The following is a 55,514-nucleotide window of genomic DNA, read 5'->3' on the forward strand; positions in this document are numbered from 1 at the left end:
CTTGGACAGGTCGATGGTGAGGTACTTCTGCGACAGCTCCGAGAGCTTGCCCTCGGCGCGCAGTTCGTTGAGGGCACGGTTCAGTTCGGGCAGCAGGCCGCTGTTCTTGCGGGCGGCGAAGGCCTGCTCACTCGTCTCGCCCGTGTTTCCGGCGACCTTGATCGGAGCGTCGGGACGTTCGGACAGGTAGGCCTGCACGCTGAGGGTGTCGTTGACGACGGCGTCCACCCGGCCGTCGTTGAGCACGGCCATCGCCTGGGCGAACCCGTCGACGGAGACGATCTGCGCGCCCGCCTGCCGTGCCACGTCGGCCCAGTTGCTGGTCGGGCTCTGCGCGGTCCGCTTGCCCTTCAGATCGGCCAGCGACGTGATGGAGTTATCGTCGGCGCGGGTGACGATCACGCCCTCGGCGGTCGAATACGGTTCGGAGAGATCGTATTTGGCCTCCCGCTCCGGCGTGATGGTCACCTCGTTGGCGACGATGTCGAAGCGGTCGGCTTCCAGGGCGGCGAAGATGGAGTCCCACGACGTCTCGACGAACTCGACGCGCACCCCCAGCTTGTCGCCGACGGCGCGCGCGACGTCCACGTCGTAACCGGCGAGCTGGCCGCCCTGTGCGGGATCGTGGAACGAGTAGGGCGGGTAGATGCCCTCGGTGCCGACCCGCAGGACCCCCTCGGCGGCGATCGGTTCGTCGCTCTGGTTCTCCGAGGACCCGCACGCCGACAGCACCAGCGCGGCGAGCAGGAGCACCGGAAGGAGGGCTCTTCGTAGGGAGTGCACCGGCGGACGCTAGCAAGCCGGCGGCACCATAAGAAGAGTTCTGCTCACGTCGTCATCGATCAGTGCGGCACGAGATCGAAGCGGATCGTGCCGTCGATGGGGATGACTGTCACAGGATCGCGGCCTTTTTTCCAGTAAGCGGAAACGATCGCGTAATCGCGGCTCGTGCGGAACAGCAGTCGGAGTCCTGAGTACTGGTAGCGGTAGCGGCCTTCTGAGGCCAGTTCGTCGAACTGAATTTCCGGGCCGGTGATCGTCAAGCGCTTCTCGCTCAGGAGTATGAAGTCGGTGCTTGTCGGCGAGCGCAGGGTGTCTGCCTTTTCATTCGCCGCTCGTTCTCCGTCGTGCGCCGCGTAGAGGCTCGTCAGCCACAACACTCCGGCGAGCACGAACGCACCCAGCGTCAGGGACCACAGGCGGTCAGTAATGCTCGGGGCAGAGTCGCCCTGCCTGAACAGGCGGCGGGCCACCAGCACCGCAGCCGTCAGCACCAGAATCGCTACAGGCAGGGGATATCCCCGTGAGTAATGCGCCGTGGAGAGCCATGAGATTCCGTTAAGTACGACGGCCGCGGCCGCGGCAATCACAAACGTCGTGCCTATTGCCGTGGCGCGGTACCACTCGGGACGATCGCGGATGCGGTCGATCGCTGCGTCAACATGGCGTGCTCCGGTGAGTAGGACGAGCACCGTCAATGCGCACAGGACCACAGGCGGGATCGCCGTACTGAGGCTGCTGACAACGTAGTCGGTCGTGGACAAGCCGAGTGTGCCGGCATCAATGCCGAACCAACCGCACAGCGCGGCTGTACGCACCCGGCCGAAGTAGTAGAGGAGTGCGGCAATGAGCGCGGCCTGAGAAGCGACCATCGAGAACACCGTCACAACGGCGGGCGTAAGTACAACGCCCGGAACAGCTGGGTTGCGCCGAGGAGGCGCTTCAGGGTTCATCGGCCGGAGTGGGAGTCGGAACCGTGACCGTTGGATTGCTTGTAGTAGGCGCCGACGTCGTCTCCGATGTTTGAGTCAGCGTCGGAAGAATCGTCGCAGTCGTGGTGGTAGTTACCGTTGAGACCGACGCAGTCGGAGGACGCGGTTCGCCCGTTCGAGACCATGTGGTGGTCGAGGTTGACGCGCCCGTCGTCGTCGTTGTCGGCGGTGGCGGCGGATCTTCTTGCGAGCACGCCACCGCGGCCACCGACAACACCGCTCCGACGACCACCACCGCCGCCTGCGTGTAGTGCACATGTGCTGACATGGCCGGACTCCCCACTGACGCCGCCTGATCGGGACGTCTTGACGCTATGGTCGGGTCGGCGGTGTGGCGCGAGTAGTCAGCTACCCGAATGCTGCCGCCACGGGGGAGGACGATGGGCGCGACTCGACGCGGCGCCCAGCAATTCCCGTGCATAATCACTGATATCGGTGATCGATCACCATCGGCACAGACAGCGGCGAGAAGAAGCGGGAGGAAATGGCCTACGCAGGCATCGACCCTCCGGTCGCCAGCGAACCCGGGCGCGAGCCTCCTGAGCTCACCATCCTGTGCGCCGACCACGCTCCGCACACCATCCGCGCCAGCGCGGGCGCCATCACCGTCGGCCGCGATCTGCCCGCCCACATCCGCATCGTCGACCAGCGGGTGTCACGCACGCACCTCCTCATCGAGCCCGCCGGCGGAGCCTGGACAGTCACCGACGCCCACAGCACCAACGGCACCTTCCTCGACGGCGAACGGATCGACGGCCGGGTCGCCGTGACCGACGGCCTCACAGTGCGGATCGGCCATCCCGACGGCATCGCCGTCACGTTCACACTCGCGGAGTCCGGCGGAGCCGGGCACAAACCGCCGACGTCGCCGCAGAACCGGCACGGCGAGCGGGAGAACGACACCGACGAGATCGATCCGCGCACCGCCGTCGCGGGCGCAGCGGTCAGGGCCCGGCGCGAAGAACTCGGCTTCTCCCGTCAGGACCTCGAGGACGACGGTGTGATCGCCAGGACCGACCTCGCCGAGTTCGAACGCGGCGCCGTGTGGCCCGCCGAGGGTGCGCGGGCCAGGATCGAGAAGGCGCTGAAGTGGCCGGTGGGCACCCTCGACCGGGTCCACTCGGGGGGAACCGTTCCGGACGAACCCGACGAGACAACCGAATTCATCACCGAGAGTGTGCGAATCGCGGTGCTCGTCGACTCCTACGAGCTGACGCTGAGTGCGATCAAGGCCAGGGCGGCGGCTCTGTCGCTCGTCTCGTCGGCGACGTTCGACGACGACGCGGCACTGCTGGCTGACCTGCGCAGGCTCGAGGCGTCCGTCGGCGCCACCATCCGCGGCACCAAGGAGACGTCGGCGCTGGTGCTGGTCCTCAGCGCCGTGCGGCGCACCTACAACGAGCTGGTCTCGCGCGCCGCAGGTGCGCCCGAGGCGCCGCTGAGCGTGCGGCTGTACGCCGCCCGCCGCGAGGCCGAGCTCACTCCGGAGGAGACGGCCACCGCCGCGGGGGTGGACGCGCAGGTGGTGACCGACGCCGAGGCCGACCGCGAGATCAGCGCCGTCGCCGTCGCCGCGCTGGAGGCGTTCCTCGCCGAGCTGACCGGCCGCTGAGCGGATCCGCTACCCGGGCAGGTAGATCCACGGCTCGCGGGGCAGCGCCGCCGGATCGAACCGGCTCGCCAGCTCGCTGAGTGTGGCTGCCGGCCGGCCGAGGGAGTCGGCGATCTGGGCGACCGCCCGATCGACACCGATCTCGGAGAGGGTGACCGCGCCGTCGCGTTTCGCCAGCCTGGCGCCGTCGGCGTTGAGGACGAGCGGCACGTGGGCGTACGTGGGTTCGGGATGGCCGAGGAGCCGGGCGAGGTAAGCCTGCCGGGGCGAGGACGCCAGCAGGTCGTCGCCGCGGACGATCTGGTCGACGTCCTGGGCGGCGTCGTCGACGACCACCGCGAGGTTGTAGGCGGGCACGCCGTCGCCGCGCCGGACCACGAAGTCGTCGACGACGCCGGTGTATTCGCCGTGCAGCAGGTCGGTGACGGTGTAGGTGTGCACGTCGGTGCGCAGCCGCAGCGCGGGCGGCCGGCCGGTCTCTTCGCGGCGGCGGCTGCGTTGCGCGGCTGTCAACTCCCGGCAGGTGCCCGGATAGGCGCCCTCCGGCGCGTGAGGTGCCCTTGGGGCCTGCGCGATGTCTCTTCTGCTGCAATAGCATTCGTAGATGCGGTCGGCGTCGGTCAGCCGGTCGACCACGGCGTCGTATCGGTCGCGGTGCTCCGACTGCCACTCCGCGGGGCCGTCCCAGGTGAGCCCGATCGCCGCGAGGTCGGCGAGTTGCCGCTGCGCCACGTCGGATCGGGTGCGGTCGTCGAGGTCCTCCACCCGCATCAGGAAGCGCCTGCCGGTGGAGCGGGCGAACAGCCAAGCGAGCACTGCGGTGCGCAGGTTGCCGATGTGCAGATCGGCCGACGGGCTCGGCGCGAACCGGCCCGCGGGGGTGCGGGTCACGACCGCAATCTAGCCGGAACCGGCGTGTCGGTGGGCGCCGGTATGATCGCACACATGTTCGAGGAGTTGTCGGCGGTGCCGTTCGGGGCTGACGAAGCCCGGCTGCATGCCCGGTTGGCGGAGTTGGAGACGGCCAAGGCTGCCTGCGCCGCCGGGCAGGCCCGGGTCGCCGCTGAACTCGATGCGATGCGCCGCGCGCGCGAAGCCGCCCAGGGGGTGCCGGCGTCGAAGCGGGGTCGGGGGTTGGCCGGGGAGATCGCGTTGGCCCGACGGGCGTCGCCGAATCAGGGTGGGCGGCATCTGGGTTTCGCCCGGGCGTTGGTCAATGAGATGCCGTGCACGTTGGCGGCGTTGGAGTGTGGGGTGCTCACCGAGTGGCGGGCGACGCTGATCGTGCGGGAGTCGGCGTGCCTGTCGGTCGAGCACCGCAAGCAGTTGGACGCCGAGATGTGCGGCGAGATGGCTGCATTGGAGGGCCTGGGAGACGGCCGGATCGAGGCCGAGGCGAAGAAGATCGCCTACCGGTTGGATGCGCAGGCGGTGGTCGACCGCGCCGCGAAGGCGGTCACCGAGCGGACCGTGACGGTTCGGCCCGCCCCCGATGTGATGGCGTACGTGAGTGCGCTGCTGCCGATGGCCCAGGGGGTTGCGGTGTACGCCGCGCTCAAGAATGCGGCCGACACCACCTTCGATGACCGCAGCCGCGGGCAGGTGATGGCTGACACCCTCTATGAGCGGGTGACCGGTCGCAGCGCAGCGACACCGGTGCCGGTGACCGTGGATCTGGTGATGTCGGATCGGGCGCTGCTGGGTGGGGATGGCGAGCCGGCGCATCTGCAGGGGTATGGGCCGGTCCCGGCGCAGATCGCGCGGCAGATGGTGGCTGATGCCGCGGGTGCGGGTGTGGCGGCGTTGCGCCGGCTCTATGCGCGGCCGGCGTCGGGGGCGTTGGTGGCGATGGAGTCGCGGTCGCGGTGTTTCCCGAAAGCCCTGGCGAGGTTCATCGATCTGCGTGATCAGCGGTGCCGCACCCCGTATTGCGATGCCCCGATCCGCCACCACGACCACGCCCACCCGCATCACCGGGGTGGGGCGACGAGCGCGGTCAACGCCCTGGGGGACTGTGCGCGGTGCAACTACGACAAGGAGGCCCCGGGCTGGCAGGTCAGCACCGGCGAGGTCGACGGCGTGCACACCGCCGATTTCGTCACCCCCAGCGGGGGCCGCTACCGCTCCACCGCACCCTCGGCGCCGGGGAAACTCGACATCCTGGTCAAGCACCCGCACCAGCGGATCACCTGCGGCGCGGCGCTACTGAAGAACCGACTGCACCCAGACCCGGGACGATATCGCCCACGTCGAACGTGACCGGCCGCTCCAGCTGGTCATAGGTACACGATCGCGGCTCCCGGTCCGGGCGCCAGCGGTTGAACTGCGCGGTGTGCCGAAAACGCCGGCCCTCCATGTGGTCGTAGCGGACTTCGACCACGCGCTCGGGGCGCAGCGGCACGAACGACAGATCCTTGCCCGAGTTCCAGCGTGAGCCGGCGTTGCGCTGTGGGCCGGCCTCCATGTGGGCGGCCCAGTTCCACGGATGGCCGTCGAAACTCGTTACCAGGGACTGCATTTCGGTGAACAGTGTCCTTCGGGTGGCCATGGGGAAGGCGCCGATGACGCCGACGGACGCGAGGACACCGGCGTCGTCGTAGAGCCCGAGCATCAGGGACCCGATCGCGTCGTCGCCCGACTTGTGCAGCCGGTATCCCGCCACCACACAGTCCGCGGTGCGCTGATGCTTGATCTTGAACATCACCCGCTTGTCGGGCTGATACGTCCCGTCCGGCGGTTTGGCGATCACCCCGTCCAGGCCGGCGCCCTCGAAGTCGTCGAACCACCGCTGCGCCGTCGAGAGGTCGGTGGTGACCGGCGTGACGTGGATCGACGGGCCCGATCCGGCGAGGGCGTCGACGAGCGCGGCACGGCGCTCACGGAACGGCCGCCCGGTGTAGTCGGTGTCGCCGAGCGCGAGCAGGTCGAAGGCGATGAACGACGCCGGCGTGGTGTCGGCGAGCATCCGCACCCGCGACGCGGCGGGGTGCACGCGCAGCTGCAGCGCCTCGAAGTCGAGGCCCGCGCCGGTGGCGATGACGATCTCACCGTCGATCACGCACCGCTGCGGCAGTTCGGCCGTGGCCGCCGCGACGAGTTCGGGGAAGTACCGCGTCATCGGCCGTTCGTTGCGGCTGCCGAACTCGACGGCGTCGCCGTCGCGGAAACAGATCGACCGGAAGCCGTCCCACTTGGGCTCGTACATCGCATCGGGCGGGATCGCCGGCACCGACTTCGCGAGCATCGGCCGCACCGGCGGCAGGACGGGCAGCTGCATCCGACCATTCTCGCCGTCGCCGAGTCGCGGTCGCACAACATTTACGAGACGCTTGATTTCCGGAACTCACCGGTTCAGTATTACGGGATGCCGGGAACCGCGACGATGAGCCCGCCGACCGAGCGCAGAGCACGTCGAGGGCGCCCCCGAGACGACCGATTGGACGCGCTGATCGTGGACGCGACCGTCGCCGAGGTCGCGGCCAAGGGCTGGGGCGGCGCGACCATCGAGGGAATCGCCACCCGCGCGGGCGTCGGCCGCGGCTCGATCTACCGCCGCTGGCGCAGCAAGAACGAGCTCGTCCAATTCGTCGCGGTGTCCATCACGGCGCCATCGGATTCGGTGGACACCGGATCCTTCGTCGACGACCTGTTCGCCGCCATGCTGCCGATCGCCGACATGCTCACCCAGCCCGAACTCGCCGCGCTGCTGCCTGCGCTGCTCGCGGAAGCCACCAACGACGAGTCGATCCGATCGATCGTGCGCACCTTCGCCGGCCGATGCCGCCAGCCGGTGCTCGACGCGGTCGAGCGGGCACGCCGGCGCGGCGACGTACCGGATGCGACCGACGCCGACGCACTCGTCGACATGCTCGCCGGCGGCCTCGTGTACCGGCGCCTCCTGCTCGGGGAGGCGGCCGACGAAGCGGCGGTCCGCGCACTCATCCGGCAGGTCGTGTCATGACCGAGATCACCGAGATCGACCTCACCGACCCGCAGCTGTACACGGCGGGCTTCCCGCACGACGTCTTCACCGAACTGCGCCGACGCGGCCCGGTGCACCGCCACCTCGCCGTCGAGGGCCGCCCCGCGATCCCGTCGATCCCGTTCTGGTCGATCGTCACCCACCACGAGATCCAGCAGGTCAACCGCGACTGGAAGACCTTCGAGGCCGCCGGCGGCCCGATGATGGCGGCCGACCCGCTGCTGTCCGCGGGCCGGACCCTGGTGTCGATGGATCCGCCCGACCAGGCCGAGATGCGCCGGATCATCACCTCGGAGTTCACCCCGCGCATGATCGGCAGGCTCGAGCAGCGCATCGCCACCCGGACCGCGGACATCCTCGCCGCAGCGGCGGGCGGCACCTGCGACTTCGTCCGCGACATCGCCTACCAAGTGCCGATGCACCTCATCGCCGACATTGTGGGCATCCCCGAGACCGACCGGCCGTGGGTGTTCGAGCGGGTCGACCACCTGCTCAAGTCGGGCAACCCCTACAACGGCTACACCGACGAGGAACGGCTCGGATTCCAGGTCGAGCTCTTCGAGTACGCGCAGCGGCTCACCGCCGACAAGCGGGCCAACCCGACCGATGACGTCTGGACAAAGCTGGCCGGACAGCTCGACGGTTTCGAACTCGAGATGTTCTTCCTCATCCTGGCCATCGCCGGCAGCGAGACCACCCGCAACGCGCTGGCGCAGGGGCTCATGGAGCTGCTCGACGATCCCGCGCAGCTCGCCGAGCTGCGGGCGAACCCCGACCTCTGCGCCACCGCCGCCGACGAAGCCATCCGCTGGTCCAGCCCGGTGATCTTCTTCGGGCGCACCGCCACCGTGGACGTGACCGTCGGTGGCCAGGACGTGCGGGCGGGCGACCGCGTGCTGCTCTGGTACCCGTCGGGCAACCGGGACGAGTCCGTCTTCGACGACCCCTTCCGGTTCGACGTGCACCGCTTCCCCAACCCGCACGTGTCCTTCGGCGGGGGCGGTGTGCACTACTGCCTCGGCGCCAACCTCGCCCGCAAGGAGGTGCAGGTGGTGTTCGCGGCCATCGCGGCCGGCTATGACGTCGAGCTCGCCGGTCCTGGGGTGTGGTCCGGCGGCGGCCCGGTCCACAACGTGGGTATCGGCATCGACTCGCTGCCGATCCGGATCACCCCACGCCGCTGATCCCGCCCCGTCGTGTCGATGACATTGCCCGGCGCATGCGGTCTGCACGACTATGGGAACCGTGCAGCTACCCGTTCAGCCCCCCATCGAGCCGATGCTGGCCAAGGCGCAGGCCAAGGTGCCGGCCGACGCGGGCGTGTGGTCCTACGAGCCGAAGTGGGACGGCTTCCGCGCCGTCGTGTTCCGCGACGGTGACGAGATCCTCCTGCAGTCGCGCACGGGCAAGGACCTCGGCCGGTACTTCCCCGAATTGGCGGTGGCGCTGCGCGACGAAGTAGCCGAGCGGTGCGTGCTCGACGGCGAGATCGTGGTGCCCCGCGAGATCGCAGGCCGGATCCGGCTGGATTGGGAATCGCTGTCGCAGCGCATCCATCCGGCGGCGTCACGGGTGAAGCTGCTGGCCGAGCAGACCCCGGCGCACTTCATCGGATTCGACGCCCTCGCCGTCGGCGACACACTGCTCACCAAGGAGCCCTTCCGCGTTCGCAGACAGGCGCTGGCCGACGCGGTGCACGAGAAGCAGTGGTGCCACGTCACCCGCACCACCGAGGACCCGCAGACCGGCGAGCAGTGGCTCGACACCTTCGAGGGCGCCGGACTCGACGGCGTGATCGCCAAACGGCTCGACGGTCAGTACCTGCCCGGCAAGCGGGAGATGGTCAAGGTCAAACACGCCCGTGACGCAGACTGTGTCGCAATGGGATACCGCATCCACAAGAGTGGCGAAGGCGTCGGATCGGTGCTGCTGGGCCTGTACCGTGACGACGGCGAACTGCAGATGGTCGGCGGCGCAGCGTCGTTCAGCACCAAGGACCGCATCCGGATGCTGGCCGAGCTGGAACCACTGCGGGAAGGCGACGACGTGCGCGAGGGCGATCCGAGCCGGTGGAACTCCGCCGCCGACAAGCGCTGGATCCCGGTCCGGCCGGAGCGGGTGTGCGAGGTGCACTACGACCAGATGGAAGGCAACGGCGAGGCCGGCCAACGCTTCCGGCACGCGGTGAAGTTCGTCCGCTGGCGGCCCGACCGCGACCCGCGCAGCTGCACCTTCGACCAGCTCGACGCGCCGCTCACCTACGACCTCTACGACGTACTGGAGTCCTGATGCCCACTCCCGCAGAGGAAGTCGACGTCGACGGCGTCAAGGTCCGGCTGACCAACCGCGACAAGCCGTACTTCCCGAAGCTCGGATCTAAGGGCACCAAGGGCACGCTGTTCGACTATTACCGTGCGGTCGCCGGTCCGATGGTCGCCGTCCTGCGGGACCGGCCGACCCATCTGCAGAGATTTCCCGACGGCATCGACGGCGAGGAGATCTACCAGAAGCGGGTGCCGCAGAAGCATCCCGACTATCTCGAGACGTGCACCGTCACCTTCCCGTCGGGCCGCACGGCAGACGCGCTGAAGGTCACCCACCCGTCGGCCATCGCCTGGGCCGCGCAGATGGGCACCGTCACCCTGCACCCGTGGCAGGTGCGCTGCCCGGACACCGAGCACCCCGACGAACTGCGCATCGACCTCGACCCACAGCCGGGCACCGGCTTCAAGGAGGCCGGCGCGATCGCCGTCGGCGTCCTGAAACCGCTGCTCGACGAACTCGGCCTCACCGCCTACCCCAAGACGTCCGGCGGCCGCGGCGTGCACATCTTCCTGCGCATCGAGAACAACTGGGACTTCGTCGCCGTCCGCCGCGCAGGCATCGCGCTGGCGCGCGAGGTGGAACGACGCGCACCCGACGACGTCACCACGTCCTGGTGGAAGGAGGACCGCGGCGAGCGGGTGTTCATCGACTACAACCAGAACGCGCGCGACCGGACGTTCGCCTCGGCGTACTCGGCGCGCAAGACCCCCATCGCCACCGTCTCGACGCCGTTGACCTGGGACGAACTGGCCGACGCCGATCCCGACGACTACACGATCGCCACGGTGCCCGACTTCGTGGCGGGCAGGCCCGACCCGTGGGCGGGCATCGACGACACGGCGCACTCACTGCAGAAGCTCCTCGACATGGTGGCCGCCGACGAGGACCGCGGCCTCGGTGACCTGCCCTACCCGCCGAGCTACCCGAAGATGCCGGGCGAACCGCCACGGGTGCAGCCGAGCAAGAAGGTCGCCGCGAACTGGGACGAGCACGGCAACCGGGTGACCGAGTGACGGCCCGCCGATGGGAATGAGCGCCTGGGCCGACACCATCCGCAGGGGCGCGGCGGGCGCCGCGCTGGTCGCCATCGTGGTGGGCGGCGTCGGGGTCGGAACCTACCTCCTGTTCGCCTCCGACGACCTGGCCGACGCCCCCGCCGCGCCGCGGACCACGATGGCATCGGTCGCCCCGCCGGTGCCCGCGGCCAATGAGTTCACCGTCGGCGTCACGGTGACCGGGCGGAATTGCGCGCGGCCCGACGAGTGCGTCTACACCTACACGATCGAGCCGAAGTACGTCGGCGTGCGACCGCTGCCCGAGCAGGAGCTGCAGGTGCACTACCGGGTGAGCGGTGGGCGCGAACCCCAGGACGGCACCTTCACCGTGCAGGGCCGCGAGGCGCGGTACATGAAGGACGTCACGGTGGCCGGACCGGCCGGGGCGACGCTGACGGCCGCCGTCCTCGAGGTGGTGAAGAGCCCGGTGTACGGACCCACCGTCGGCTCTCAGCCGACATCAGGGGTGAGGTAGCGCACTACCCTGTTCGCTTCCGCCCGGTGCGCACAGGCTCACATCGTGGACAAACTGGACAGGTTGCGCACGGTCATCGGGCAGCTGGCCCCCGATGACACACCGGAGACGTTCCATGAGGGCGTCACGCCGAATCTCGCCGGCACACTGAGCGATCCGAGGGGCGCGGACGCCGTCGACCGGCTGGCGCACCGCCAGGATCTGGGGCCCGACGGCGAGTTCGCCCTCGAGGCGATCGTGCTGCCCGAACTACGGCCGGCCATCGACGTCGTCGACGGGGACTTCACCATCGAGGACCCGCTCTGGCAGCACCTCGACACCGATCCTGCGCTGCACGCGGCGATCAGGTCGACCCTGTCGTCGATCGGGCGGGTCGACCTGCCCGGCCACCCGTCGCTGCCCTACGGCGGCACCGCCTTCGTCGCGGGCGAAGGCCTACTGATGACGAATCGCCATGTGGCCGAGCTGTTCACGTCCGGCCTCGGAATCCGCGACCTGCGCTTCCTGCCCGGCATGAGCCCGGACGTCGACTTCGCTCACGAGGCGGGCAGCGACGCCTCGATCGTCCTCGACATCCTCGGCGTCGCGATGATCCACCCCTACTGGGACATGGCGCTGCTGCGGGTCGACGGGCTGGCCGCGCGGCATCCGGTGCTGCAGCTGTCACTCGACGACCCGGCCGACCTCGTCGACCGGGAGATCGCCTGCGTCGGCTATCCGGCGTTCGACCCGCGCAACGACGCAGCGGTGCAGCACAAGGTGTTCCGCGGTGTCTACAACGTCAAGCGACTGCAGCCGGGGAAGATCAGGGGCCGCGCGCCGACCACCAGCTTCGGCAAGCGTGTCGACGTCGGCACCCACGACAGCTCGACGCTCGGCGGCAACTCCGGTTCGGCGGTCATCGACGTGCGCACCGGACACGTGCTGGCACTGCATTTCGCCGGCGTCTACCTCAAGGAGAACTACGCGGTGCCGGCCTGCGACCTCGCCGATGACCGGCGGGTGGTGGACAGCGGGGTGTCCTTCGCAGGCCGGCCCGCGCCGTCGGCCGGTGAGTGGGACACCTGGTGGCAGCAGACCGGCGCCGAGGCGCCCGCACCGGCGCCGACCGCCGTGCCCGAACAGTTGACCGTCCGCTACGACATCCCCATCGAGGTCACGGTGCGGATCGCCGGCGCGCCGGTGGCCGTGTCCGCACCAGTGCCCGCCGACCCGGTCGCCACCGAGGCGATGGTGGCACCACACCACGACACCGACTACAGCAACCGGACCGGTTACGACAGTGCGTTTCTCGACGGTCTCGAGCTGCCGCCGCCCGCAGCCACCGACCCCACGACGGTCGTCACCATGCAGGACGGCACGCCCTACATTCCCTACCACCACTTCTCGATCGTGATGGACAAGCGCCGCAGGCTGGCCGCATTCACCGCGTGCAACGCCGACTTCTCGCCTGCCGCCAAGGAACCCGAGCCGGGGGACTACTCCCGCAAGGGGCTCTCGGGGCTGGGCCGCAACGACATCGAGTTGTGGTTCGTCGACCCGCGGGTGCCGGCCGAATTCCAGCTCACGGACCGGTTCTTCACCAAGGACCGCGGTGCCTTCGACCGCGGGCACGTGGTGCGGCGCGAGGACGCCGCATGGGGGTCGAGCTACCAGGGGGTGCGCGACGCCAACGGCGACACCTTCCACATCACCAACTGCACACCGCAGGTCGCGGGGTTCAACCAGGCCAGGGCGAAGAACTGGGGCGCACTGGAGAACCTGATCGCCAAGCAGGCGGGCGCCGGCCGGGTATCGGTGTTCGCCGGTCCGGTGCTCGCCGCCGACGACCCGGTCTTCCTCGGGGAAGGCCCGAACGGTCCGGTGCGCGTGCAGATCCCGGTGCGGTACTGGAAGGTGGTCGCCGCGGCCACCGACGGGAAGCTGACCGCGTACGCCTTCCTCCTCGAGCAGGACCTGTCGGATGTGCCACTCGAACTGGCGATCCCGGACGTGTGGCGCGAGCTGATGGTCCCGGTGAAGAGCCTCGAGCGCGAACTCGGCGGCGTCAGCTTCCCGGCCCAGCTCAAGAAGGCCGACCAGTCGGGCACCGCCCGCGGTGCTGCGCTGCGGGCGGCGACCGGAATCGAGCTGGCCGGGCCGGGCTGAGACCGGTCAGGCCGTCGGCACCACCCCGCGCGGCAGATTCAGCGGCAGGTCGTTGTAGGTGGCGATGCCCGGCGCCGCGGACACGACGGCCGCGATCGCGTGGATCGGCGGCATCGCGGTCATGATGTGGCCGAGCACGAAGAAGTCCTCGATCGACTTCGCGTTCTCGATCATGTCCTGCGGCGGCATGAATCCCACCTGCATGTTGACCGTGGGCCTGCCCTCGATGGTGATCTTCCAGCCGTCCGCATCGAGCTGCCAGTCAGGCTCGAGGGTCTGACCCTTTTTCCACCGGACGTTGATGTCCACGACGGTCCTGCCGCCGGCGATGCCCTGCCAGCTGGCGGCGACACCCGCCACGTGACCGGCCGGGATGGTCCATGATGCCATCACCAGATCCTCAGTGGTCTGGGCATATTCGGGCACGCACGTGATCTCGTCCAGCTCGACGCCGATCGCGTCGGCGACCAGTTGCACCGCCTCGGCGAACACCGCCGTGCCGGCGGCGGCCATCGGCTGCAGGTTCGGATCGTCGATCGCGGTGCCGAAGCCGGTGGGGCGCTCTGTGTCCGGGGAGTCGTAGAGCGTGGTGTCGGCGGACTCGGCGATGATGATCTTGTCGACCCGGTCGCAGGCGGTGGCCGCCACGATCGCGAGCAGTTCGGCGAAGCCGGGGCTGACGCCGGAACCGAACAGCGTCGAACCGCCCTTCTGGCAGGCTGCTTCGAGCTTGTCGCGGCCGTCGCCGAGATTGCGTCCGGTGATGAACGACGCGGAGGCCACCACGTTGACACCGGCCTCGAGGATGCCTGCGAGCTCGTCGACGTCGATCCACATCGGGTTGTACACCACGACGTCGGGCTTGAGCGCGAGCAGTTCCCCGACGTCGTTGGTTGCGGTGACGCCGAGCGGTTCGATCCCGCAGAGCTCGCCGACGTCGCGGCCCGCCTTGTCGGCCGACCAGGCGTAGCAGCCGACGAGTTCGAGGTGCGGGTTGCGTGCGATCGCGGCGACCGAGCTTTTCCCGACGTTTCCAGTCGTCCACTGGACGACGCGATAGGTGTTGGGCACTCGCTCAGATTAGGGCGCACAGCCGCGTTCTGCGGCGTTTTTTACCGACCGGCGAAAAATACTACGTAGGCTGCCGGTGTGAGCAGCGACGTCGACCCGGCGGACGCGCCCCGGCCGCGGGGCCGCCCGGCCCGCCTCGACCGCGAGCAGATCGTCGCGGCCGCGCGGGCGGCGGGCCGCGGGCTGACCATGCAGGGGGTGGCCGACGCGCTCGGCGTGAGCCGCAAGGCGCTGCACTACTACGTCGGCGACCGGCAGGGCCTGCTGACCCTGGTGGTGCTCGACCGGTTCGAGTCGGAGCTGCGCCGTGTGGAGCTGCCCGAGGACGGCGACTGGCGCGTGGTGCTGCGGTCGTATGCGTTCGCGTTCCGGGACGGCTTGATTCAGGTCGGCGTCCAGATGAGCAGCGCGGTCGACCATTCGCCGTTCTACGGCGTCGGTGCCACCGCCGTGCTCGCGCTGGCCGAACGTGTGCTCGACGCGATGCTGACCGCCGGGTTCGGCGTCGACGACGCGCGCCGGGGCGTCACCGCCGTGGCCAACATCGCCCAGGCGGCCGCGCAGGAGGCCACCCAGACGTCGGTGCACGACCGGCATGAGGCGCAGACCCGCGCGGCGCTGCTACGCGCAGCGGACACGGACTACCCGGCACTGCGCAGGGTGCTGGCCTCGGCGTCGGCATCCGACGACGGCCAGTTCGGGTTCGAACTCGACCTGGCGATCGCCGGACTCGAGCGGCTGCTGGGAGGGGTCAGCCCGCGGTGAGGGCCGCCTTGCCGGTGCGTTCCTGACCGCCGGCGTCGATCCAGGTCAGATCGACCACGTCGCCCGGGTAGTGCCGGTCGAGGACGAAGGTCAGCTCGGTCGCGGTGCCGATCGGGGTGCCGTCGATCGTGGTGAGCACGTCACCGTCGAGCAAGCCGGCCTGTTCGGCCGGGCCGCCGCGCAGCACCTCCTGGATGATCACGCCGGGGCCGCTGCGCGGGGCGGTGCGCACACCGACGCCCAGCAGTGACGGCGGGCCGATGTGGATGTCCTCGGCGGGCGCCAGGGTGCGGATCCGGTTGGCGATGCCGAGCGCGTCGTTGATCGGGATCGCGAACCCCTTTCCGCCGGGTCCGAGCTGATAGTTCACCGACGCTGCGGTGGTGATGCCCACGACCTGCCCCGCGCCGTTGACCACCGGCCCACCGGAGTCGCCGGCACGCACCGGCGCCGCGAACTCGATCAGCCCGTTCAGCTCGTCCGAGCTGCCGGTCAGTGCGTCCTCGGCCTCGACCGTGCGGCCGAATGCGGTGACCGTTCCGACCTCGCGGGTCAGGGGTGCGTCGCTGCCGTCGGCGTTGCCGAGCGCCACCACCGGTTCGCCCGGCACCAGGGCCGACGAGTCGCCGATCGGCGCCGCGGGTAGCCCGCCTGCGCCGAGGAGCTGAAGGACGGCGATGTCCTGGCCGCGGTTGTACCCGACCAGCTGGGCCGGGTAGGAACGGCCCGCCACGTCGGCACTGATCCGGTCGGCACCCTGGACCACGTGGTAGTTGGTCAGCACCTGACCGCCCGGGTCGAGGATGATGCCCGTCCCGGTTCCGAAGACGTTCTGGTAGTCGATCTCCGTGTTCAGCCGCACCACGGCGGGCTCCACCTGTGCCGACGCCGCCACCGGATCGGCAGGGGCGGCCATCGACGTACCGGCGAACGCCGGTGCGACCAGCGCCAGGACGGCGGCCAGCACGGTCAGGATCGTCAGCGGTCGTCGACGCAGCGGGGGAACGGCCATGTGGTCCATAGTGGCGGTCAAATACCCAGGCTGTCGAAGAACCAACCTCGCCCACGGCGCGGACACGGGGTCGTCAGACTTCGGTCAGTCCTCGACCGCGACGCCGCCGCGCAGCCGACGCCGACGGGTTCCCGACGGCCGCCGGTTGCGCAACCGGCCGCCGGCACCGGCGTCCTGGTCGCCGGCCGGCTGGTCGGATGCCTGGTCAGCGGCGCCTTCGAGGGTTTTCTCCTCGGCGTCGGACTCCGCGAGTTCCTCGGCTGTGACCTCGGCCGGCTGGTCGGCCGCGGGTTCCTCGGCCGTCTCGTCGGCGACGGTGTCGTCGGCGTCCACGGTGTCTTCTGTGTCCTCGGTCTCAACGGCCTCGGCGTCAGTGTCCTCGGCGTCAGTGTCCTCGGCGTCGGCCTTCTTGCGGCCGCGCCTGTTGACCGAGGTCTTCTTCGGCTTCAGCGGTTTCGGCGGCGGCGGGGGCAGCTCGGCGACGAAGGCCAGGTGGAAGGTGAGGACGCCGAGCACGGCGATGGCGGCGGCCGCGCCGTAGATCCCGAACAGCCACGTCCCGGCGGAGTCGAGGTCCAGCCAGATCTCGCTGACGGCCGCGCCGATGATGAGCAGGCCGGCCAGCAGGTGCAGCACGGTCGACCAGGTGCGCAGGCTCAGCGCCAGCTGCGGCGTCTGGAACTCCGGGCGGCGGGTGCGCTGCAGGGTGAACACCACCGGGAGCGCGGCGAGGCCGATGAGCGCGCCCGCCACGATGCGCACCACAGTGCCCAGCGTGTGGGACGTCTCGCCCATCAGCTCGTACCAGCGGGGAAGAACGAAGAAGAAGTAGAGGATCGCAGCGATCACTGAGAACGATGCATGCCACGTCACCGCGACCGAGCGCCGCATACTCCTCCTCGAGTTCTCTGGTCACGGGGTGTGACCGGTTCGTTTGTGCCGGTCACACCCCGGGACCGAGTGCGGAGGATAGGGGATTTGAACCCCTGAGGGCTGTTAACCCAACCCGCGTTCCAGGCGAGCGCCATAGGCCACTAGGCGAATCCTCCGCGGGCCATGGTAGCCGACCGGGCTGGTGCTCCGGTTCCGGCGCGGGTATTACACTCAGGTCGGACCCCGCGCGGCGTCCATCCTGTGAACTCCCCCAGGGCCGGAAGGCAGCAAGGGTCAACGGGCTCTGGCGGGTGCGCGGGGTCCCCTTGGTTCTCGATCATGTCGGTGAAAGGCTCGCGGTGTCGTTCCAGTCCCTCGGCCGCGACGAACTGGCCGCCCAGCACGACCTGCAGCAGCGCAATTACGCCGAGCTGCAGGCCAAGAAGCTGCAACTGGACCTCACCCGCGGCAAGCCGTCTCCGGCCCAGCTCGACCTGTCCAACGAGTTGTTGAGCCTGCCCGCCGGGGACTACCGCGACGGGGACGGCACCGACACCCGCAACTACGGCGGCCTGCACGGGTTGCCCGAGCTGCGCGCCATCTTCGGCGAACTGCTGGGCATCCCGGTGCCGAACCTGATCGCAGGCAACAACGCCAGCCTGGAGTTCATGCACGACGCGGTGGTGTTCTCGCTGCTGCACGGCACCGTCGACTCGCCGCGTCCCTGGAAGGACGAGCCGCAGGTCAAATTCCTGTGCCCCGCGCCGGGCTACGACCGGCACTTCGCGATCACCGAGAGCCTCGGCATCGAGATGATCACCGTGCCGATGCGTGAGGACGGCCCCGACGTCGACCTCATCGAGGAGCTCGTCGCCGCCGACCCGGCGATCAAGGGCATGTGGTGCGTGCCGGTGTTCGCCAACCCCACCGGTGTCACATACTCCTGGGAGACCGTCCGTCGGCTCGTTCAGATGCGCACGGCGGCAAGCGATTTCCGGTTGTTCTGGGACAACGCCTACGCGGTGCACACGCTCACCCGCGACTTCCTGCGGCAGGTCGACGTGCTGGGGCTGGCCGCCGCGGCGGGCAACCAGAACCGGCCGCTGGTGTTCGCCTCGACGTCGAAGATCACCTTCGCCGGCGCCGGGGTCAGCTTCTTCGGCGGCTCGCTGGGCAACATCGCCTGGTACCTGCAGTACGCGGGCAAGAAGTCGATCGGTCCCGACAAGGTCAACCAGCTGCGGCACCTGCGGTTCTTCGGCGACGCCGACGGCGTCCGGCTGCAGATGCAGCGCCACCAGGAGCTGCTGGCGCCGAAGTTCGCCCTGGTCGCCGAGATCCTCGAGGATCGCCTCGGCGAATCGAAGATCGCGTCCTGGACCGATCCCAAGGGCGGCTACTTCGTCAGCCTCGACGTCTGGCCGGGCACCGCACGGCGCACGGTCGCGCTCGCCAAGGACGCGGGCATCGCCGTCACCGAGGCGGGCGCGTCGTTCCCGTACCGAAAAGATCCCGACGACAGGAACATTCGCATCGCGCCGACGTTTCCGGCGCTGCCGGATCTGCGTGAGGCGATCGACGGCCTGGCCACCTGTGCGCTGCTCGCGGCGACCGAGTCGATGCTCGCAACCTAGCGTGCACAGTCGTCACACCGCGTCGGTAGCCTGCTGAGCGTGGCGCTCTACCGCAAGTACCGACCGGCGACCTTCGCGGAGGTGGTGGGTCAGGAGCACGTCACCGAACCCCTGTCGACCGCGCTGTCGGCGGGCCGCATCAACCACGCCTACCTGTTCTCGGGTCCGCGCGGCTGCGGCAAGACGTCGTCGGCGCGCATCCTGGCCCGCTCGCTGAACTGCGTGCAGGGGCCGACGCCCACCCCGTGCGGGGTGTGCGACTCGTGTGTGGCGCTGGCGCCCAACGGACCCGGCAGCGTCGACGTGGTGGAGCTCGACGCGGCCAGCCACGGCGGCGTGGACGACACCCGCGAACTGCGTGACCGTGCCTTCTACGCGCCGGCGCACTCCCGGTACCGCATCTTCATCGTCGACGAAGCGCACATGGTCACCACCGCGGGCTTCAACGCGCTGCTCAAGATCGTCGAGGAGCCACCGGACCACCTGATCTTCGTGTTCGCGACCACCGAACCGGAGAAGGTGCTGCCCACCATCCGCTCGCGGACGCACCACTATCCCTTCCGGCTGCTCGCCCCGAAGACGATGCGGACGCTGCTCGAACGGATCTGCGGCCAGGAGGGCGTGCAGGTCGACGACGTGGTCTATCCGCTGGTCATCCGCGCCGGCGGCGGTTCACCGCGGGACACGCTGTCGGTGCTCGACCAGTTGCTCGCCGGGGCCGAGGGCAACCACGTGCAGTACGCCCGGGCGCTCGCGCTGCTCGGCGCCACCGACGTCGCGCTCATCGACGACGCCGTCGACGCGCTGGCCGCCGGTGACGCCGCCGCGCTGTTCGGCGCCGTCGAGGCCGTGATCGACGCCGGCCACGACCCGCGCCGGTTCGCCACCGACCTGCTCGAACGTTTTCGCGACCTGATCGTGCTGCAGGCGGTGCCCGACGCCGCCGCCCGCGGGGTGGTCGACGCGCCCGGCGACGTGCTGGAGCGCATGCGTGAGCAGGCCGAACGGCTGGGCACCGCGACGCTGACCCGGTTCGCCGAGGTGGTGCACGCCGGCCTCGGTGAGATGCGCGGTGCGACGGCGCCCCGGCTGCTGCTCGAGGTGGTGTGTGCGCGGCTGCTGCTGCCGTCGGCGAGCGACACCGAGTCGGCGCTGCTGCAGCGGGTGGAGCGCATCGAGATGCGGCTGGACATGTCGATCCCGGCGGGGGAGGCGGCACCTGCCGCGGCGAGTGCCGCGGCCGCGGCGCCGTCGCGACAGTTCGCCCGCAGGAGTGCGGCGCCGCCGGCGGCCACACCCGCGCCCACGCCGACGCCGACCCCCGTGCCCACGCCGGCACCCGTGCCCGAGCCGGAGCCCACGCCCGAGCCGGTGTCGTTGCCCAAGCCCCCGCCGGAGGCTCCGCCCGCGTCACCCCAGCCGCTGCGGCCGCCCGCCGACCCGGTGGTCGAGGCGCCGCCGGTGGCGGTGCCCGGTGAGCCGAACGCCGCCGCGGTCCGGTCGATGTGGCCGACCGTCCGGGAGAAGGTCCGCCAGCGCAGCCGCACCATCGACGTGATGCTGGCCGGCGCCATCGTGCGGACCATCGAGAAGGACACCCTGGTGCTCACCCACGAGTCGGCGCCGCTGGCGAAACGGCTTGTCGAGCAACGCAACTCCGACGTCATTCGCGACGCGCTCAAGGATGCGCTCGGGGTGGACTGGAAGATCCGGTGCGAGGTGGGAGCGCCGTCGGAGGCTCCCGCGGCCGCGTCAGCGTCGGGTCAGATCGCCGCGACCGATCCGGTCAAGGCGGCGCAGCGCGAAGAGGACGACATGCTGTCCGAGGCGGTGCACGAAGAAGCCGGACCGCGTCGCGACCCCGAAGAGGCCGCCCTGGAACTCCTGCAGAGCGAGTTGGGCGCCCGCCGCATCGACGGGGCGTGAAGCCGAGCCGCTACGCGCTCCACCACGGGCGCAGCGGCAGCCCGCCGTCGCCACCGGCGTTGTCGAGCTTCACCGCGAGCACCTGGTGCAGCTGAACGACATTGGTCTCGAAGCCCAGCCGTGAGCCGGCCATGTACAGCCCCCACACCTTGGCCGTCCCGAGTCCGACCTCCGCGACCGCCTCGTCCCAGTGCTCCACCAGGTTGCGGCACCAGTCGCGCAGGGTGAGCGCGTAGTGGTGGCGCAGGTTCTCCTCGTGCACCACCTCCAGCCCGACGTCCTGGGCCTCGGTGATGATCCGGCCCGAGCCGGTGAGCTCGCCGTCGGGGAACACGTAGCGGTCGATGAACCCGCCCGCGGTCGCGCCGCTGCGGTTGTCGGGCCGGGTGATGCAGTGGTTGAGCAGCAGGCCCCCGGTCCGCAACTTCGTCTGCAGGAAGCGGAAGTATGCCGGGTAGTTCTGCACCCCGATGTGCTCGGTCAGCCCGATCGACGACACCGCGTCGAAGCCGCTCTCCCGGACGTCGCGGTAGTCCCCGTGCCGGACCTCGGCCAGGTCGGTCAGGCCCTCTTCGGCGATCGCCTTCTGCGCCCAGGTGGCCTGTTCCTTGGACAGCGTCACCCCGATGGTCTTCACGCCGTGCCGGGCCGCGTAGCGCACCATGCCGCCCCAGCCGCAGCCGACGTCGAGCAGCCGGTCGCCCTCGCGCAGCCCCAGCTTCTCGAACACCAGCCGGTACTTGTTGTCCTGTGCCTCCTCCAGCGACGTGTCGGCGTCGGTGTAGCAGGCGCACGTGTAGGTCATCGACGGCCCGAGCACCCACTCGTAGAAGGTGTTGGAGACGTCGTAGTGGTGGTGGATGGCCTCGGCGTCGCGGTGCTTGCTGTGCCGCAGCCCCTCCGCGATCCGCCGCCAGCGCGGCAGCGCCTCCTGCGGCGGCGGGGAGATCGGCTTGAGGTGTTCGATGCCGATCGAGCGGACGATCTGGGCCAGCACCCGCGCGGGGGGCCGCTTGAAGTCCATCTTCTCGGCCAGCGCCTTGAGCAGGTCGTACGGGTCACCCGGATGCACACCGAGCATGTCGAGGTCGCCGGCGATGTAGGCGCGGGCGAGGCCCAGATCTCCCGGCGCCGTCGCCAGGTACGTCGTGCCGCGCGGTGTTTTGAGATCCAGCCCGAGCGCGGCGTCCGACGGTCCGGCCACACTGCCGTCGTAGGCGCTGAACTTCAGCGGCAGGTGTCCCGCCGCGAAGATCTCCAGCACCTCGGCCAGCGTGAGCTTCCGCTCGGGTGCCTGATTCTTGAATGTGGTCATCGTCTTTCCACCGCCTTCGCATACAGATCCAGTAGACGTGAATCCGGGTCGTAGGTCTTCTTGACCGTTTTGTACGTTTCGCCGCCGTAGAGGTCGTCGAACTCCTCAGGCGTGTAATAGGCGTCGGAGTACAGGGACTTGTGCCCGTCGAGTTCGCTCACTTTCCGTTCGATGAGTCTGTTGGTGTACCCATCCTCGGGCCCGACGGGCACCGAGGACCAGAAACCGACATTTACGTAGGTGTGGTGCGCCTGGATCGGATAGAGCGGCCATCCTCCCTCGTCACGCAACCGCAGCGGGCACAGCCACAACGGCTCGATCGGGACGTTGTCGAGGAACCACCGCAGGAACTCGGCGGTGCGACCGATCGGCACCTCGATGTCCTGCACCACCCGCTCGCGGGGCGGCCTGCCGTTGCGCTTCTCGATGCGGTCGGCGATGTCGAAGCGCTGATCGTAGCCGATCAGCTTCCAGTAGAAGCTGCTGCGCCGGAACCGTCGCGGCCACAGCCTGCGGACACGCGGATTCTGCGCGCCGAATGCGCGCGAACACCAGAACCAGTCGGTGTCCCACCGCCACAGGTAGTCGTGAATGGTCAGCCGGTCGTGCTTCTCACCGGCCGGGTGCTGGATCGAGCGGTAGTAGATGTCCTGGCCGGTGTAGTCACTGACCGGTCCGGGGGTGCCGGTCCGCACGCCGACGCACAGATAACCCTCGTCGGCGCTGAACACCACGCCGTCGAGGTAGTCGACGGGGTCGCCGTCCAGGGCACCGGTCTCGACGATGCGGTCCATCGCGGCGACGAGGTCGTCGAGTGAGTCGAAGCGCAGATGGCGCAGTGCGACGAACGGCTTGACCGGTTCGAGCTCGATCTTCAGCCGGACCGTGTAACCCAGCGTGCCGTAGGAGTTGGGGAACGTCCGGAACAGGTCGCCGTGCTGATCGGGAGTCGCGGTCAGCACCTCGCCGGTGCCGGTCAGGATGTCCATCTCGAGCACCGACTCGTGCGGAAGGCCGTTGCGGAACGACGCCGACTCGATGCCGAGCCCCGTCACCGCGCCACCGAGGGTGATGGTCTTGAGTTGCGGCACCACCAGCGGCGACAGCCCGTACGGCAGCGTGGCGGCGACCAGGTTCTCGTACGTGCACATGCCTGCGACGTCCGCGGTGCGGCGGTCGGGGTCGACGGCGATGACACCGGTGAGGCCCGACGTGTCGAGGCCCTTGGCGGTGCTCTCGGCGCGCTTGCGGAAGAGGTTCGACGTGGGCTTGGCCAGCCGGACGGTGGCCGACGGCGGGATGGCTCGGTAACTGGCGAGAAGACGCTCTACACCGGCAGCGTGGGCGGCCTGTGCGTCGTTTGGGGCAACAGACACGCATATACGCTAGACCGCGGCCGCAGCCGATGCGACCGCGCCGGGCCGGGGCGACCCGCCGTTCTTTCACACGACGAGGAGATTTCACCGATGGGACAGGTCAGCGCGTCGAGCACGATCTTGATCAACGCCGACCAGGCGGCAGTGCTTCGTGCGGTCGCCGACTACCAGAACGTGCGCCCCAAAATCCTCTCCGACCACTACAGCGCCTACCGGGTGCTGGAGGGCGGGCAGGGCGCGGGCACCGTCGTGACCTGGAAGTTGCAGGCCACCAAGTCGCGGGTGCGCGAGGTCAAGGCCGCCGTCGACGTGGCCGGTCACACCGTCATCGAGAAGGACGCCAACTCGACGTTGGTGACCAACTGGACCGTCGCCCCCGCGGGCCCCGGATCGTCGGTCACGGTCAAGACCTCGTGGACCGGCGCAGGCGGTGTCAAGGGATTCTTCGAGAAGACGTTCGCACCGCTCGGGCTGAAGAAAATCCAGGCCGAGGTGCTGGAGAACCTGAAGAAGCAGGTCGAGACGGGCGTCTGAGCGCGCCTAGGCGACCCGCTGGGCGCCCAGGAAGCCGGCGACACCCCGCACCACGGCGTCGGCGTACTTCTGCCGGCCCTCCGGGCTCTTCATCAGCGCGGAGTCGGCCGGGTTCTTCATGTTGCCCAGCTCGACCAGGATGGACGGGTACTGCGCCAGGTTGAGCCCGGCGATGTCGGAGCGCGGGTTCAGTCCGCCGCTGCCGATGTAGGTGGACGGCGGAATGCCCGAACCGGCCAACTGGTCGCGCATCACCTGGGCGAACTGCACGGCCGGCCCGGACTGCGCCGCGTTAAGCGGCGGCGACGAGTACAGCACGTGGAAGCCGCGCCCGGTGGGCGGCCCGCCGTCGGCGTGGATCGACACGATCGCGTTCGGCTTGAGCGCGTTGGCCATCGCGGCGCGCTCGTCGACGCACGGGCCGAGGCCGGTGTCGTCGCCGCGTGACATCGCCGTCCGCACGCCCAGCGCGCTGAGCGCCTGGCGGACCCGCAGGGTGACCTCCCAGGTGAACGAGTGCTCGGCGTAGCCGTCTTCGGTCGACGTGCCGCTGGCCTGGCAGTCCTTGGTGCCGCCGCGTCCGGTCGGGACCTGACGGCTGATCGAGCCGTCGTTGGAGCCGTTGTGGCCGGGATCGAGGAAGACGATCATGCCGGCGATGTTGGCGGGCACGGCGGAGGCTGGTGCGGCGAGGACGGACGCGGCGATCAGCAGGGTGACGGCGAGGGCGGCGCCCGATCTCGGGCCCGTCCGAAGGCCGACACGCAGGGTGGCAGGCACGGGCGCCACCGTAGCCGCCATGCCGACTAGGCTTGAAGTCCAAACCGCCTCTTCCGGGCGAGAGCAACCAAGTCGAGACCTGCCCGCGATCAAGCCGACGCACCCGACTCAGAAGAGGGGACCAGAGATGCAACCCGGTGGCCAGCCCGACATGTCGGCGCTACTCGCGCAGGCGCAGCAGGTTCAGCAGCAGCTGATGGAGGCCCAGGAGGCGCTGGCCAACGCCGAGGTGCAGGGCCAGGCCGGCGGCGGCCTCGTGCAGGTCACCATGAAGGGCAGCGGCGAGGTGATCTCGGTCGCGATCGACCCCAAGGTCGTCGATCCCGACGATGTCGAGACGCTGCAAGACCTTGTCGTGGGTGCCATCGGCGACGCCGCCAAGCAGGTCACCATCCTTGCCCACGACCGGCTCGGGCCGCTCGCGGGCGGGATGGGCAACCTGGGGATCCCGGGGCTCTAGCTTGTTTGAGGGCCCGGTCCAGGATCTGATCGACGAGCTGGGCAAGCTGCCCGGTATCGGGCCGAAGAGTGCGCAGCGGATCGCCTTCCACCTGCTGTCGGTCGAACCGCCGGACATCGACCGGCTGACCGCGGTGCTGAACCGGGTGCGCGACGGCGTGAAGTTCTGCGCGGTGTGCGGCAACGTCTCCGACGACGACCGGTGCCGCATCTGCAACGACCCGCGCCGCGACGCGTCGCTGGTGTGCGTCGTCGAGGAACCCAAGGACGTCCAGGCCGTCGAACGCACCCGTGAGTTCCGCGGCCGCTATCACGTGCTGGGCGGCGCGCTCGACCCACTGTCGGGCGTCGGGCCCGAGCAACTGCGGATCCGCGAACTGCTCAACCGCATCGGCGAGCGGGTCGACGGCGTCGACGTCGCCGAGGTGATCATCGCCACCGACCCGAACACCGAGGGCGAGGCGACCGCCACCTACCTGGTGCGGATGCTGCGGGACATCCCCGGGCTGACGGTCACCCGCATCGCGTCCGGGCTGCCGATGGGCGGCGACCTCGAGTTCGCCGACGAGCTGACCCTGGGCCGGGCGCTGACCGGCCGCCGCGCGATGGCCTGACTTGTCAGCGGGGCTCGATTGGTCGTCCGGCGGCTCGGTCACCCGTCCTCCACCGACGCAGGATTTCCTGGAGGGGGACACCGCCTGTGTCGAATTGACCGAATTGGATGTAGGTGGGAGCGGCTTTCTGGCCGAGCTTCTCCAGCCTGGCGCTGCGCCTGACGGCCGGATGCTGCTCTACACCCGGTGCCCAGACCACCTTCACGTAATCGGTTGGGCTGTCACCGCCGGTACGTGCAGTGTGAAAATCCTCGACGTCGGTCCACGAGAACGAGTGCTTGTAGACGTCGAATCCCTGGTCCGTCAGGCGCAGCCGTCCCGGCGATCGGATGGTGCGCACGGACTGGACGAAGAAGAAGCAGAAGGGCGCCATCCCCAGCACGCCGATGATCGCGAAGGTGTACCCGTCGTCGACGTTCCCGGGGGCGCCGGCCGCGATGACGAACCCCGCGACGACCATCGCCGAACCCGCGAGGATGAAGGGAGTCGTAGCGACGACGCCCACGATCCCGTTGGCCCGCTTGACGTAGAACACCAGCTCGTCCATGCCACCCCCGACAGCACAATGCGGCGATCGTATAACCGATCGCCACGGCCTGACTTGTCGGTGCCTCCGGGCACCATGGGCGCCATGACGGAGATCTTTCTCGGCGGCGAGGCGCTGGCCGCCGGCCACGCCACCCGGCAGTCGCTGCGCACCCGCTATCGCGCCGTCCACCGCGGCGTGTACGTGTCGCGGGACGCGACGCTGACGCTGCGTGACCGTGCGGTCGCGGCCTGGCTGGCCTCCCGTCGCAAAGGCGTGGTGGCGGGCACGGCCGCCGCCGCGTTGCACGGCGCCGCATGGCTGGACGCCGACGCGCCGATCGAACTGCTCGGCGCGACGTGTCAGGCGCAGCCGGGGCTGGTGCCGCTCGCCGAGCGCTACGCCGACGACGAGGTGACCATGATCGCCGGGTTACCGGTCACCACCCGGGTGCGCACGGCGTTCGACATCGGGCGGCACATCGACCGCCGTGAGGCGCTCGCCCGGCTCGATGCGCTGATGTGGAGCGAGCCGTATCCCGTCGCGGAGGTCGACGCGCTGGCCGGCCGGTACCCCCGGGCGCAGGGGGTGCGGCGGCTGCGCGCACTGCTCCCGCTCGTCGACGGTGGCGCGGCGACGCCGCGCGAGAGCAGGGTCCGGCTGTGGCTGATCGACGCGGGCTTCCCCCCGCCGGAGACGCAGATCGCCGTGGTGGAGAACGGCGAACCGATGGCGTTCCTCGACATGGGCTGGCCCGAGTGCAAGGTCGCGGTGGACTGCGGCGCCGACGTCGCGACGCTGCGGATGCTGCACGCGCTGGGCTGGGCCGTGGTGCCGGTCGCGAACGAGAACAGGCCGGTCGACTGGTTGGCGGCCGTCGAGGATGCGCTGGCGCGGCGCGGCTTCTTCGTCGAGACCCACGCGGCCTAGGCGCGTCGCGGCGCGGCCAGCCGTTCGCGTCGCAACTGTTCGACCTCGTCGAGCGGCAGCGGTGGCAGGTCACCGACCACGCGGGACAGCAACAGGTCGGCGAGTTCGGGATTGCGCGCCAGGCAGGGCCCGTGCAGGTAGGTGGCGACCACGCTGCCCTGCACCGCCCCGTCGAAGCCGTCGCCGTCGCGATTGCCCGCACCCTTCTCGACGCGGGCCAGCGGCTGCGCCTCGGCGCCGAGAACCGTTCCGCCGCGGTGGTTCTCGAATCCCGTCAACCGCTGGGACAAGCCGGTCAGCAGCGGCTGGGACACCACCTCGCCGATCGTGCGGGCCTGCTGCGGCGAGGTGGTGACGTCGAGCATGCCGACGCCGTCCACCCGCTCGCCCGACGAGGTCTCGTACCAGTGGCCGAGCACCTGGATGGCCGCGCAGATCGCCAGCACCGGCGCCCCGCGTGCCGCCGCCTGCTGCAGGCCGGGATGGCGGATCAGGTGCCGGGTGGCCAACCGCTGCGCGTAGTCCTCGGCGCCGCCGAGCGTGTAGAGGTCCAGCTGTGCGGGCACCGGGTCGGCCAGGGTGACCTCGACGACCTCTGCCTCGATACCCCTGCGCCGCAGGCGTTCCCGCAGCACCACGGCGTTGCCGCCGTCGCCGTAGGTGCCCATCACGTCGGGCAGCACCAGCCCGATCCGCACGGTCGACTCAGGCACGGGCATCCTCGGGCAGGCGCGCCAGCACGCGGTTGAGTTGCAGGAACGCCGTGTAGTTCGCGATCACCTCGACGTGCCCCGGCGGGCACGAGGCGATCGCCTTGACGGTGTCGTGCACCAGTGTGTGTCCGACGCCCGCATAGCCCAGCCGCACCGCCAGGTCGGTGCCGCGTTCACCGGCGGCGACCACCTGGGTGTCGTCGAAGTGTTCGAAGCGCACGTCCCACAGCCACGACAGGTCCTCGCCGTCGGGCACCTGGCCGTTGACCGAGATCACCACGCCCGCACCGTGTTTGTCGACCATCGACAGCGCCTCCTGCCAACCGGCCGGGTTCTTGGCCAGCAGCACGCGTGCGGTGTGCTCGCCCAGGCGCACCGTGCGATAGCGGCCCGCCACCTCGTCGACCTGCGACGCCGCCGCCACCGCCGCCGCAGGATCGGCGCCCAGTGCGACCGTCGCAGCTACCGCGTGGACGGCGTTGCCGCGGTTGACCATTCCCGGCAGGGCCAGCGACATCGGCAGCGTGAGCCCGTCGGGGCCGTGGATGTGGGTGTCGTCGAACCACCACTGCGGCTCCGGGCGCTTGAAATCAGCGCCGGTCGAGTACCAGTGGGCGCCGTCGCGGACGATGACCTCGCCGGAGCGCGGGCACGACACCGAGTCGTTCGTCCAGCTGCCGCCCGCGGCCACCCACACCACGTTCGGGCAGTCGTAGGCCGCCGAGGTCATCAGCACGTCGTCGCAGTTGGCCACCACCACGGTCGACGGGTGCCGGGCCAGCCCCGCGCGCAGCGTCCGCTCGATGTGGTTGATCTCGCCGACCCGGTCCAGCTGGTCGCGCGACAGGTTCAGCAGCACGATCACCGCCGGATCCACCGCGTCGGCCACGTGCGGCACGTGCATCTCGTCGACCTCGAGCGCGGCAAGCGTGGCGTCCCGGGTCGCAGCCAGCGCCGCCACCAGTCCGGCGTCCATGTTGGCGCCCTCGGCGTTGGTCGCCACCGGGCCGAGCGTGCCGAGGGCGGCGGCGGTCATCCGGGTGGTGGTCGACTTGCCGTTGGTGCCGGTGATGACGACGCTGCGCCTGGCCTGCCCGAGCTGGCGCAGGATCGAGCGGTCCAGCGTCATCGCGACCAGGCCGCCGATCATCGCCCCCGCGCCGCGACCGGTGACCCGCGACGCCCAGCGCGCCGCCGATCCCGCGCCGAGCGCCATCCGTCCGCGAGTGGTGACCATCCCCGGCATTTTAGGTGTCCGACACGCTGAGCCGCCGGGCGAGGGATGTCCGACCCCCATGCCATCCTGACCAGGTGAGTCAAATGCCTGCCGAATGTCGCCGGCCGGGCGGCTCCTGGGGCCGGCCCGCGGTGGACGACGGATCGGGCTGGGCCGTCGTCGACGTGGAGACCTCGGGATTCCAGCCTGGGCAGGCCCGCATCGTCAGCATCGCCGCCCTCGCGGTCGGGGACGACGGCAACGTCGAGCGCAGCGTCGCGACGCTGCTGAACCCGGGCGTCGACCCCGGCCCCACGCACGTGCACGGTCTCACCGCCGAGATGCTCGAGGGGCAGCCCCGCTTCGGTGACGTGGTCGACGACGTGCGCGCCGTCCTCGCGGGCCGCACGCTGGTCGCGCACAACGTCGCCTTCGACTATTCGTTCCTGTCCGCGGAGGCCGAACTCGTCGGCGCCGAGCTGCCGGTGGACACCGTGATGTGCACCGTCGAGCTGGCCCGCCGGCTCGAACTCGGCACCGAGAACCTGCGCCTGGAGACGCTGGCCGCGCACTGGGGTGTGCCGCAGCTGAGGCCGCATGACGCCCTCGACGACGCGCAGGTGCTGGCTCAGATCCTCAAGCCGACCCTGGCGCGGGCCCGCGAGCGGCGGGCATGGCTGCCGGTGCGCCCGGCCACCCGGCGGCGCTGGCCCAACGGCCAGGTCACCCACGACGAGCTGCGGCCGCTGAAGATGCTCGCGTCGCGGCTGCCGTGCCCGTACGCCAACCCGGGCCGATTCGTCGCCGGCCGGCCGCTGGTGCAGGGCATGCGGGTCGGACTGTCGGCCGAGGTGAAGCGCACCCACGAGGAACTGATCGAACGGATCGTGCACGCCGGCCTGTCCTATTCCGAGGCCGTCGACCTGGAGACCTCCCTGGTGATCTGCAACGAGGCCGAACCCGAACAGGGCAAGGGTTACCACGCCCGCGACCTCGGTGTCCCACTCGTCACCGACACCGAGTTCATGCGCTGCCTCGACGCGGTGGTCGGTGGCACCGGCATCGAGGAGTTCGCCGCCGCCACGCCGACCGGCGAGCAGTTCGCCCTGTTCTGATCACGCCGCGGCGTTGCGGCTGCGCCATTCCCGTGGCGAGGTCCCGTGCACCCGGCGGAACGCCCTGCTGAAATAGGCCGCGTCCGCCATCCCGACCCTGCGGCCGACCTCCTGCACCGGCAGCTCCGTGCTCGCGAGCAGCGTGCGCGCCTCGGTCATCCGGCGGTCGAGAATCCAGTCCTGCACCGTGCGCCCGGTGCGGCGGCGCACGACCGTGGTGAGGTGGCCGGCGGTCAGGTTCACCTCGCGCGCCACGTCACGCAGCGACAGCGGCTCGCCGATGTGCCGCTCGATCACCGCGAACACGTCGGCCAGCAGTGGCTCGCCGCTGCGCCGCAGGTCGCCGACCACGTCGTCGGCCAGGCGGGCGACGTCGATCAGCAGCAGGGTCAACTCGGCCAGCGCCGCCTGCCGGTATCCGGGCTGCCGGACGTCCAGCTCGGATTCGATCGATGCGATGGCGGCGTCCCAGCGCGGCCTGCGAGCGGCGGGGACGTGCAACCGCATGATGCCGCCGCGCTGGCCGTGCAGGAAGGGGAACAGCAGCGGATGTGACCGCCAGGTCGGCCAGGGCGAGCCGGCGTCCTCACCGAGCGCCGATGCGTCGAAGAATATGCCGACGCCGTCGCCGTCGCGGTGCACCTGCAGCGGATCGATGGCGGCGCCGGCCGCCACGACGTAGAGGGCGCCGGTGGCAGAGACGTACCAGAGCACCGGGAAGTCGTGGATGTGCCTGCCGCGTTCGACGATGTCGTCGTCGGTGATGCGGACCACCGACAGCGGCGGAGTGCTGTCGGCCGCCGCGTAGGCGTACACGGGCACGCCGTCACGGTGACGAATCAGGCGCGACGGCATGAAGACGAAGATAATCCAAGTTTCGGCAATGATCGAGCAACACCGCTGAGCGCGCGTAGATCACGATGGTCACATGACGAAAGATCGGTCAATCGACTACCTGCCGGCCGCCGGACGCGACGCATTCCTCCCAGGGTACGACCTGCTCACCCGGGTGCTCGGCATGCGGCCGGCCTACCGCGCGCTGATCGAGCAGGCCGGGCTCGCCAACGGCCAGCAGGTCCTCGAGATCGGCTGTGGCACCGGCAACGTGACCGTCAGCGCGAAGCGCTCACATCCCGGCGCGCAGTTCACCGGATCGGATCCCGACCCCCGTGCCCTGGAGCGGGCCCGACGAAAGATCAAGAGCCTGACCGGAATTCGCTTCGAACGGGCGTACGCGCAGCGGCTGCCGTACCCCGACGGCAGCTTCGACCGGGTGCTGTCGTCGATGATGCTGCACCATCTCGACGAGGGCACCAAGGTGCAGGCTGCCGCCGAGGCGTTCCGCGTGCTGCGGCCCGGCGGCAGCCTCCACGTCGTCGACATCGACGGCCACACCCACGGCCACGCGCACGGCCACGGCGAGACCATCGCCGACCTGCTGAGCGCAGCCGGCTTCGACGTCGATGAAGTGGGGACCCATCGGCTCCGATTGTTCGGGCAGGTGACCCGGTATCGCGCCACCCGTCCCCAGGTCTGACCCGCTTGCAGCACTACATGTGTAGTGGTAGCCTCACGGCATGACCACTACACATGTAGTACACGGACCGACGCTTCTCGACGCCTTCCGCAGGCACGGCTACTTCTACCGGGAGGCGGCGATGCTGACCATCGGGATGGGCGTCGTACTGCACCTGTTCCGGGTGGTGTTCGGCGACGAGCCGACGCTGCAGTACGTCCTGACCAGAACGACCGACATGGCGCTGCTCATCCCGATGACCTGCGCCGCGGTGACGGGCATCCTGGTGTGGCGCCGGGTCGATTTCGCCAACCGGGCGCACAAAGTGTTCTTCACCTGGGCGCTGGTCTATATCGTGCTGAGCGTGCCGCTGCACGTCTACGTCGGTGCCGTCAGGAACGACGTCGGCTTCTACCTGGCGTTCTTCCCGGTGTGGTTCAGCTACCTGCTGTTCCCCTTCTACGCCGCGATGCTGACCATGTTCTGGCGTCTGCGCGTCAGGAACTGATGCCCGCCAACCCCGAGCGAAGGACTCAGATCCTCGACGCCGCGATCGCCATCCTGGCCGACACGGGCGTCGGGGGTCTGACGCATCGGCAGGTCGACTCCCGCAGCGGCGTCCCGGCGGGCACCACCTCGAACTACTTCCGGACCAGGCTGGCACTGCTCGAGGCGGTGACGGCGCACGTGGCCGACGCGCACTGGCAGCGGGTGGCCATGCTGCAGGCGCTGGTCGGCCGGCAGGAGAGTCCCGGCGGCGTCCCGGCACTGCTCACCCGGATGGTCACCGACCCCGACGAGCACGCCCGGCGGGTGAACGTCGCCCGGTTCGAGCTGTTCCTCGAGGGCACCCGTCGCCCGGAACTGCAGCGGGCGCTCGCCGACATCCAGGCCGCCGCGCTGCAATCCGCGGGCCTCATCCTCGAGGCGGCGGGACAGCATCCGTCCGCCGAACAGGTGGGAGAACTGGCGCGTCTGCTCAACGGCCTCGCGTTCAGCCACACGACCTTCACCGCCGAGCAGCCCGGCGCCCAGGATCCGGGCGGACTGATCGACCGGATCCTGCGCGCGGTCCTCGGCTAGCGTGCCGCCCGGTTGACGGCCGACACCACGGCGCGCAGCGACGCGGTGGTGATCGAGGTCGCGATCCCGACGCCCCACACGGTCCTGCCGCCCACCGACGCCTCGACGTATGCGGCGGCCTGGGCCTCCTCGCCCGCCGACAGGGCGTGCTCGGAGTAGTCCAGCACGGACACGTCGAAGCCGATGGCGCCCAGCGCGTCGACGAACGCGGCGAGCGGACCGTTGCCCGCGCCGACGATCTCGCGCTCCTCGCCGTCGACCTTCACCACCGCGACGATGGTGTCGGTGCCGCCGTCGACCTCGGACGCGTCCACCCGCTGGCGGATGCGCTCCAGCGGCCGGATCGGTGCCAGGTACTCCTCGGAGAAGACGTCCCACATGTCCTTGGGCGACACCTCGCCGCCCTCGCCGTCGGTGATCTTCTGGATCGCCTGGCTGAACTCGATCTGCAGCCGGCGCGGCAGCACCAGGCCGCGGTCGGCCTTCATGATGTAGGCGACGCCGCCCTTGCCGGACTGCGAGTTCACCCGGATCACGGCCTCGTAGGTGCGGCCGACGTCCTTGGGGTCGATCGGCAGATACGGCACCTGCCAGAGGATGTCGTCGACGTCGGCGTCCTGCTCGTCCGCCGAGACCTTCATCGCGTCCAGGCCCTTGTTGATCGCGTCCTGATGGCTGCCGGAGAACGCGGTGTAGACCAGATCGCCGCCGTAGGGGTGGCGTTCGTGGACCGGCAGCTGGTTGCAGTACTCGACGGTGCGCCGGACCTCGTCGATGTTGGAGAAGTCGATCTGCGGGTCGACACCGCGACTGAACAGGTTGAGCCCCAGCGTCACCAGGCACACGTTGCCGGTCCGCTCACCGTTGCCGAACAGGCAGCCCTCGATGCGGTCGGCGCCGGCCTGATAGCCCAGTTCGGCTGCGGCGACGGCTGTTCCGCGGTCGTTGTGCGGGTGCAGGCTCAGGATGATCGAGTCGCGGCGGGCCAGGTTGCGGCTCATCCACTCGATCGAATCGGCGTACACGTTGGGGGTGGCCATCTCGACGGTGGCGGGCAGGTTGACGATCAGCGGCGCCTCGGGCGTGGGCGCGATGATGTCGGCGACGGCGTCACACACGTCCTTGGCGTACTCGAGTTCGGTGCCGGTGTAGGACTCCGGGCTGTACTCGAACCGCCACTGCGTGCCGGGGTACTTCGCGGCCTCCTCGACGCACATCCGCGCGCCGTCAGTGGCGATCTTCTTGACGGCTTCGCGGTCGGCCCGGAACACCACGCGGCGCTGCAGGATCGACGTCGAGTTGTAGAAGTGCACGATCGCCCGCGGTGCGCCTGCGCAGGCCTCGAACGTGCGCGCGATCAGCTCGGGCCTGCACTGCGTCAGCACCTGGATGGTGACGTCGTCGGGCACCGCGCCCTGCTCGATGATCTCGCGGACGAAGTCGAAGTCGGTCTGGCTGGCCGACGGGAAGCCGACCTCGATCTCCTTGTAGCCCATCCGCACCAGCAGCTCGAACATGCGGCGTTTGCGGGCCGGGCTCATCGGGTCGATCAGCGCCTGATTGCCGTCGCGCAGGTCGACCGCGCACCACATGGGTGCGGTGGTGACGACCTTGTCGGGCCAGGTGCGGTCGGGCACCGTGACGGGTTCCACCTCGTCGGCGAAGCTGCGGTACCGGGTGACCGGCATCGATGACCCGCGCTGGGTGTTCCAGGCGGGTTGGCCGGGATGTGGCTCACCGGCGGGGGTGCGGATGGTGCGTACCGAGGCGAATGCGTCGGCGGAATCTGGGGTGGTCATGTGATCGGCTCCGGGAGTGTGAAAGGGGACTCGACCGGCGCATCGCGAAACACCCGCGACAGGAAGCCGGTCTGGTCAGACCCCGTCGCGGCGTCCGAGAAGGAGCACCCGCTGCACGGAGGCCACATTACTCCCGCGGTGCCGGACGGCCAAACATCGCCCTTCCCGCAGGGCTACACCTGAGAGTCGGGGAACGCGATGACCGACAGGAAGCGGATCGGCAGCTCGACCAGGTCGACGGGGCCGTGCGCCCCCTCGCCGTCGATCTGCAGCGAGTCTCCCGGCTGCATCCGGTACACCGACCTGCTGTGGCTGTAGTCCATGACGCCTTCGAGCATGTAGATGAACTCGGTGCCCGGATGCTGGAACAGCGGGTAGGTCCGGCTCTTCTCCGACAGCGTCACGTGCAGACATTCCAGCCGTTTGTGCTCACCGCGCAACGACCCGAGCAGCTCGTAGTCGTGGCCCTCCTTGGTGCCGTTGCGCACGATGTGCGCGCCGGTGCCCGCCCTGACGAAGGCCGCGGGCCGTTCCACGTCGGCGCCGCGGAACAGGCTGGTGACCGGCACGTCGAAGCCCTTGGCCAGCAGTGCCAGCGTCGACAGGCTGCAGGAGGTCTGGGCGTTCTCGATCTTGCTCAGCATCGCCTTGGAGATGCCGACCCGGGCCGCCATGTCGGCGACGGTGAGGCCGTGCTGCAACCGCAGCTGGCGCACATTGCGCCCGATCGCCGCCTCGAACTCGACCTCTTCGACCGAGTCCTGGGGGTTGCGGTCGCGCGCGGTGCCTGCCTTGTTCCGCAGCAGCGGAACGTCGTCGTCAGCGGGGCTCACGGGTTTCTGTCTAGCGCATCTCGCCGGCGCCGACGTACGGGTACGGCGTCTTGAGCAGGTCGCCCTCCTCGAACCGGGACAACCGGAAGTCCGACTCGGGGATACGCGCGTCGGCGCTGCGTCCGTCGATCACCAGGTCCGCGACCAGGCGGCCCACCGCCGGTGCGATCTTGAAGCCGTGCCCGCTGAAGCCCGCGGCGACGAACAGTCCGGGCACCCCGGTCGCGGAGATCACCGGGTTCCAGTCCGGCGTGACGTCGTAGCAGCCGGCATAGCTGCCGGTGATCGCCGCTGCGGTGAAGCCGGGAAAGCGGGTCCCGACCTTCTCGACCGTGACGTCGACGAAGTCGTCGGTGGCCCGGTTGAGATACCGGTCGGGATCGGCCTCCGCCACGTCCGCGAGGTCACTGTTGCCGAACAGCACGTCGCCACCGGTCTCGGGGCGGATGTACTGCAGCGACACCAGGTCGGAGAACACGGGCAGGCCTGCCGTCGGCACGCCCGGCGAGATCAGCACGATCTGCTCGCGCACCACGCGGATCGGCACGTCGATCCCGTACGGCGCCAGGAACGGGCGCGTCCACGCGCCGGTGGCGACCACCACCGACGGGGCGTGGATCTCGGTGCCGTCGGCGGTGCGGACGCCGGTGATCCGGTCGCCGTCGACGAGCAGGTCCACCACGGGTGTGCCCTGTCGGATCCGGACCCCGGCGGCACGCGCGGAGACGGCGAGCGCCTGCGCGGTCTGATAGGCGTCGCCGTACCCGCCGCGCGGCTCCCAGCCGAACGCGGCGAACGGCGTCAGGTCGGCGTACGGCCACATGCGGGCGACCTCGGCGGTGTCGATCTCTTCGGTCTGCACCCCGACGGCACGCTGGGCGGCCAGGCTGGCGCGCATCGCGTCGACGTTCTGTTCACCGACGCCGACGACGTAGCCGCTCTGCCGGAACCCGATGTCGCCCGCGTGGTCGCCGAGGAACTGCTGCGGCTTCTCGAACACCTCGAGTCCGACGGTGGCCATCGCGGCCAGCGAGCTGACGCCGTAGTGGCACCGCACGATGCCGCTGGACTTCCCGGTCATTCCCGAGCCGACGGTATTGCGTTCGGCGACAACGACATCGGTGACGCCGCGCTGCGCCAGCGCCCAGGCCGCGGCGGCGCCTTCGATGCCGCCGCCGACGATGACGACGTCAGCGGTGTCCGTCATGTGCCGGGAATCCAGCTGGTGCCGGCCAGCGGGACCCTCGCCATCGCTGCGGCCTCGATGGTGACGGCCACGAGATCCTCGGGTTCCAGGTGGCACACGTGAGCTTTGCCGCAGGCCCGCGCGATCGTCTGGGCCTCCATGGTCAGCACGCGCAGGTAGTTGGCCAATCGCCGGCCGCCCTCGACGGGATCGAACCGTGCCGCCAGCTCCGGGTCCTGCGTGCTGATGCCCGCCGGGTCGGTGCCGTCCTGGTAGTCGTCGAAGAAACCCGCTGCGCTGCCCAGCTTCTCGTATTCCGCGGCGTAGCGCGGATGGTTGTCCCCGAGCGCGATCAGGGCGGCGGTGCCGATCGCCACCGCGTCGGCGCCGAGCGCCAGTGCCTTCGCCACGTCGGCGCCGGTGCGGATGCCACCGGAGACGATGAGCTGCACCTTCCTGTGGACGCCCAACTCCTGCAACGCCTGCACGGCTTGCGGGAGCGCGGCCAGGGTCGGCACGCCGACGTGCTCGATGAACACCTCCTGGGTGGCGGCGGTGCCGCCCTGCATGCCGTCGACCACCACCACGTCGGCGCCGGCGTGCACCGCGAGCTTGACGTCGTAGTAGGTGCGGGTGGCGCCGACCTTGACGTAGATCGGCTTCTCCCAGTCGGTGAGCTCGCGCAGCTCGTTGATCTTGATGGTCAGGTCGTCGGGTCCGGTCCAGTCCGGGTGCCTGCATGCCGACCGCTGGTCGATGCCCTGCGGCAGCGTGCGCATGCCTGCGACGCGCTCGGAGATCTTCTGTCCCAGCAGCATTCCGCCACCGCCCGGTTTGGCGCCCTGGCCGAGCACCACCTCGATCGCGTCCGCGCGGCGCAGGTCGTCGGGGTTCATGCCGTAGCGAGACGGCAGGTACTGATACACCAGGTGCTTGCTCTGCCCGCGCTCCTCGGGCGTCATGCCGCCATCGCCGGTGGTCGTCGACGTCCCGGCCTCGCTGGCGCCGCGGCCCAGCGCCTCCTTGGCCGGACCCGAGAGTGCACCGAACGACATGCCGGCGATGGTCACCGGGATGCTGAGGTGCAGAGGGTGTTTGGCGTGCCGGTCGCCGAGCACGACATCGGTGTCGCATCGCTCGCGGTAGCCCTCGAGCGGGTAGCGCGACATCGACGCGCCGAGGAACAGCAGGTCGTCGAAGTGCGGGAGCGGGCGTTTGGCGCCCCAGCCGCGGATGTCGTAGACGCCGGTCTCGGCGGCCCGCTGGATCGCGGCGATGGTGGCGCGGTCGAAGGTGGCCGACTCGCGCAGGCCTCGCTGTGCCGGGTCAATGGTCATGTTCAGTAGCTCGCTGCGTTGTCGACGTGGAAGTGGTACAGGGTGCGGGCGGACCCGTAGCGGGTGTACGAGGAGGTGTCGTCGTCCTCGAATCCGGCCGCCTTCAGCAGCGCGCCGAGTTCCTCGTGGTGCTCGGCGCGCATCTCCTTGGCGACACAGTCCGCGCCCAGTGAGGCGACGTCGCCGCGGACGTAGAGGCGGGCCTCGTAGATGGAGTCGCCGAGTGCCTCGCCTGCGTTGCCGCGCACCACCAGTCGGCCGGCCTGGGCCATGAATGCGCTCATGTGGCCGATGTCGCCGCCCACCACGATGTTCACTCCCTTCATCGAGATACCGCACCGTGCAGCGGCATTGCCCTCGATGACGAGCAGTCCGCCGTGCGCGGTCGCGCCCGCCGACTGCGACGCGTCACCCTTGACCCACACGGTGCCGCTCATCATGTTCTCCGCGACGCCCGTGCCGGCGTTGCCGTCGATGACGACGTCGGCGCGCTGGTTCATCCCGGCCGCGTAGTAGCCGACGTGGCCGTTGACCGTCACGCGAACCGGCGAGTCGAGGCCGACGGCCACGTTGTGCGCGCCCGCCGGGTGGTCGATGACGAACTCGCCGGCCAGACCGGGAGCGTGCAGGGCGGCGTTGACCTCCCGCAGCGGGGTCTCCCGCAGGTCCCAGTTCATCAGCGCTGCCATGCGTAGACGACCTCCGGTTCGGGCTCCCAGATCGCGGCATGCCCGACGCCGGGCAGGCCGGACAGCGCGCGGTACTCGCTGGCCATCGCGACCCAGTCGGAGGTCTCGGCGATGACGGCCGGTTTGCAGGCGATGGCGTCGCGCACCACGGCGAACGAGTCCGAGTTGGACACCAGAAGCGTGTAGAACCCGTCGAAGCGGGCGCACAGTTCCTTCAGGGCGGTCTCGATGTCGCGGCCCGCGGCCAGCTGCGCCGCCACGAACCGGGCGCCCACCTCGGTGTCGTTCTCGCTGTCGAATTCGATTCCGGCGGCACGGAGTTCGCGTCTGATGGTGGCGTGGTTGGCGAAGGAGCCGTTGTGCACCAGGCATTGGTCGGGGCCGACGGCGTAGGGGTGCGCACCCGACGGCGTGACGGCCGACTCGGTGGCCATCCTGGTGTGCCCGACGCCCTGCCAGCCCTGCGCCGCCGCCAGCCCCCACGACTCGGCGAGGGTGCGCGGGTGGCCGACGCCCTTGAGCACGGCGAGGTCGTCCCCGAAGCCCGCGACCAGTGCGTCGGGCAGTGCCGCCCGCACCGTGGTGAGCAGGGTGGTCGCGTCGGCCTCACCGGATACCAGATACGTGTCGTCGAGCACGGTGACCGTCACCTGGGGGCCCAGTGCCGAGCGCACGGAGTCGGCCGAGGCGTCGACGCCGAGCAGCGAGACGCACGACCGGCCGGGCGGCGTCCAGGTCGGGTCGCCGTACACCGCCACGCCGGCCGAATCGCTTCCGCGATCGGCCATCTCGCACAGCATCCCGGTGAGCAGTTCGCCCAACCGCGGGTACAGCGAAGGGTTGCGCAGATGCAACCCGACGATTCCGCACATCGCTGTCTCGTTCTCCTCGTCGTGGGTCAGTCGTGGGTCAGTCGCGAATCAGAAGGCGGTCAGGTACTGGTCGATCTCCCACGGCGTCACGGAGCCGTGGTAGGCGAAGAACTCCTCGCGTTTGACGTCGGCGAAGTAGCCCGCCACCCCGTCGCCCGCGGCGTTGAGCACACCGGAGACCACGGGGTCGGACTGCAGTTCGTCGACGGCGTGCAGCAGCGTCGGCGGCAGGGTCGCGCGGCCGTCACCGGCAGCGCCGACCGCGCCGGGATCGGTGCTGCGCTTGATCCCGTCCAGGCCCGCGCCCAGCGCGGCGGCCATCGCGAGATAGGGGTTGGCCGACCCGTCGCCGCCGCGCAGTTCGATGCGCTGGGAGTCGGGCACCCGGATGTAGTGCGTGCGGTCGTTGCCGCCGTAGGTGGCGCGCCGCGGGGCCCACGACGCGCCGGACGCCGTCGAGGTCGCACCGGTTCGCTTGTAGGAGTTGACCGTCGGCGCGATGACGGCCTGTAGTGCGCAGGCGTGGTCGAGGATTCCGCCGATGAAGCCGTATGCGGTGTCGGACAGGCCGAGACCGCGGTGGTCCTCGGCGGCCGGGAACACCGGGTTGCCGCCGCTGGTGAGCGACAGGTGCAGGTGCAGGCCGCTGCCCGTCCGGTCGGCGAACGGCTTGGGCATGAAGGTGGCCACCATGCCGCGTTCGGCGGCGATCATCGACAGGAGGTAGCGCAGCGTCACCACCCGGTCGGCGGTGGTGAGCGCCTCGGCGAACTGGAAGTTCTGCTCGAACTGGCCGTTGCCGTCCTCGTGGTCGTTGGCGTAGTTCGACCAGCCCAGCGCATTCATCGCCGTGGAGATGGCGGTGAGGTGGTCGTACATCCGCGTGACGCCGCGGGCGTCGTAGCAGGGCTGGGCGGCGGTGTCGGCGGCGTCGGCGGTGGACAGGCTGCCGTCGGGATTGCGGTGCAGCAGGAAGTATTCGACCTCCGCGCCCACCCATGGCTCGAATCCGGCGTCTGCGGCCTGCTGGATCAGTGCCTTGAGGATGACGCGTGGTGCGTAGGGCCACGGCTTGCCCTCGACGTGCGGATCGCAGTGCACGATGGCCAGCCCGTCCTTGATGAACGGGATGGGGGTGAACGACGCCGGGTCCGGGATCGCCATCAGGTCGGGATCTTTGGGCTCCTGACCGATGGCGCCGACGGCGTAGCCCGCGAATCCGACGCCTTCGGTGGCGAGCAGGTCTATTGCCTCGACCGGCACCAGCTTGGCGCACGGCTTTCCGCGCAGGTCGACGAACAGCGCGAGCACGAACTTCGTGCCGGACTCCTCAGTGAGGGTGGCGAGGTCGGGGGTCATACCGGTCCTGTCTCTTGCTGAGAATCAAAGTATCACGATAGGAAACTCGGCGGGCATGCGAAAGCCGGCCGGTGCGGGGATGAGCCCGCGCCGGCCGGCGTCAGATCACACAGGTGCCATGTCGTAGGACGACTCGCGGTGGAACTTCGCGTCGATGCCCTGCTCTTCCTCCTCGGGCGAGATGCGGATGCCCATCGTCTTCTTGAGCGCGAAGGCGATCGCGAACGCGACGACGAAGGAGTACCCCATCACCGCGAAGGCGGCGACCGCCTGCTTCCACAGCTGGTCCACACCGCCGCCGTAGAACAGGCCGTTGGTGGCGTTGGGCATGCCCTCGCTGGCGAAGAAGCCGATCAGCAGCGTGCCGATCAGCCCGCCGACGAGGTGGACGCCGACGACGTCGAGCGAGTCGTCGTAGCCGAACTTCGACTTCAGGCCGACGGCGTACACGCAGATGGCGCCGGCGATGGCGCCGACGAAGATCGCGCCGACCGGGGTGACCGAACCACACGCGGGGGTGATGGCGACCAGGCCGGTGATGGCGCCCGAAGCCGCGCCGACGCCCGTGACGTGGCCGTCCTTGATCTTCTCGACGGCGAGCCAGGCCAGCGTGGCGGCGCAGGTCGCGACGAAGGTGGTGACCATGACGATCGCCGCCGAATTACCCGCGGCCAGCGCCGAACCACCGTTGAAGGCATACCAGCCGGCCCACAGCAGGCCGGCGCCGAGCAGGGTCAGTGGGACGTTGTGCGGCTTGCGCAGCTGACCGAACATCGCGGACTTGCCGAGCACGATCGCCACGGCGAGCGCGGCGGCGCCTGCGTTGATGTGCACCGCGGTACCACCGGCGAAGTCGATGGCCTTGAGGCTGTTGGCGATCCAGCCGCCGACCGAGTTCTCGGTGACCACTCCGTCGAACGCGAACACCCAGTGCGCGACGGGGAAGTACACCAGCACGGCCCACACCGTGGCGAACAGCATCCACGCGCCGAACTTCATCCGGTCGGCCACCGCGCCGGAGATCAGCGCGACGGTGATCCCGGCGAACAGCGCCTGGAAGATCGCGAACAGGCTCACCGGCAGACCCGAGATGGTGGTCTGGGACTCCAGTAGGTCGGTCATGCCGTCGAATTCGGTGAAGCTTCCGACGAAGCCGCCGTACGAGGTGCCGAAGACCATCGAGAAGCCGAAGAGCACCCACAGCACGCCGACGACCGCGACCGCACCGAAGGTCATCATCATCATGTTGGTCGAGCTCTTGACCGAGACCATGCCGCCGTAGAACAGCGCGAGGCCCGGGATCATGAGGGTCAGCCCGATGATGCAACACAGCATGAATGCCGTGGTGCCAGTGTCCACTACGTCCATTGGTTAGTTACTCCTGGAAGTGATGCGGACCGCTCAGTCGGGTCCGTTCACTGGCAGTAACCGTCGTTTCTGTTACACGGACAGTGTCGCGGTGTTGCGGGCGCGTTAATAGTCCGCCGGCTTGCCCCAGCGCTCGGCGAAGGCGATCTCCTCCAGCGGGAGCCGCCGGCGGGGCAGTGAGTCGCGCTCGACGGTCTTCTCGTCGGCGTCGGCGTAGTCACCGAGCGATCCGACGGCCACCACGGCGTACGGCCGGACACCCTCGGGAATGCCGAACTCGCGTCGGGCCGCGTCGGCGTCGAAGCCGGCCATCGGGTGGGCGATCAGCCGCCGGGACACCGCCTCGACGGTCAGATTGGCGATCGCCGCGCCTGCGTCCAGCGCCGCATAGCGTGCCGTCCGCTCGTCCTCGCCCTCGTCGGCGCACACCAGGATCAGCGCGCCCGCGGCGTGGGCGTAGCTGTTTCCCCTCTTCAGCGTGGCGGCCAGGGCCGTGAAGGTGGGATCGCCGCGCCGTCCCACGACGAACCGCACCGGCTGGCGCGCCCCCCACGTCGCCGCCCAGCGGGCCGCCTCGAGCAGCGCGGTGACCTCCTCGTCGGTGATCGCCGCGGCCGGATCGAAGGCGCGCGGACTCCACCTCGCGGCTAGGTCGGGATGGATGGGCACCCGGGTCTGGGCGGTGCGATCGGTCGGCGGGTCGGCCACGTCTCGACGCTACCGAGCCTGTGCTGCACGGCCTGCCCGCCGGAGGGAAAAACCGGGTGCTCCGACCCCTTATCCTTGTGTGCGACCAATCCGCACCCTGAAAGGGCTGACAGTGGCGCTCGTCGTGCAGAAATACGGCGGATCCTCGGTGTCCGACGCCGAGCGCATCCGGCGCGTCGCCGAGCGCATCGTCGAGACCAAGAAGGCGGGCAACGACGTCGTCGTGGTGGTCTCGGCCATGGGTGACACCACCGACGACCTGCTCGATCTGGCCAAGCAGGTGTGCCCGGCGCCGCCGGCGCGCGAACTGGACATGCTGCTGACCGCGGGTGAGCGGATCTCGAACGCGCTGGTCGCGATGGCCATCGAGTCCCTCGGCGCGCACGCCCGGTCGTTCACCGGCTCGCAGGCCGGCGTCGTCACCACCGGCACCCACGGCAACGCCAAGATCATCGACGTCACCCCGACCCGGCTGCGGTCGGCGCTCGACGAGGGGCAGATCGTCCTGGTCGCCGGCTTCCAGGGCGTCAGCCAGGACACCAAGGACGTCACCACGCTGGGCCGCGGTGGCTCGGACACCACCGCCGTCGCGGTGGCGGCCGCGCTGAACGCCGACGTCTGCGAGATCTACACCGACGTCGACGGTGTGTACACCGCCGACCCGCGCATCGTGCCGAACGCGCACAAGCTCGACACCGTCAGCTTCGAGGAGATGCTCGAGATGGCGGCGTGCGGCGCGAAGGTGCTGATGCTGCGGTGCGTCGAGTACGCCCGCCGCTACGACCTGCCCATCCATGTCCGGTCGTCGTACTCCGACAAGCCGGGCACCATCGTCAAGGGATCGATCGAGGACATCGCCATGGAAGACGCCATTCTCACCGGGGTCGCCCACGACCGCAGCGAGGCCAAGGTCACCGTCGTCGGCGTGCCCGACGTCCCGGGTTACGCCGCGAGGGTGTTCCGCGCGGTCGCCGACGCCGACGTGAACATCGACATGGTGTTGCAGAACATCTCGAAGATCGAGGACGGGAAGACCGACATCACCTTCACCTGCGCACGGGACAACGGGCCCGGCGCGGTCGAGAAGCTGACGTCGCTGCAGCACGAGATCGGGTTCACCCGGGTGCTGTACGACGACCACATCGGCAAGGTGTCGCTGATCGGCGCGGGCATGCGCAGCCACCCCGGCGTCACCGCCACCTTCTGCGAGGCGCTCGCCGAGGTCGGCGTGAACATCGACTTGATCTCCACGTCGGAGATCCGGATCTCGGTCCTGGTGAAGGACACGGAACTGGACAAGGCCGTTGCAGCGTTGCACGAGGCGTTCGGACTGGGCGGCGACGAGGAAGCCGTCGTGTACGCGGGAACGGGACGGTAGAACGAATGGTCAGTATCGGAGTTGTGGGCGCGACTGGACAGGTCGGCCAGGTGATGCGCACGCTGCTGGAGGAACGGGACTTCCCGGCCACCAGCGTGCGGTTCTTCGCGTCGGCGCGTTCGCAGGGCAAGAAGCTGCCGTTCCGCGGCCAGGAGATCGAGGTCGAGGACGCCGAGACCGCCGATCCGTCCGGCATCGACATCGCGCTGTTCTCCGCGGGCGCGACCATGTCGCGGGTGCAGGCGCCGCGGTTCGCCGCCGCGGGCGCCGTGGTGATCGACAACTCCTCGGCGTGGCGCAAGGACCCCGAGGTGCCGCTGGTGGTCTCCGAGGTGAACTTCGACCGCGACGCCGGCAATCGACCCAAGGGCATCATCGCCAATCCCAACTGCACCACCATGGCCGCCATGCCGGTGCTCAAACCGCTGCACGACGAGGCGGGTCTGGTGCGGATGATCGCCTCGACGTATCAGGCCGTGTCGGGCAGCGGGCTGGCCGGGGTGGACGAATTGTACGGCCAGGCAACGGCCGTCGTCTCCGGCAGCCGCGACCTCGTGCACGACGGCTCAGCCCTGGACTTCCCGGCGCCGAACAAGTACGTCGCGCCGATCGCGTTCAACGTGGTGCCGCTGGCGGGCTCCTACGTCGACGACGGCTCGGGGGAGACCGACGAGGACCAGAAGCTGCGCAACGAGAGCCGCAAGATCCTCGGCATCCCCGACCTCCTGGTCAGCGGCACCTGCGTGCGGGTGCCGGTGTACACCGGCCACTCGTTGTCGATCAACGTCGAGTTCTCCCAGCCACTCTCGGTCGAGCGGGCCACGGAGATCCTGGCCGCGGCGCCCGGTGTCACGCTGTCGGAGGTGCCGACGCCGCTGGCCGCCGCGGGCGCGGACGAGTCGCTCGTCGGCCGCATCCGGCAGGATCCGGGCGTGCCCGACGGCCGTGGGCTTGCGCTGTTCGTCTCCGGTGACAATCTGCGAAAAGGTGCGGCGCTGAACACCATTCAGATCGCCGAGTTGCTGGCCGCTCGGTTGTGACCCGGCGGGCCGTCGGGGCGCTGCTCGGCGTCCTGATGCTGCTGCCCGCGGCGCCGTCCGCGCTGGCCGAACCGCCCTCGCCCGCACCGGGCCCGGTGCTGCCACCGCTGGCGCCCGGGCAGGTGCTCCGCCTCGGGCCGACCGCCGGAACCGGAACCGCGACACGCGACTACGGCATCGGCGCGACCGACCTGTGCGAGTTCATGGAGTTCCCCAGCGGCATCCTGCAGGTGTGCGGCGACAGCTTCGCCGGCCAGGGCGTCGGGTACGGCGGGTGGTACTCGCCGATCGCCTTGCACGTCGACCCGGAGTCCGTCGGTGATCCGAACGGCGTGCGCTACGACGGGGTTTCGGGAGTCGACACGCCGCTGCTCGCCGACCCCGCGCCGCCGGGGTCCTCGCAGCTGCCGGCCGGGGTGGTGCAGGTCAACCGGGAGAACTGGATGCTGATCACCACCACCCGTGACCTGCGGCCGCAGTCGTCGAGATTGGTGAAAGCATCAGCCGCCGAGGGTGATTGGCCGACGATCGAGGGTTCGGAGCGGGACGCCGGCTACGACGGCGGAAGGCAGTCCCAGATCAGCGGCTACTACGACCCGATCCCCACCGCGGACTCACCCGGTGGCTGGGTGTACATCGTGGCCAACAACTTCGACCGCACCGCACCGGTGGTGCTCTACCGCGCGAGGCCCGACACCTTCACCGACCGGTCGACCTGGGAGGGCTGGTCAGGTCTGCCCGGTCCGGACGGCGGCTGGGGCAAGCCGGCCACGGCGCTGTGGGGCGACCGGGTGGGGGAGATGAGCGTCCGCCAGATCGACGGCAAGACCGTGCTGTCGTACTTCAACGCCGGCAACGGCAACATGGAGGTCCGGGTCGCCGACGCCCCGACGGGCCTCGGCACGGCGCCGGTGACGACCGTGGTGGTGGCCACCGACTGGCCGGAGCCGGCCGAGGTTCTGCCGCCTCCGGAGGTCAACCGGCTGGCGCAACCGTACGGCGGGTACATCTCGCCGGGCTCCACGCTCGACGAGGTGCGGGTGTTCGTCAGCCAGTGGAACACCACGCCGCGCGGCGGGACGCCGTACCGGGTGATCCAGTTCGCGGTGAACCCGTTCAAGCCCTGGTGATCTCCACCATGGCTCACAGCGGATTCATAGCTGATTCAGGATCAGCGCTTGAACACCGCTTGCAGGCTGTGAGTCATGACCGAAACACCTTCATCCCCCGAACCGGCGACGCGTCCCGTCGTCACCGAATCCACCGCGCCCGTGGTCGAGCGTGAACCGCGGCGCGGCAGCCGCGTCACCACCGCCGCCGCGTGGGTCGGCATCGTCGCAGGCGTCGTGTTCGTCGTCGCGGTGGTCTTCTTCTCCGGCTTCATCCTCGGCAAGGCCTCCGACAGCGGACACCGCGGCGGTGGGCCCGGCCACGGCGACCGCGTGATGATGCACCACGGCGGACCGCCGCCGATGATGGGCCCCGGCGGAGCGGAGCGGGGCGGCCCGTTCGGTCCCGGAGGACCGGGCGGACCCGGCGGACCCGGTTTCGGCCCGCAGCGGCCCGCTGCGCCCGATGCGCCGACCACCACCGCCCCGGCCCGGCCGTGACGCACCTTATCTTGACTGGATCCAGATTGAGGGCATACTCGATGGTGTGACCGCGATCCACGACGCCGACTCCCGCGCCTTGCTGCGGGCCGCCGGTATGCGTGTCACGGCCCCGCGGATCGCGGTGCTGGACGCGCTGGTCGCCGCACCGCACTCGACCGCCGACGAGGTCGCCGGAGAGGTCCGGCGCCGGCTCGGCTCGGTGTCCACCCAGGCCGTCTACGACGTGCTGCGGGCGTGCACCGAGGCCGGGCTGGTGCGTCGGATCGAACCGGCCGGCCCCTCGGCCCGCTACGAGACACGCACCGGCGACAACCATCACCACCTGGTCTGCCGGTCGTGTGGGCGCATCGCCGACGTGGAGTGCGTGGTCGGCGCGGCGCCGTGTCTCGCGCCGGCCGACACCGACGGCTTCGTCGTCGACCGTGCCGAGGTGGTGTTCTGGGGCGTGTGCGCCGACTGCCGCGACACCGGACCGGCCGACATGTCCGCCTAGACGTTTCTCTGCAGCCCTTCGAGACGCCCCGTCGCCCCCGCGCCGGGGCGTCTCGTCGTTTTCGTGCATCCAAGATCGCGGTTTCGGGTACACCCCGGAGGTGACGCGTCCGCGCGTCCGCGGTCCAGCCCCCACGGCCGCCTGTTCCCCGAGGAGATGAACGACCACGATGACCGCCACCGAGAACAACTTCACCACCAACGACGCCGGAAACCCGGTACCCAGCGACGAGTACTCGCTGTCCGTCGGACCTGACGGCCCGATCCTGCTTCAGGACCACTACCTGATCGAGCAGATGGCGAACTTCAACCGGGAGCGCATCCCGGAGCGTCAGCCCCACGCCAAGGGCGGCGGCGCATTCGGGGTCTTCGAGGTGACCAACGACGTGAGCCGGTTCACCAAGGCGGCGGTGTTCCAACCCGGCGCGAAGACGGAGATGGTCGCGCGGTTCTCCACCGTCGCGGGGGAGCGGGGCAGCCCGGACACCTGGCGCGACCCTCGCGGCTTCGCGCTGAAGTTCTACACCTCCGAGGGCAACTTCGACATGGTGGGCAACAACACCCCGGTGTTCTTCGTCCGCGACCCGATGAAGTTCCAGAACTTCATCCGCAGCCAGAAGCGGATGCAGGCCAACAACCTGCGCGACCACCACATGCAGTGGGACTTCTGGACACTCGTGCCCGAGTCGGCGCACCAGGTGACGTGGCTGATGGGTGACCGTGGCATCCCCAAGACCTGGCGGCACATGAACGGCTACTCCAGCCACACCTACAGCTGGGTCAACGCCGACGACGAGATGTTCTGGGTGAAGTACCACTTCAAGACCGACCAGGGCGTCGACTTCCTGACCCAGGAAGACGCCGACCGGCTGGCAGGCGAGGACGCCGATTATCACCAGCGCGACCTCTACGACTCGATCGAGGACGGGGACTTCCCGAGCTGGACGCTGAAGATGCAGATCATGCCGTTCGAGGACGCCAAGACCTATCGCATCAACCCGTTCGACCTGACCAAGGTGTGGCCGCACAGCGACTACCCGCTGATCGACGTCGGGCGGATGACGCTGAACCGCAACGTCACCGACTACCACGCCCAGATCGAGCAGGCGGCCTTCGAGCCGAACAACATCGTGCCCGGCACCGGCCTGTCCCCGGACAAGATGCTGCTGGCCCGCGGGTTCTCCTACGCGGACGCGCACCGTCACCGCCTCGGGGTGAACTACAAGCAGATCCCGGTCAACGAACCCAAGGTCGAGGTCCGCAGCTACTCCAAGGACGGGGCGATGCGGATGCGACTGACCAGCGATCCGGTGTACGTGCCGAACTCGATGGGCGGCGCGCACGCCGACCCGGCCCGCGGCACCGAGGCGCACTGGATGTCCGACGGCGACATGGTCCGGGCGGCCTACACGCTGCGCGCCGAGGACGACGACTGGAGTCAGGCCGGCACCATGGTTCGCGAGGTGCTCGACGACGATCAGCGGGACCGGCTGGCGCACAACATCATCGGACACGTGACCGACGGCGTGCGGGAACCGGTGCTGTCACGGGTGTTCGAGTACTGGCGCAACGTCGACGCCGAACTGGGCAAGAAGGTCGAGGAGGGCGTGCGGTCGAAGCTCGAGGGCAACGGCGGCTGACCGCCGGCGGTCGGCGGGCACTCGCCCCGGACATTGCTCTGGAGCTCTACCGCCGACCGCGCGCCCCGAAGTTCATCGCCCTCCGTCAATGCTGCGGTTGCTGAGGCGAACCTTTGCTGGTTGATCATCGAGCCGCTCGGTTTGCCCTCGCAGACCAGATCCCTTCCGGGTGGTGACAAACCTCGTGAGTCTGGCGCTGCCCCGCGCCAGGCTCGTCGCCGAATGACTCCCATTTGCGCAGGTAAATGCCTGTTCAAGCGAGATGGAGCCGCGCAGACCGGGCGGTGATTTATTTTCGATGGTCAGTAGCAACGGTGGAAGTTCGCCATAACTTCGGAAAATGCCGGTGTGACCTTGCTGAACTGTCGTAAGGTCGGATCTTCCAGTGATCTTGGCAAACGACCTGGGGGGCCCGGTGGATATCGAACCGGTTGAATATATGGACGGCAGCTTCTTCTTGCTGGTCAACAATGCGGACCGACACAGGCTGTGGCCTGCTTTCCCGACGTGCCGACCAGCCGGCAAACGGTGAACGGTGATGCGGACGTTCGTTCCATGAGTTTGCGCGATCGGTTGGCCGCGGATCGCGGCTGACGCGTCAGTCAGCACCAGGTCAGGGAGTTCCTGGGGGTCGAATGGAGCGAGGACAGCGCACACTTCCGCTCACGCGGGGGCAGCTCGACATATGGCTCGCGCAGGAGTCGGGGGAGTCCGCCACCGACTGGCAGCTCGGGCTGTTCGTACGGATCGAGGGCGCCGTCGACCGCGACGCCCTGGAGTGGTCCATCCGCCGCGTGGTGCGCGAGGCCGAACCCATACGGGCCGCCTTCGTAGAGGTAGACGGCCAGGTGCTGCAAAGGGTGATCGATGACCCGAACGTCGAGCCGGCATTCCACGACCTGACCGAGTCCGCCCATGCGATGGACGAGGTGCACCGCATCGCGTCGTCGATCCGGTGCACGCCGATGCCGCTGTTCGGTCCGCTGTTCTCGTTCACGCTGTTCCAGACGCGCATCGACGAATTCGTTCTCTTCGCCTGCTGCCACCACATGGTGATCGACGGTTTCGCCCTGGGGTTGGCCGGGCAGCGGATCGCGTCCATCTATTCTGCCGTCGTCTGCGGCGCGCCCATTTCGCCGGCCTTGTTCGGATCGTTGGAGGAACTGGTCGCCTGCGAAGCGGAATACGAATCGTCTGAGACGTATTCGGTCGATCAGGAGTTCTGGGCGAACAATCTCCCCCCGGACGGTGAGCCGTCCCTCGGGGATCTGCACACCGCGGATGTCCGAGACGAACCACCTGCGCCGTCGATGCCCGTACAACTGGATCCTGCCCTGGTCGTTCGCGTCGACGAACTGGCCGCACTGTGGAACACGCCTCGATCCTCGATACTGACGGCGGCGAGCGCGCTCTTGGTGCGCGAGTGGAGCGCGCAGAGCTCACAGGTCGCGCTGAATCTCCCGGTCACCAGGCGGGTACGCCCCGAGTCCAAGACGCTCCCCGGCATGCTCGCCGGTGTCATACCGTTGGTCTTGAACGTCCCCCCCAATTCGTCCGTCGCCGAGTTTTGCGCGTCCGTGGATGCGCGAATCCGCGAAGTGCTACGGCATCAACGGTTTCCGGTACACGCGCTCGAGCGTGAATCTCGCCCGGGCGGCACGGGGCGGCCGCCTGCACGGGTCGGCGTCAACTTCCTGCCGGTCTTGTCGAAGCTGTCCTTCGGTGGTGCGCCGGCAACGGCGTCCTTCACCAACACCGGCCCGGTGGGAAGCTTCGGGCTGGTCTTCGCCACAGCGGGCGACGAGATCTTCCTCAGCACGGAGGGCGCAGGGCTACCGGGCCTCGGCGCCGAGGACACGGCCCGGCGGTTGTCGAGAATCCTGGCGGAGATGGTTGCCGATCCCGGTCAGTCGGTGTCGTCCGTCAGTGTGCTCGACCCTGCCGAGGAAGCCCGGGCCGGCGAGTGGGGCAACCGGGCGGTGTTGAATCGGCAGACGGATGTTCCGGTGTCGGTCCCGGAGTTGTTCGCCGCGCAGGTGGCCCGGACACCTGACGCTTCGGCGCTGACCTGCCGGGGCCGTTCATCGTCTTACCGAGAACTCGATGCGGCGTCGAACCGGCTGGCGCGACTGCTCATCGGCCTCGGTGCTCACCCGGGTACATCCGTGGCGCTGCTGTTCGACCGGTCCGCCGAAGCGATCACGGCGATTGTCGCGGTACTGAAGACCGGTGCGGCCTACGTGCCGATCGACCCGGGTCATCCCGATGCGCGGATCGGCTTCGTGCTGGCGGATGCCGCAGCCGTGGCAGTCGTCACCACCCCAGCGCTGCGTCGGCGACTGGACGGTCATGAGATGGCGGTCGTCGATGTCGACGATCCGCGTGTGGAGGCCCAGCCGAGCACCGCGGTGCCGTTCCCGGCACCCGACGACATCGCCTACCTCATCTATACGTCGGGGACGACCGGTGTGCCGAAGGGCGTCGCGGTCACGCACGGCAACGTCACCCAGCTGGTGGGCTCGGTGACTGCGGACCTACCTCGCGCAGGGGTGTGGAGCCAATGGCATTCCTACGCTTTCGACGTCTCGGTGTGGGACATCTGGGCGCCGCTGCTCGGGGGTGGGCGGGTGCTGGTGGTGCCCGAGGATGTGGCGGCGTCACCGGACGAATTCCACGCCCTGCTGGTCAGCGAGCGGGTCGATGTGTTGAGTCAGACTCCGTCGGCGGTGGGAATGCTGTCGCCCGCAGGGCTGGAATCGCTGGCGCTGGTGGTCGCCGGTGAGGCGTGCCCGGCCGAGGTGGTGCACCGGTGGGCGGCTCCGGGCAGGGTGCTGATCAACGCGTACGGCCCGACTGAGGCCACCGTGTACGCGTCGATGAGTGCGCCGCTCACCCCGGGGCTGACGACGGTCCCGATCGGTGCGCCGGTGGCGGGCGCGGCGTTGTTCGTGCTGGATTCTTGGCTGCGGCCGGTGCCCGCCGGGGTGGTCGGTGAGCTGTATGTGGCGGGTCGCGGTGTCGCAGTCGGCTATGTGGGCCGGTCGGGGTTGACCGGGTCGCGGTTCGTGGCGTGCCCGTTCGGGGGTTCCGGACTGAGGATGTATCGCACCGGGGATCTGGTGCGGTGGGGTGCCGACGGGCAGTTGGAGTACTTGGGCCGCGCCGATGAGCAGGTCAAGATACGCGGTTACCGCATCGAACTGGGCGAGATCGAGGCCGTGCTGAGCCAGGCGGACGGTGTGGGCCAGGCTGCGGTGATCGCCCGCGAGGATCGCGCCGGCGACAGGCGGCTGGTCGCCTACATCACCGGCACAGCGGATCCCGCGGCGTTGCGTGCTGCGCTGGCCGCACGGCTCCCCGCGTACATGGTTCCCGCCGCGGTGGTCGTTGTCGACGTCCTGCCGCTGACCGTGAACGGCAAGCTGGACAGGCGGGCTCTTCCTGCACCCGATTACCAGAATGCCGACCGGTATCGTGCCCCGGCCGACGCGGTCGAGGAGATACTGGCCGCGATCTATGCCGAGGTTCTCGGGATGGATCGGGTCGGGGTCGACGACTCGTTCTTCGAGCTGGGCGGGGACAGCATCCTGTCGATGCAGGTGGTGTCGCGGGCCCGTGCGGCGGGTCTGAGCTGTCGGCCGCGTGATGTGTTCGTCGAGCAGACGGTGGCCCGGCTGGCCCGCGTGGTCGGGGTGGCCGAGGTCCGCGGTGTGGTCGACGAGGGAACCGGACCGGTGGCGGTGACACCGATCATCGGCTGGTTGCGAAGTGTGGACGGCCCGGTCGGTGAGTTCAACCAGTCGGTGGTCGTGCAGGCCCCGCCCGGCGTCGGTGCTGCCGCCGTCGTGGTCCTGCTGCAGGCGCTGCTGGATCGGCACGCCATGCTACGGCTGCGGGTGGCTGTCGACGAGCACGGGACCTGGGCGCCGGTGGTCCCCGAGCCGGGTTCCGTCGTCGCGGCGGGCCGTCTGATGTCGGTGGAGGTGCTCACTGCGGACGCGATGGTCGAGGCGCGGTCGCGGCTGAACCCGGCCGCCGGGGCGATGCTCAGCGCGGTGTGGGCCACTGAAACCAGTCAGCTGGCGCTGGTGGTGCACCACCTCGCGGTCGACGGGGTCTCGTGGCGAATCCTGCTGGAGAGCCTCAACATCGCCTGGGCCCAGCACCGCGGCGGGCGTCCGGTCGAACTGCCCGTCGGGGGGATGTCGTTCGCGCGGTGGTCGACCCTGCTGGCACAGCACGCACACTCCGACGAGGTAGCAGCACTGGCCGACGCCTGGCGGCAGGTGGTCGAGATCCCCTCGGCACTGCCCGCACCCCGGCCCGAGTCGGACACCTATGCCACGGCCGGATACTCATCGGCGTCGCTGGACACCGGGACGACGCGGATGCTGCTCGGTGAGGTGCCTGCGGCGTTCCACACCGGGGTGCAGGACGTGTTGTTGATCGCGTTCGGCCTGGCGCTGGCCGAATTCGTCGGCGGTCGCCGCGGGCGACGGATCGGCATCGACGTGGAAGGCCATGGCAGGCAGGAGGAACTGGCCGCCGACGCCGACCTGTCGCGCACCGTCGGGTGGTTCACCACCAAGTACCCGGTCGCGCTGCCGAGCGGTGAACTGTCCTGGGCTCAGGTGGTCTCCGGTGGCGCCGCCCTGGGCAGGTTCGTCAAAATAGCCAAGGAGCAGTTGCATGCCCTGCCCGACGGGGTGACCTACGGCCTGCTGCGCTACCTGAATTCGACCGTCGATCTGGACGTGCCGGAGCCGTGCGTGGGATTCAACTATCTGGGCCGCCTCGGCGCGGCCGGTGACCTCTCCGGTGAGATGTGGCGGATCGACCCGGATGCCGGGACACTCACGGCCGCCGCCATGGGGGTGCCGACCCCCTTGACCCACACGGTGGAGCTCAACGCCGCCACGGTGGACACCGCTGCGGGGCCGCAACTGCGCGCCAACTGGACATGGGCGGTGTCGGCGCTGGACGACATTCAGGTCGAGCGGCTGAGTCAGTTGTGGTTCGATGCGCTGGCCGGGATCTGCGCCCATGTGCGTTGCGGTGGCGGTGGTTTGACGCCCTCGGACATCGCTCCGGTGCGGTTGAGCCAGGACCAGATCGACTGCCTGAACAGCCGCCACCGAGTCTCCGATGTTCTGCCGTTGACCCCACTGCAGCACGGCCTGCTCTTCCACGTCGGGGCCGAGGATGCGAGCAGCGACCTGTACGCGATGCAGCTGGATTTCGCGGTGACGGGCCCGCTCGACGCCGACCGGCTCCGTGACGCGACGCACGCGGTGGTCTGCCGTCATCCACACCTGATGGCCCGGTTCTGTCAGGAATTCGACGAGCCGGTACAGGTCATCCTCTCCGACCCCGGGCTGGAATGGCAGGACGTCGACTTCGAATCCGATGACCAGGTAGAGCGACTGTGCGCCGACGAGCGGGCAGCGGTCTGCGATCTCGGTCGCGGGCCGGTCTTGCGGGCCGCGCTCGTGCGCATCACGCCGGAACGGCACCGGCTCGTGCTGACCATCCACCACCTCGTGGTCGACGGCTGGTCGCTACCGCTCCTGTTGCAGGAGATCTTCGGCGTGTACCAGGGGCGGCGGCTGCCCGCGGCGGTGCCGTATCGCCGGTTCGTGTCCTGGCTGGCCGACCGTGACCTCGTGGCCGCCAGGGCGGCCTGGGCCGATCTGCTGAGCGGTTTCGAAACCCCCACCCTGGTGGCCCCGCCGAACCGGTCGGCGATGGGTCCGCGTGGCGTGGCCACGTTCGAGGTGCCCCCGCACATCAGTCGGGCGGTGGGGGAGCTGGCACGCTCACAGCAGACCACGGTCAACACGGTGCTGCACGCGGCGTGGGCGGTGTCGCTGGCCTCGCTGACCGGCCAGCAGGACGTGGTGTTCGGCACCACGGTCTCCGGTCGCCCGGACGAGCTGCCCGGGTCGGAATCGATGATCGGCCTGATGATCAACACGGTTCCCGTGCGGGCCGACATCACGGCGACCACCACTGCCGCCGAGCTGATGGAACAGCTGCAGTGCGCTCACAACAACACCTTGGATCATCGCCACCTGGCCCTGCCCGAGATCCACCGCCTCCTCGGCCACGACCGGCTGTTCGACACGATGTTCGTCTATGAGAACTACCCGCTGGACACCGGAATGGCGTTGGGCGACGGGTTGGCCGTCGCCGAGTTCAGTAGTCGCGAGTGCAATCATTATCCCCTTGCGGTGCAGGTGATTCCGCGGGAGGGACTGAGCCTGCGAGTCGAGTACCGCACTGATGTGTTCGATGGTGCCGGTGTGGAGGCGCTTGTTGGGCGGTTGGTGCGGGTGTTGGTGTCGATGACTGGTGATCCGGCTCGGCGGTTGTC

The 55,514-nt window shown here is 69.5% G+C and carries 49 protein-coding genes, 1 tRNA gene and 1 other RNA gene (1 of these 51 running past the window's edge); 27 read left to right on the plus strand and 24 right to left on the minus strand.

The features are described 5' to 3' along the window. Positions 1-783, minus strand: the 5' portion of a protein-coding gene (locus AB0K11_RS24115; RefSeq protein ID WP_364982953.1) for an ABC transporter permease subunit. Its footprint begins 672 nt before the window's first position; 783 of the gene's 1,455 nt are visible here — the first part of the coding sequence; the start codon lies at positions 781-783; its stop codon lies beyond the left edge, outside the window. 59 nt (positions 784-842) lie between these two features. Further along, on the minus strand, positions 843-1,667 hold the full coding sequence (locus tag AB0K11_RS24120; protein ID WP_364982956.1) for a hypothetical protein: 825 nt from the start codon (positions 1,665-1,667) through the stop codon (positions 843-845). A gap of 589 nt (positions 1,668-2,256) precedes the next feature. Here AB0K11_RS24120 and AB0K11_RS24125 point away from each other — a divergent pair. Further along, positions 2,257-3,384, plus strand: a complete 1,128-nt coding sequence (locus AB0K11_RS24125) for an FHA domain-containing protein (RefSeq protein WP_364982959.1) — start codon at positions 2,257-2,259, stop codon at positions 3,382-3,384. 9 nt (positions 3,385-3,393) lie between these two features. Here the strand turns inward: AB0K11_RS24125 and gluQRS are convergent, their stop codons facing one another. Continuing rightward, positions 3,394-4,275, minus strand: coding sequence for a tRNA glutamyl-Q(34) synthetase GluQRS (gene gluQRS, locus AB0K11_RS24130; protein ID WP_364982962.1), 882 nt, complete (start codon positions 4,273-4,275; stop codon positions 3,394-3,396). Positions 4,276-4,329: 54 nt separating this feature from the next. Between gluQRS and AB0K11_RS24135 the strand changes: the two genes are divergently transcribed. Next, positions 4,330-5,643 carry an HNH endonuclease gene (locus AB0K11_RS24135; RefSeq protein WP_364982965.1) on the plus strand — a complete coding sequence of 438 codons (1,314 nt, stop codon included), beginning with the start codon at positions 4,330-4,332 and terminating at the stop codon, positions 5,641-5,643. Here the strand turns inward: AB0K11_RS24135 and AB0K11_RS24140 are convergent. Beyond that, positions 5,570-6,661 (minus strand): ATP-dependent DNA ligase, encoded by a 1,092-nt coding sequence (locus AB0K11_RS24140; protein ID WP_364982968.1) that lies wholly within the window; start codon positions 6,659-6,661, stop codon positions 5,570-5,572. The two genes, AB0K11_RS24135 and AB0K11_RS24140, sit on opposite strands and share 74 nt — an antisense overlap. Positions 6,662-6,748: 87 nt before the next feature. Between AB0K11_RS24140 and AB0K11_RS24145 the strand changes: the two genes are divergently transcribed. Genes AB0K11_RS24145 through AB0K11_RS24170 form a run of 6 tightly spaced genes read left to right on the plus strand, consistent with a single transcriptional unit; the run spans position 6,749 to position 13,369 of the window. After that, positions 6,749-7,345 carry a TetR/AcrR family transcriptional regulator gene (locus AB0K11_RS24145; protein ID WP_364982971.1) on the plus strand — a complete coding sequence of 199 codons (597 nt, stop codon included), beginning with the start codon at positions 6,749-6,751 and terminating at the stop codon, positions 7,343-7,345. Then, complete coding sequence (locus AB0K11_RS24150) at positions 7,342-8,550, plus strand: cytochrome P450 (RefSeq protein ID WP_364982974.1); 1,209 nt, start codon at positions 7,342-7,344, stop codon at positions 8,548-8,550. Before AB0K11_RS24145 ends, AB0K11_RS24150 begins: the two co-directional genes overlap by 4 nt. 52 nt (positions 8,551-8,602) lie before the next feature. After that, positions 8,603-9,655 carry an ATP-dependent DNA ligase gene (locus AB0K11_RS24155; protein ID WP_364982977.1) on the plus strand — a complete coding sequence of 351 codons (1,053 nt, stop codon included), beginning with the start codon at positions 8,603-8,605 and terminating at the stop codon, positions 9,653-9,655. Then, on the plus strand, positions 9,655-10,704 hold the full coding sequence (ligD, locus tag AB0K11_RS24160; RefSeq protein WP_364982980.1) for a non-homologous end-joining DNA ligase: 1,050 nt from the start codon (positions 9,655-9,657) through the stop codon (positions 10,702-10,704). The genes AB0K11_RS24155 and ligD overlap by 1 nt, the downstream gene beginning before the upstream one ends. A 10-nt stretch (positions 10,705-10,714) precedes the next feature. Next, a complete protein-coding gene (locus AB0K11_RS24165; RefSeq protein ID WP_364982983.1) occupies positions 10,715-11,221 on the plus strand; it encodes a hypothetical protein in 507 nt (168 codons plus the stop codon). A 45-nt stretch (positions 11,222-11,266) separates the two neighbouring features. After that, a complete protein-coding gene (locus AB0K11_RS24170) occupies positions 11,267-13,369 on the plus strand; it encodes a DNA/RNA non-specific endonuclease (RefSeq protein WP_364982986.1) in 2,103 nt (700 codons plus the stop codon). 6 nt (positions 13,370-13,375) lie between these two features. Here the strand turns inward: AB0K11_RS24170 and AB0K11_RS24175 are convergent, their stop codons facing one another. Further along, a complete protein-coding gene (locus tag AB0K11_RS24175) occupies positions 13,376-14,440 on the minus strand; it encodes a dihydrodipicolinate reductase (RefSeq protein WP_364982989.1) in 1,065 nt (354 codons plus the stop codon). A gap of 78 nt (positions 14,441-14,518) precedes the next feature. Here AB0K11_RS24175 and AB0K11_RS24180 point away from each other — a divergent pair, with 78 nt between their 5' ends. Then, a complete protein-coding gene (locus AB0K11_RS24180) occupies positions 14,519-15,205 on the plus strand; it encodes a TetR/AcrR family transcriptional regulator C-terminal domain-containing protein (RefSeq protein WP_364982992.1) in 687 nt (228 codons plus the stop codon). Here AB0K11_RS24180 and AB0K11_RS24185 read toward each other — a convergent pair. From AB0K11_RS24185 to AB0K11_RS24195, 3 genes are all read right to left on the minus strand, one after another. Further along, on the minus strand, positions 15,192-16,217 hold the full coding sequence (locus AB0K11_RS24185; protein WP_364982995.1) for a S1C family serine protease: 1,026 nt from the start codon (positions 16,215-16,217) through the stop codon (positions 15,192-15,194). The genes AB0K11_RS24180 and AB0K11_RS24185 overlap by 14 nt on opposite strands. Positions 16,218-16,301: 84 nt before the next feature. After that, positions 16,302-17,108: a hypothetical protein gene (locus AB0K11_RS24190; protein WP_364982998.1), complete on the minus strand. Its 807-nt coding sequence runs from the start codon at positions 17,106-17,108 to the stop codon at positions 16,302-16,304. Between the two features lie 72 nt (positions 17,109-17,180). Continuing rightward, a tRNA-Ser gene (locus tag AB0K11_RS24195) sits at positions 17,181-17,266 on the minus strand. A gap of 58 nt (positions 17,267-17,324) precedes the next feature. On the opposite strand from AB0K11_RS24195, the gene ffs reads away from it, so the two are divergent. The 3 genes from ffs (at position 17,325) to AB0K11_RS24210 (ending at position 20,650) form a co-directional block, all read left to right on the plus strand. After that, positions 17,325-17,421, plus strand: an RNA gene (gene ffs / locus AB0K11_RS24200) — signal recognition particle sRNA small type. A 28-nt stretch (positions 17,422-17,449) separates the two neighbouring features. Continuing rightward, positions 17,450-18,724, plus strand: coding sequence for an aminotransferase class I/II-fold pyridoxal phosphate-dependent enzyme (locus AB0K11_RS24205; RefSeq protein WP_364983001.1), 1,275 nt, complete (start codon positions 17,450-17,452; stop codon positions 18,722-18,724). Between the two features lie 39 nt (positions 18,725-18,763). Further along, positions 18,764-20,650 carry a DNA polymerase III subunits gamma/tau gene (locus tag AB0K11_RS24210; RefSeq protein WP_364983004.1) on the plus strand — a complete coding sequence of 629 codons (1,887 nt, stop codon included), beginning with the start codon at positions 18,764-18,766 and terminating at the stop codon, positions 20,648-20,650. A 10-nt stretch (positions 20,651-20,660) separates the two neighbouring features. Here AB0K11_RS24210 and AB0K11_RS24215 read toward each other — a convergent pair whose 3' ends face one another. Both AB0K11_RS24215 and AB0K11_RS24220 read right to left on the minus strand, forming a co-directional pair. Further along, the gene (locus tag AB0K11_RS24215; RefSeq protein ID WP_364983006.1) at positions 20,661-21,965 is read right to left on the minus strand and encodes a class I SAM-dependent methyltransferase; all 1,305 of its coding nucleotides are present in this window, start codon (positions 21,963-21,965) and stop codon (positions 20,661-20,663) included. Continuing rightward, the gene (locus AB0K11_RS24220; protein ID WP_364983009.1) at positions 21,962-23,341 is read right to left on the minus strand and encodes an FAD-binding oxidoreductase; all 1,380 of its coding nucleotides are present in this window, start codon (positions 23,339-23,341) and stop codon (positions 21,962-21,964) included. The genes AB0K11_RS24215 and AB0K11_RS24220 overlap by 4 nt, the downstream gene beginning before the upstream one ends. A 90-nt stretch (positions 23,342-23,431) precedes the next feature. On the opposite strand from AB0K11_RS24220, the gene AB0K11_RS24225 reads away from it, so the two are divergent. Further along, positions 23,432-23,875 (plus strand): SRPBCC family protein, encoded by a 444-nt coding sequence (locus tag AB0K11_RS24225; RefSeq protein WP_364983012.1) that lies wholly within the window; start codon positions 23,432-23,434, stop codon positions 23,873-23,875. Positions 23,876-23,881: 6 nt separating this feature from the next. Here AB0K11_RS24225 and AB0K11_RS24230 read toward each other — a convergent pair whose 3' ends face one another. After that, entirely contained in the window at positions 23,882-24,676 is a 795-nt protein-coding gene (locus AB0K11_RS24230) for an Rv3717 family N-acetylmuramoyl-L-alanine amidase (protein ID WP_364983015.1), read from the minus strand. A gap of 106 nt (positions 24,677-24,782) precedes the next feature. Here AB0K11_RS24230 and AB0K11_RS24235 point away from each other — a divergent pair, with 106 nt between their 5' ends. Both AB0K11_RS24235 and recR read left to right on the plus strand, forming a co-directional pair. Next, on the plus strand, positions 24,783-25,115 hold the full coding sequence (locus tag AB0K11_RS24235) for a YbaB/EbfC family nucleoid-associated protein (protein ID WP_364983018.1): 333 nt from the start codon (positions 24,783-24,785) through the stop codon (positions 25,113-25,115). A 1-nt stretch (position 25,116) separates the two neighbouring features. Beyond that, complete coding sequence (recR, locus tag AB0K11_RS24240; protein WP_264011008.1) at positions 25,117-25,728, plus strand: recombination mediator RecR; 612 nt, start codon at positions 25,117-25,119, stop codon at positions 25,726-25,728. A 4-nt stretch (positions 25,729-25,732) separates the two neighbouring features. Here recR and AB0K11_RS24245 read toward each other — a convergent pair whose 3' ends face one another. Beyond that, on the minus strand, positions 25,733-26,275 hold the full coding sequence (locus tag AB0K11_RS24245; RefSeq protein ID WP_364983023.1) for a hypothetical protein: 543 nt from the start codon (positions 26,273-26,275) through the stop codon (positions 25,733-25,735). 84 nt (positions 26,276-26,359) lie between these two features. Here AB0K11_RS24245 and AB0K11_RS24250 point away from each other — a divergent pair, with 84 nt between their 5' ends. After that, positions 26,360-27,184, plus strand: a complete 825-nt coding sequence (locus AB0K11_RS24250) for a hypothetical protein (protein ID WP_364983026.1) — start codon at positions 26,360-26,362, stop codon at positions 27,182-27,184. On the opposite strand, the gene AB0K11_RS24255 is transcribed toward AB0K11_RS24250, so the two are convergent. Together AB0K11_RS24255 and AB0K11_RS24260 are read right to left on the minus strand one after the other, a co-directional pair. After that, a complete protein-coding gene (locus AB0K11_RS24255; RefSeq protein ID WP_364983029.1) occupies positions 27,181-27,897 on the minus strand; it encodes a glutamine amidotransferase in 717 nt (238 codons plus the stop codon). The two genes, AB0K11_RS24250 and AB0K11_RS24255, sit on opposite strands and share 4 nt — an antisense overlap. Beyond that, on the minus strand, positions 27,890-29,134 hold the full coding sequence (locus AB0K11_RS24260; RefSeq protein WP_364983032.1) for a Mur ligase family protein: 1,245 nt from the start codon (positions 29,132-29,134) through the stop codon (positions 27,890-27,892). Before AB0K11_RS24260 ends, AB0K11_RS24255 begins: the two co-directional genes overlap by 8 nt. 83 nt (positions 29,135-29,217) lie before the next feature. On the opposite strand from AB0K11_RS24260, the gene AB0K11_RS24265 reads away from it, so the two are divergent. Beyond that, positions 29,218-30,228: a DEDDh family exonuclease gene (locus tag AB0K11_RS24265; protein WP_364983035.1), complete on the plus strand. Its 1,011-nt coding sequence runs from the start codon at positions 29,218-29,220 to the stop codon at positions 30,226-30,228. Here the strand turns inward: AB0K11_RS24265 and AB0K11_RS24270 are convergent, their stop codons facing one another. Continuing rightward, complete coding sequence (locus AB0K11_RS24270) at positions 30,229-31,083, minus strand: AraC family transcriptional regulator (protein WP_364983038.1); 855 nt, start codon at positions 31,081-31,083, stop codon at positions 30,229-30,231. A 73-nt stretch (positions 31,084-31,156) separates the two neighbouring features. Between AB0K11_RS24270 and AB0K11_RS24275 the strand changes: the two genes are divergently transcribed. Genes AB0K11_RS24275 through AB0K11_RS24285 form a run of 3 tightly spaced genes read left to right on the plus strand, consistent with a single transcriptional unit; the run spans position 31,157 to position 32,827 of the window. Beyond that, the gene (locus AB0K11_RS24275; RefSeq protein WP_364983041.1) at positions 31,157-31,765 is read left to right on the plus strand and encodes a class I SAM-dependent methyltransferase; all 609 of its coding nucleotides are present in this window, start codon (positions 31,157-31,159) and stop codon (positions 31,763-31,765) included. Positions 31,766-31,805: 40 nt separating this feature from the next. Further along, positions 31,806-32,252 carry a hypothetical protein gene (locus AB0K11_RS24280; RefSeq protein ID WP_364983044.1) on the plus strand — a complete coding sequence of 149 codons (447 nt, stop codon included), beginning with the start codon at positions 31,806-31,808 and terminating at the stop codon, positions 32,250-32,252. Continuing rightward, positions 32,252-32,827 (plus strand): TetR family transcriptional regulator, encoded by a 576-nt coding sequence (locus AB0K11_RS24285; RefSeq protein ID WP_364983048.1) that lies wholly within the window; start codon positions 32,252-32,254, stop codon positions 32,825-32,827. The genes AB0K11_RS24280 and AB0K11_RS24285 overlap by 1 nt, the downstream gene beginning before the upstream one ends. Here AB0K11_RS24285 and leuA read toward each other — a convergent pair. The 9 genes from leuA to AB0K11_RS24330 all read right to left on the minus strand — a co-directional run bounded on the left by leuA (position 32,824) and on the right by AB0K11_RS24330 (position 42,978). Further along, a complete protein-coding gene (gene leuA, locus AB0K11_RS24290) occupies positions 32,824-34,626 on the minus strand; it encodes a 2-isopropylmalate synthase (RefSeq protein WP_364983051.1) in 1,803 nt (600 codons plus the stop codon). The genes AB0K11_RS24285 and leuA overlap by 4 nt on opposite strands. A 173-nt stretch (positions 34,627-34,799) precedes the next feature. After that, positions 34,800-35,459: an XRE family transcriptional regulator gene (locus AB0K11_RS24295; RefSeq protein ID WP_264010998.1), complete on the minus strand. Its 660-nt coding sequence runs from the start codon at positions 35,457-35,459 to the stop codon at positions 34,800-34,802. A 10-nt stretch (positions 35,460-35,469) separates the two neighbouring features. Further along, positions 35,470-36,666 carry an FAD-binding oxidoreductase gene (locus tag AB0K11_RS24300; RefSeq protein ID WP_364983056.1) on the minus strand — a complete coding sequence of 399 codons (1,197 nt, stop codon included), beginning with the start codon at positions 36,664-36,666 and terminating at the stop codon, positions 35,470-35,472. Continuing rightward, positions 36,663-37,982: an FMN-binding glutamate synthase family protein gene (locus tag AB0K11_RS24305; protein ID WP_364983059.1), complete on the minus strand. Its 1,320-nt coding sequence runs from the start codon at positions 37,980-37,982 to the stop codon at positions 36,663-36,665. The genes AB0K11_RS24300 and AB0K11_RS24305 overlap by 4 nt, the downstream gene beginning before the upstream one ends. A gap of 2 nt (positions 37,983-37,984) precedes the next feature. Beyond that, positions 37,985-38,671, minus strand: coding sequence for a protein glxC (locus AB0K11_RS24310; protein ID WP_364983062.1), 687 nt, complete (start codon positions 38,669-38,671; stop codon positions 37,985-37,987). Then, positions 38,659-39,543 (minus strand): glutamine amidotransferase, encoded by an 885-nt coding sequence (locus AB0K11_RS24315; protein ID WP_364983065.1) that lies wholly within the window; start codon positions 39,541-39,543, stop codon positions 38,659-38,661. The genes AB0K11_RS24310 and AB0K11_RS24315 overlap by 13 nt, the downstream gene beginning before the upstream one ends. Before the next feature lie 48 nt (positions 39,544-39,591). Further along, entirely contained in the window at positions 39,592-40,902 is a 1,311-nt protein-coding gene (gene glnT, locus AB0K11_RS24320) for a type III glutamate--ammonia ligase (RefSeq protein ID WP_364983068.1), read from the minus strand. Between the two features lie 105 nt (positions 40,903-41,007). Beyond that, entirely contained in the window at positions 41,008-42,261 is a 1,254-nt protein-coding gene (locus tag AB0K11_RS24325) for an ammonium transporter (RefSeq protein ID WP_364983173.1), read from the minus strand. 114 nt (positions 42,262-42,375) lie between these two features. Further along, positions 42,376-42,978 carry a nitroreductase family protein gene (locus tag AB0K11_RS24330; RefSeq protein ID WP_364983071.1) on the minus strand — a complete coding sequence of 201 codons (603 nt, stop codon included), beginning with the start codon at positions 42,976-42,978 and terminating at the stop codon, positions 42,376-42,378. A gap of 112 nt (positions 42,979-43,090) precedes the next feature. Between AB0K11_RS24330 and AB0K11_RS24335 the strand changes: the two genes are divergently transcribed. The 7 genes from AB0K11_RS24335 to AB0K11_RS24365 form a co-directional block, all read left to right on the plus strand. After that, a complete protein-coding gene (locus tag AB0K11_RS24335; RefSeq protein ID WP_364983074.1) occupies positions 43,091-44,356 on the plus strand; it encodes an aspartate kinase in 1,266 nt (421 codons plus the stop codon). Positions 44,357-44,361: 5 nt separating this feature from the next. Next, on the plus strand, positions 44,362-45,396 hold the full coding sequence (locus AB0K11_RS24340; protein WP_364983077.1) for an aspartate-semialdehyde dehydrogenase: 1,035 nt from the start codon (positions 44,362-44,364) through the stop codon (positions 45,394-45,396). A gap of 35 nt (positions 45,397-45,431) precedes the next feature. After that, the gene (locus tag AB0K11_RS24345) at positions 45,432-46,526 is read left to right on the plus strand and encodes a DUF4185 domain-containing protein (RefSeq protein WP_364983176.1); all 1,095 of its coding nucleotides are present in this window, start codon (positions 45,432-45,434) and stop codon (positions 46,524-46,526) included. Positions 46,527-46,601: 75 nt separating this feature from the next. Next, positions 46,602-47,006 (plus strand): hypothetical protein, encoded by a 405-nt coding sequence (locus tag AB0K11_RS24350; protein WP_364983080.1) that lies wholly within the window; start codon positions 46,602-46,604, stop codon positions 47,004-47,006. Between the two features lie 46 nt (positions 47,007-47,052). Beyond that, the gene (locus tag AB0K11_RS24355) at positions 47,053-47,502 is read left to right on the plus strand and encodes a Fur family transcriptional regulator (protein ID WP_364983083.1); all 450 of its coding nucleotides are present in this window, start codon (positions 47,053-47,055) and stop codon (positions 47,500-47,502) included. 169 nt (positions 47,503-47,671) lie between these two features. Continuing rightward, a complete protein-coding gene (locus AB0K11_RS24360) occupies positions 47,672-49,141 on the plus strand; it encodes a catalase (protein WP_269896269.1) in 1,470 nt (489 codons plus the stop codon). Between the two features lie 635 nt (positions 49,142-49,776). Beyond that, the coding region (locus AB0K11_RS24365; protein ID WP_364983086.1) for an amino acid adenylation domain-containing protein at positions 49,777-55,514 on the plus strand (5,738 nt) is incomplete at its 3' end.

Origin of the sequence: Mycobacterium sp. NPDC050551 (assembly GCF_040674075.1) — a bacterium.
Taxonomy (GTDB): Bacteria; Actinomycetota; Actinomycetes; order Mycobacteriales; family Mycobacteriaceae; genus Mycobacterium.

Coding starts and splice junctions, on each gene's coding strand:
- AB0K11_RS24125 (WP_364982959.1), top strand. CDS start 2,257: ATGGCCTACGCAGGCATCGACCCTCCGGTCGCCAGCGAACCCGGGCGC.
- AB0K11_RS24135 (WP_364982965.1), top strand. CDS start 4,330: ATGTTCGAGGAGTTGTCGGCGGTGCCGTTCGGGGCTGACGAAGCCCGG.
- AB0K11_RS24140 (WP_364982968.1), bottom strand. CDS start 6,661: ATGCAGCTGCCCGTCCTGCCGCCGGTGCGGCCGATGCTCGCGAAGTCG.
- AB0K11_RS24145 (WP_364982971.1), top strand. CDS start 6,749: ATGCCGGGAACCGCGACGATGAGCCCGCCGACCGAGCGCAGAGCACGT.
- AB0K11_RS24150 (WP_364982974.1), top strand. CDS start 7,342: ATGACCGAGATCACCGAGATCGACCTCACCGACCCGCAGCTGTACACG.
- AB0K11_RS24155 (WP_364982977.1), top strand. CDS start 8,603: ATGGGAACCGTGCAGCTACCCGTTCAGCCCCCCATCGAGCCGATGCTG.
- ligD (WP_364982980.1), top strand. CDS start 9,655: ATGCCCACTCCCGCAGAGGAAGTCGACGTCGACGGCGTCAAGGTCCGG.
- AB0K11_RS24165 (WP_364982983.1), top strand. CDS start 10,715: ATGGGAATGAGCGCCTGGGCCGACACCATCCGCAGGGGCGCGGCGGGC.
- AB0K11_RS24185 (WP_364982995.1), bottom strand. CDS start 16,217: ATGGCCGTTCCCCCGCTGCGTCGACGACCGCTGACGATCCTGACCGTG.
- AB0K11_RS24190 (WP_364982998.1), bottom strand. CDS start 17,108: ATGCGGCGCTCGGTCGCGGTGACGTGGCATGCATCGTTCTCAGTGATC.
- AB0K11_RS24215 (WP_364983006.1), bottom strand. CDS start 21,965: ATGACCACATTCAAGAATCAGGCACCCGAGCGGAAGCTCACGCTGGCC.
- AB0K11_RS24225 (WP_364983012.1), top strand. CDS start 23,432: ATGGGACAGGTCAGCGCGTCGAGCACGATCTTGATCAACGCCGACCAG.
- AB0K11_RS24230 (WP_364983015.1), bottom strand. CDS start 24,676: ATGGCGGCTACGGTGGCGCCCGTGCCTGCCACCCTGCGTGTCGGCCTT.
- AB0K11_RS24235 (WP_364983018.1), top strand. CDS start 24,783: ATGCAACCCGGTGGCCAGCCCGACATGTCGGCGCTACTCGCGCAGGCG.
- AB0K11_RS24245 (WP_364983023.1), bottom strand. CDS start 26,275: ATGGACGAGCTGGTGTTCTACGTCAAGCGGGCCAACGGGATCGTGGGC.
- AB0K11_RS24250 (WP_364983026.1), top strand. CDS start 26,360: ATGACGGAGATCTTTCTCGGCGGCGAGGCGCTGGCCGCCGGCCACGCC.
- AB0K11_RS24260 (WP_364983032.1), bottom strand. CDS start 29,134: ATGGTCACCACTCGCGGACGGATGGCGCTCGGCGCGGGATCGGCGGCG.
- AB0K11_RS24265 (WP_364983035.1), top strand. CDS start 29,218: ATGCCTGCCGAATGTCGCCGGCCGGGCGGCTCCTGGGGCCGGCCCGCG.
- AB0K11_RS24270 (WP_364983038.1), bottom strand. CDS start 31,083: ATGCCGTCGCGCCTGATTCGTCACCGTGACGGCGTGCCCGTGTACGCC.
- AB0K11_RS24275 (WP_364983041.1), top strand. CDS start 31,157: ATGACGAAAGATCGGTCAATCGACTACCTGCCGGCCGCCGGACGCGAC.
- AB0K11_RS24280 (WP_364983044.1), top strand. CDS start 31,806: ATGACCACTACACATGTAGTACACGGACCGACGCTTCTCGACGCCTTC.
- AB0K11_RS24285 (WP_364983048.1), top strand. CDS start 32,252: ATGCCCGCCAACCCCGAGCGAAGGACTCAGATCCTCGACGCCGCGATC.
- leuA (WP_364983051.1), bottom strand. CDS start 34,626: ATGACCACCCCAGATTCCGCCGACGCATTCGCCTCGGTACGCACCATC.
- AB0K11_RS24300 (WP_364983056.1), bottom strand. CDS start 36,666: ATGACGGACACCGCTGACGTCGTCATCGTCGGCGGCGGCATCGAAGGC.
- AB0K11_RS24305 (WP_364983059.1), bottom strand. CDS start 37,982: ATGACCATTGACCCGGCACAGCGAGGCCTGCGCGAGTCGGCCACCTTC.
- AB0K11_RS24310 (WP_364983062.1), bottom strand. CDS start 38,671: ATGGCAGCGCTGATGAACTGGGACCTGCGGGAGACCCCGCTGCGGGAG.
- AB0K11_RS24315 (WP_364983065.1), bottom strand. CDS start 39,543: ATGTGCGGAATCGTCGGGTTGCATCTGCGCAACCCTTCGCTGTACCCG.
- glnT (WP_364983068.1), bottom strand. CDS start 40,902: ATGACCCCCGACCTCGCCACCCTCACTGAGGAGTCCGGCACGAAGTTC.
- AB0K11_RS24340 (WP_364983077.1), top strand. CDS start 44,362: ATGGTCAGTATCGGAGTTGTGGGCGCGACTGGACAGGTCGGCCAGGTG.
- AB0K11_RS24345 (WP_364983176.1), top strand. CDS start 45,432: ATGCTGCTGCCCGCGGCGCCGTCCGCGCTGGCCGAACCGCCCTCGCCC.
- AB0K11_RS24350 (WP_364983080.1), top strand. CDS start 46,602: ATGACCGAAACACCTTCATCCCCCGAACCGGCGACGCGTCCCGTCGTC.
- AB0K11_RS24360 (WP_269896269.1), top strand. CDS start 47,672: ATGACCGCCACCGAGAACAACTTCACCACCAACGACGCCGGAAACCCG.